Origin of the sequence: Kitasatospora sp. MAP5-34, assembly GCF_029894335.1 — a bacterium.
Classification (GTDB): domain Bacteria; phylum Actinomycetota; class Actinomycetes; order Streptomycetales; family Streptomycetaceae; genus Kitasatospora.
Genome location: NZ_JARXZC010000051.1, coordinates 1 through 41,717, shown reverse-complemented (window position 1 = coordinate 41,717; position 41,717 = coordinate 1). Strand labels below are relative to the sequence as shown.

Sequence of the window (41,717 nt, the reverse complement as noted above, 5' to 3'; positions counted from 1 at the left end):
CAGCGACACGCGAAGGCCCACCCTCTCACCCGAGAGGACAAACCGGGCGAACCAGTCTCACGACCCGTCAGTGATCACCGCTGACGAATCGAGGCTGATGCGACCGAGCACCTCATTGAGCAATGACTTCAGGCCGGCGGACGGAAAGGTTGCCGCGAAGAAGTGTCCAGCGTCGGCGTATGTATCCGGTGCTGTACCTGCGACTACCTCCTCGAGTGAGGCAGCGAAGCGCGACTCAGTAAGCTCCCCCGCCAGCACGTCATCGCGCGGCTCAACTACTCCGAACAAGCTCTCCACGGTTCTCCCCTTCGCCACCTGGTCCACAGCGTATCCGTGAGGAGGGCGCTGACGGCCCACTACGCAGTGATCGCATATGGACTCGCGTCGTGCTGGGCGAGCTCAAGGAGTTCGCAACAGTCCGTGCGCATAAGGGAACCCACGGTGACTCTCGTGTGGGGGTGCTCTCCTCCTGTTGCTGGGCACTCTCCGTGCCCGGGGGGTGAGAATCCGTTGTCCTATCGGGCGTGATCGGCTTATTTCCGCAGGTCAGACATAGAGTCCATGGCGGCGCGGCAGGGTTGGTCCATCGGGTTGTCTCGCGGTGGAGGTGCTGGGGTGGCGTCGGTGATGGGGCTGCTGGAGGAGTGGGCGTTGGCCGCTCGGCAGCGGGTGGAATCGTTGCGCGAGGAAGTGGACCGGATCGTGGCCGAGTTGCGAGACGCGGAGACGGACTGAGAGCGATGGACGATCGCCCGGAGGGTCGACCGGGTCCTGGCATCCCGGCGGCTGCCGTGGAGGCATGTTCCTGCGCCTCCTCGCCCCGGTCGCACGGCGCCGTACCACCATGCCGTCCCCACCGTCGGCGCTTCGCGTCCGCGGAGACCCGGAGCGCATGGTGGCTACGTAGCGCTTGCGCTGGATCACCATCTTGCGTCCGTCTGGGGGTGGCCGAGTACGTCGGCTCCGTTGTCGCCGGCCCTTGCCTACTCGTTGGACCTCGGAGCACCCGTCGCGGCGGCATAGGTCGGCGACCACCTCCTCAAACTTGGTGCCGGTCATCTTGGCTACGTCGGCGAGCGTCCGCTAGCCCGGCCGGCACCAGCTCCTCGGCCCGCCACTTCCGATCGCCGCTGCGAAGGAGGCGGTCGGTGTGCCATAGCCACCGCCCCAGCGCGCAGAGGCAAGTGATCCCGGCAGCGCCGAGGAGGTACGGCAAGATCAGCAACCAGAAGGCCGTGAGGAGAAGCAGCAGCGCGGCGGTGCCGACGGCGGCTGCTTTCCACTGGTTATTCCGGCGCCTCCGCGCGGATGAGCGACGTGCGCCTCACTTGGCTATGCAGTCCCCCTCTGAAGCTCGCGGTCAGCAGTGTTGGGGACGGAGAGGACCGTGGGAAGACTGGTTCATTCGCCGGGGAGGACCGGCTCGCGACTCGTCGACCCAGGAGACGGCTCTGTGGGCTTCCCACGAGTGGCCGTGATCGTCGATGGCGAACTGCCCGTCAGATCTGTGAACGAGGCGCTCGGCGTGAGAGGCTGAGCGCGAAGGCGCATCCTCCATGAGCCCGCGAGCGAGCGCTGACCGGGGGGCCTGATCAGGCTGTGCCAGATCCGTGCCAGAACGGGCGGTGAGTGACGGTCGGGAGCGGTCAGAACGGACCACCCCGACAGGTCGCCGAGGCAGGTATCGCAGCAGGTCAGAGGCCGTTTTCGGCTTGAAGGGCCAAAGATTCCCAAGCTTATAGCGCGAGTTCGATTCTCGTCGCCCGCTCAGAAGGAAAGCCCCAGGTCAATGGCCTGGGGCTTTCTTGTTGTCTGGACCAATTGTCAGAGTCGCATCACTCGTGCACCGGTGGCCGCAGTCAATGGCGGTCCCGGGCTGTCGGCTGTCGGCTGTCGCATGGTCGCCACCGGTCCGCGGTCGACTGGGCTGAGCTATGAGCCTTTTGGATCGTGAGCGCGGGGGCGCTGTCCCGAGCCTGGCTGGGCCCCTGCGCCGGGACCGCTTCGTCCGCCGAGCATGGTCGAGCTGGCTGCGGAAAGCGCAGCTGGCAAGGAGGTGGACCACGTACGTGACGTACTTGACGTACGTTGCTGCCTGGGGGACCCTGGAGGAGATTCGAGGAGGCGTGTCATGTCGGCAGTGCACTACGAGAGCTATACGGAAGCGCGCTCGCATCTGAAGGACCTCTTGGACGCGGCGGAGCAGGGGCGGGTTGCCACGGTGCGGCGGGACGCGGGCCGGGCAGCGGTGGTGGATGTCGAGCGGCTGCGGCACTTCCTCTCCACTGTGTGCGTGTCGCGAGCCCAGGTGGTGGCGGAGGGTGGCGGCTGGTCCGTTTTCATCCCCGGCCTGCCGGTCGCTGCGGACGGGGCGACTTTCGACGAGGCGATCGGCGAGATGCTCGACGCGCTGCGGGAGTATGCCGAGGACTGGCAGGAGCGGCTGCAGGGCGCGCCGAATCACCGGGAAAACTGGGGGTTGGTGCAGTTGATCAGTCTCAGCGATGATGACCAGCTGCGCGGCTGGCTGGTCGGAGCGGCCCGATGACCTGGCCCCAGCCGACCCGCGAGCGCCACGACCAGTTCTGCCGGGTCGAAGGCTGGGAGCGTGTCAGGGATGCGCGAGGGCGTACGGGTACGCACCACGTCACCTACGAGCTGGGCCTGTTCGATGGTCGAATCCTGCGTACTCGGATTTCGCACCCGGTGGACCGGAGCGCTTACGGCGCCGGCATCTGGGGGCACATCCTCCGCGACCAACTGGAGCTGGCGGAAGGAGAGTTCTGGGCCTGTGTGCTGGACGGGGAACTACCCGACCGAGGCTCGCCCGAGCCCTCCTCCGAGGCTCTCCCTGCAGACCTGGTCCATCTGCTGATCAACCGGGTCGGTCTTGCCGAGGATCTGGTCGCCAAGATGGACAAGAACGAAGCGGTGGCGCGGCTCCAGCGCTACTGGACGGACGGGGAGTAACGGGTCCCGCGTCCGCAGGGCGGGCTTTGCACGACTCATGCACGCGGCCGATTCAGTGCCGCTGCACTACAAGCGCGCCAGTCTGGACGGTTCGGAATTGCCGTGCCGGCTGGGCGCTACTCGGCGTAGGCAAAGGCACTCCATCGCCGCCCGTACGGCACTAGCCTCAGCGGCAGACGCACGGGGCAGCGAGGTGGAAGGACCGGCGGTGGCCGAGCAGGAGCACGGGCTACGGAGGCGAGACGACGGCCAGGACGGCGACGCCGCCACACAAGGGCCTGATTCGGGTGACGTGCCGGTCGCGCCTCACCTGCACGAACGTGTGGCGGAGATCCGTTCGGCAGCCGAGGCGATCAACTCCCTCTGCCGGGGGGCCGACGCCGACGGCGAGGAGATCGGTGAACTGCTGCTCTACGTCGGACCGGTCGGCCTCGGTAAGACTGCAGTGCTCACCGAGGTGCGTCGCTTGGCGAAGCGGGAAGACTGCACGGTGCTCTTCGCCCGTGGCGGCGAGCAGCAGCGCAACGAGCCCTTCCACGTGGCGCGTCAACTGCTGCAGCCGGTGGTCGCGGCGCTGGCCGAGGGGGAGCAGCGGCAGGTCTTCGGGCGCTGGTTTGACATTGCGGGGCCCGCCGTGGGACTGCTCCCGCCGACTGGGCAGCTCGACCCGCAGGGTGTCCGGGACGGCCTCGACTTCGTGCTCACCCAGGTCGTGCAGCGCCGGGCGCCGCTGGCCGTGATCGTCGATGACCTGCACTGGGCAGACCTGGAGTCGCTCCAGTGGCTGGCGGCTTTCGCGGTCCGCGCGCGGGAGTTGCCGGTGTTACTGGTCTTCGCGTGCCGTGACGAATTTCCCGACGAGGCGCTGGCGTTCCATCGGAGCATCGTCGGTCGGGCCGACAGGCGCCATGAGTTGCGCCCGCTCCAGCCGGCTTCGGTCGCGAGTCTGGTCCGCGCCTCGCTGGGAGAGACGGCGGAGGAGGGTTTCTGCCGCCACGTGTGGGCGGTCACCGGAGGCAACCCGTACGAGACTGCCGCCCTGCTGCGGGAGGTTCACGACCAGCAGCTCGACCCGGTCGAGGAGAACTCCGGCCAGCTGCGTGAACTCGCCGCCGAAGCACGGGGGATGACACTCAGGCACTGGCTGGACAAGCTGGGTCCGAGCACCTTGCGCTTCGCCTGGGCGGCGTCGATGCTCGGCACCGATATCCAACCGGAACTCGCGGCCGCTATCTGTGCCCAGGGCCCGGGTGCGGCCGCGGAGTCCATCAGGGAACTGCGCAAGCACCGGGTGCTGACCAGCACCTCGGACGGTCGGCTGGAGTTCGTCCATCCGCTGATCGCTACGTCGGTCTACCAGTCCATGCCTGCCGGCACCCGTACCGGCATGCACGGTGTCGCCGCCACCGAGATCGAGAACGCCGGCCTGGGCCTGCTGGCCGCCTCCCGGCATCTGCTGGAGACCCTTCCGGACGGAGACGACCAGACGGTGCACAAGCTGCGGATGGCAGCCGCCGAGCACCTGGCCATCGGCGCGCCCGAAGCGGCGCAGCGTTGTCTGCAACGCGCGATGAGTGAGCCGCCGGACGAGGAGGACCGGGCCCAGCTGCTCTACGAACTCGGCTGCTCGGCCCTGCTCACCAATCCGGCCACCACGGTGAACCAACTGCGCCTCGCCCTGAACGAGAAGTACGGGCTGAGCCCGGAGCTCCGGGTGGACGCGACCTTCCGGCTCGCCCAGGCACTGGCCCACAGCAACCGGTTGAGCGAAGCCGCCGGGGTGTGTGCCGAGGAGGCGGTCCGCACGGCCCCCGGAAGCGGTCGACTGCGGCTGGAGGTCGCGCACTTCATGTTCGCGGCCTTCCAGGCGGAGGACGGCGACGGCCCGGGCCGCTCCCGCCGACTCGAGGAGTTCGGCAGGGGCCTCACCGCCGGCAGCGGCCTGACCAGCGCCGTGTCGGTACTGCGCTGCTGGGACCTCACACTGAGAGGCGCGGACTTCACCGAGGCAATCGCCTTGGCGGAGTCCGCCCTTGAGGACGGCAGGCTCCCGCGAGAGCTCGGCTGGACGAACACCACCTGGGGCTTCGAGCTGCCGGGTGTCCTCGGTATCTCCTATCTGTACGCCGACCGGATCGACCGCGCGGAGGCGTTGTTCAGCGAGGCGATCTGGGCATACGAGGTGGCCGGGTGGAGCGGCGGCCACCTGGGCTTCGCTTACTTCCTGACGGGACTCCTCCGGTTCCGGTGCGGCAGGCTCGTCGAGGCGGAGGACTTCCTGCGTCGCGCCTTGCGGACAGCCGAGCGGATCGCCCCGGGCATCCCGTTGCAGTGGTTCGCCGTGGGAGTACTGGCTGACACACTGCTTGCGCGCGGTAAGACCGACGAGGCTTGGGAACTCGCGAAGGAGTACTCATTCGGCCCGCCCTACCCCACGGTGATGGTGCTGCCCGACGCCCCGACGCTCTACGGCAGGCTGCTGCTGGCCCAAGGCGACAGGGTGGCCGCAGCCGCGGCTCTGGACGCGGCCGGAGCCACCCTGGACGCGCGGGGCTGGCGCAACACGGTGTGGGCACCTTGGGCCGGACACCTGGCGCTGGCAGTGGCCGCTCAGGAGCCGGACCGGGCTCAGCGACTGGCCAAGGAGGCCGTGCGCCGTGCCGAGGAGTTCGGCGCGGACTCGGCGATCGGCAGTGCCCTGCGGCTGTGCGCGGCGGTCCATGACGGGCTGTATGCCGTGACGATGCTTGAGGAAGCCGTACGGCGTCTCGAACGCTCCCCGGCCGGCTATGAGCACGCCCTCGCCCTGGTCGACCTCGGGGTGGCGCTCGCTGAGGTCGACCGGTCGGTTGACGCGGACAAGTCCCTCAACCTTGGACTGGAGCTGGCCGCAGGCTGCGGAGCCGACGGCTTGGCGGCCCGAGCCCGCACTGCCCTTTCCGCGCTCCGACCACCCGAAGCACCTGCGTAGGCGGTGACCTTGGGAGTCCACAACGGCACCACTGCTGCGTTGGCTGGTGTGGAGTATCGGGTCCGTGCCAGATCCGTGCCAGAACGGGCGGTGGACGAAGGTCGGCAGTGGTCAGAACTGATCGCCCGACGAGCCCACCTGAGCAGGTATCGGCGCAGGCCAGAGGCCCTTTCTGGCCCGAATGGCCAAAGATTCCCAAGCTTATAGCGCGAGTTCGATTCTCGTCGCCCGCTCCAACAAGAAGCCCCAGGTCAATGGCCTGGGGCTTCTTCGTTGTCTGGACCTATTCGGGGACCTTGCACCAGATCCGCACCAGATGGCCCCGGGGTGGCCGTCCGGTGGTTCCGGATGCGGGCGTCCAGAGCGGCGGCGATCTCCCGTCGATCGGGGCGCCGGTGCGGGTCAGGTGGTCGTCGGCGACCTTGCGGGCGTGCTCGATCAGCGCACGCGTCACGGAGTGAGCCTTGGCGGCCCCTGGAGAACCCGGGTGCGGCGAAGCTGCCCGATCGAGGAGGGAACCGCCCGCTCAGCCCGCAGAGTGCCGGCGGCACCTGCCCCCGCGGCGTGACTGGCGTCACACGCCATCGCTACCTTGTCCGGATATGCGAAGAATGACCTAGGCCGATCCGCCCGGCTCGTTGAAGAACTGTCGGCGAGCTACCGACCGATAAGGATGGTCTATGGCCAGATTCAAGATCACGACTAGTTCAGGCGACGGCGCTACCAATGAGCGCTACGTGGAGGCAAAGCGGCACTACGTCGAGGGTGATTTCATCCACTTCATCGACCATGCCGGTGACCAGGTCCTCACCATCGCCAGGGCAACGTGCGAAGGATCGAGCTCACCTAAGTCCGTGCCCGCTGCGTGCCCTGATGAGCGGTAAGACACGCTTATCTACGGGTACCCACGGTCGGACACAACGGGATCGGCCCCTGACCTAAAGCGCAGGTCAGAGGCCGATCTCACATCCTGTGGCGCGTGCAGGGTTCGAACCTGTGTAGCTTGCGCGACAGATTTACAGCCTCTGGTGTGAGCCTGGGAACGGGGCCCAAGCCCGCGCGTCGGCGCTGCAGCCGTCCGCCAGGCGCCAGGGGGCTGTCACCGAGCCTGGCCGGGTGCTTCCTCCGCCCGTCGGGGTCCCTACGACACCACCATGCTGGTGGCTTTCATCATCTGATGGGCCACCCCTTAACCGGAGGGCGGCTGAGTGGGCAGGGTGTTGGACCAGCCAGGGGGCGGCCCCGTCGGCAGGGTGTTGGACCAGCCAGGGGGCGGCCCCGTCGGCAGGGTGTTGGACCATCCGGAGGGCGGCCCGGTCGGCAGGGTGTTGGACCAGCCAGGGGGCGGCCCCGTCGGAAGGCCGGTGGGCTGTCCCGAGGGCGGCCGCGTCGGAAGGCCGGTGGGCTGTCCGGCGGGCGGGACTGGGCTCCGGTTGGTTTCGCTCTTGTTCCTGTCTGCCACCTGACCTGCCATGTCGTGTGCTTTGAGCCCTATGAAGGCACTGAACGTCACGAAGACGGTCAGGAGGGCCAGTACGCACACGGTGATGAGTAGTTGCTTGGCCTGGTCGTCGGGTGGAATGGCGGTGGCCTGCTCGGGGCGTCCCGCCGGGTATCGGATCACGACCCGGTCGCCGCGCACGACGGTGGCCGGTCCGCTGACCTCCTTGAACCGCCGCAGGTCCCCGTCGGGGCCAGTGAATTCGTAGATGTGATGCCAAGCGCTGCCGCTGGTGCCACTCCGCGAGTTGACCGTCGTCACCACGTAAACGCCGACGCACCGCCCTTCGGCCGTGATCCCGCTCCCCCAGGCGGCTCGCAGTCGCCGCATCCTCAGGACGACCCACACCATCACGGCGATACCGGCGACAACCAGCAGTCCGGGTATCGCCACAAAGGCCATGCCTGTCATGACTCCTCCTTCGACTCAACCATTGATCGCGCTCTTCAAGTCCGCCTCCGTACCTATGAGTTCTGTCATGACCCGACGCGCTTCCCCTCGAAGAGCCCATGCGCTGTTGTGTGGTCGGCTCCTGCTGCCGCAGCAGACCAGTACTGATATCACGTCATCAGCTACTGTTCGATCGAACGAGCAGGCTACAGGGAGTTGATCTCGGGGATGCGCCCGTCCGTTGGTCCGGCCCCGCGCGACGGCTAGATGATTGATGCCAAGGGCTCGCTGGCACGCATGAGATGAAGCGAGGGAGTCCAAAGGTCGGTTGTGACGCCTGACCTGGACTCCCTCGTGACCGCACTCTACGTGAAGACCGACGACCTGCTGAAGGACTCGCCGCATCTGGCACCGCGGCGTCCCGAGATCGGGATCAAGCCGCAGCTCGGCGACGCGGAGCTGGTGACCCTCGCGGTGATGCAGGCCCTGCTCGGCTTCACCTCGGAAGCCCCAGTGGCTCGCCGAGAACCTGAACAATCCGATCCGGGACTGGGACGGCCGCGAGCAGATCAGTGCCGCGATCTACAAGAAGGCGCCGGCGCAGTACAGAGCGACGCGGCGCGCGGTGCTGGCTGTGCTGGCTTCGGGGGCTTCGGCGGACGTCCTGACGCCGAGGCTTGCCGAGCTCGGGGGGCAGTTCGGCGAAGCCTTCAACGAGTTCGACGCGCGCGCCGGATTCATCGAGACCGTTGAGCGCGAAGAGCTCTACGACGCGCTCGACGCCATCATCACCGAGGCTGAAGCCGAGTCGGGAGCCGACCTGGCCTGGGCCGGCGAGGGCTTGATCGAGGGCTGCGAATCCGTCCGCGACCGGTAGGGCCCTGGTTCGGGCTCGACATGCGGCGCAGGCAGTGGCGTAGTGAAGGAAGTTGAGGGCTCTCGCGTTGGTATCGCGCCACTCCTCGCGGCGTATCCCAGGAGCGCCGGAGGGCGATCACCGGGGCCTACTTGGTCGCGCTGGTCCGCTGCGGCGCGAGGTTCGAGAACGGCGCTCTGATCGAACGCATGGAAGAGGCCACCGCAGCCTGATCACACATCACCCGATCCACCACTCTTGACAACTGCTCTGGTCCTGACTGCAGTGGCACTGCACCACTCCCACAAACGGCACCACACCCCGAAGGGAGCGATCAGCGCATGACCAAGCCTGAGAGCGCGGGATACGACTACGACGTCGTCATCAGCGGAGCCGGCCTCGCCGGCAGCGCCGCGGCGATCCTGCTCGCTCGACGCGGTGTCCGCGTCGCACTGCTGGAACGCCGTTCGGACCCCGAAGCGTACAAGGTGCTCTGCACCCACTCCCTCACGGCCAACGCCTACCCGGTGCTGGACGAACTCGGCCTCGTCCCCGCGCTCGAGGAGGCGGGAGCCGTCCGCAACGAGGCCCGCTGGTACACCCGTTGGGGATGGATCGAGCCGAGGGCAGCGCCGGCGGGCCCTGGGCTGCCGTACGCGTACAACGTTCGGCGCAGCACCCTCGACCCGTTGATCAGGTCCCGTGCGGCCCAGACCCCTGGCGTCGACCTGCTCCTCGGACACCAGGTGACCGGGCTGGTCCGGGAAGCCGGGCGAACCTCGGGGGTGCGCGCGTCGACAGCACAGGGCGAGCGTGAGATCCGGGCCCGGCTGGTGGTCGGCGCCGATGGCAAGGACTCGGCCGTAGCGAAGTTCGCCGGGGTGCCTGCTCGGCTGTACGAGAACGCGCGGTTCGGCTATCTCGCGCACTTCCGCAACCTTCCGCTGCACGGCGGGATCGGTCAGACCTGGTTCCTCGAGCCCGACATGGCGTACGCGTTTCCCAACGACGACGGGGTGACGGTCATCGCGGTGCTCCCGGACAAGAAGCGGCTGCCGGCCTTCCGGGACGATCTGGAGGGCAGCTTCCTCGAATTCGTCCGTGCCCTGCCCGAGGCACCGCTCATCGACTCCGCCGAGCGCGTCACGAAGATCATCGGTACCGTCGACTACCCGCTGCACAGCCGCAAGCCGACCGCACCGGGCGTCGCGTTCATCGGCGACGCCGCCCTGACCGGCGACCCCCTGTGGGGAGTGGGATGCGGGTGGGCTCTGCAGTCCGCGCAATGGTTGGCAGAGGCGGTCGCCTCGGCCGCAACCGGTCGGGGCGACCTCGATCGGTCGCTCGCGGTGTACGCACGCGGACACCGGCGCCGGCTGCGCGGTCACCAGTACCTGGCCGCCGACTTCGCCAGGGCCCGTCCGTTCAACCCCGGGGAGCGGCTGATGTTCTCGGCGGCAGCGCGCGATGAATCGATGGCGCGTCACATGCATCTGTTTGCATCCCGCCTGATCGGTCCACTCCATTTCCTGAACCCCGTGGCACTGGCCAAGGCTGCGGCCGTCAACATCAAGCATCGCGGGGCGGCTGCGCCACCCGCGCACCTGTCACACCCAGGGTCGTGACCGGCTCCCCGCCCGCTCAGAGGTAAAGCCCCAGGTCATGGCCTGGGGCTTCTTGTCAACTGGACCAGTAGTGGCGGTCGTGCCAGATGCGTGTCGGCTGCCACCGACCCCGTGGACGGGATCGGTGCTGATCCGAGGGCGGGGGCGGGGGCGGGTGGCGGGTGGCGAGGGCGTGGGTGCGGTGGCGGGGTAGGTGTCCCGGGTGCTCAGGGGTGCTCAGGGGTGCTCAGGGGTGCCGGGGGTGTCGGTGCGATATGGCGTGAATATATGGCGGCGCCGCAGGCTCGGCGCGGCGCGGCGGGCCGTGATCGGTGGCCGGTCGGATGCCCAATGCTCGGGACACCTTTCGCCCTGCTCGGGGGCGTTCGCCATGGAGGCGCCAGTGATCAGGACAGCTGCAGTGCGGGAGCCGGAGTCGCTCGACGGACCTAGACCGGTCGGGCTCTTGGCGGCCGGTCATCGGACGGCGGACCCGATTCCGCCGTTCGCCCGTGGGCCGGTGTTGGCACTGGCCGTCGTGCTGACCGTGATCCTGCTGGTGACCAGCGGTGTCTTCCGGTACTCCGGCGACGAGCTCTACTACCTCGCGGCCGCCAAGCATCTCGACTGGGGGTACGTCGACCAGCCGCCGCTGATGCCGCTGCTGGCCCACCTGAGCCAGGCGGCCTTCCCCGGTTCGGCGGTGGTCCTGCGCCTGCCGGCCACGCTGGCGGTGCCGCTGGCCGTGGTGATGACTGCGCTCACCGCACGCGAGTTCGGCGGCGGGCGGCGGGCACAACTGCTCGCCGGGGCCGTCTTCGCCGTTTCGCCAGTGGCGCTGAGCAACAGTCACCACCTGTCGACCACCACCTTCGACCTGTCCGTCTGGGCGACGGTGACCTGGCTGCTGGTGCGCTGGGTCCGGGTCCGTGACGACCGGCTCTGGCTGGTTCTCGGGGTGCTGACCGCAGTGGCCCTGGAGAACAAGTTCCTGTTGCTGATCTTCTGGGGGATTGCGGCGGTCGCGCTGCTCGCGGTCGGGCCGCGCGAGCTCTTCCGGCGGCCGCTGGTCGGGGCCGGGGCGGCGATCGCCGTGGTGAGCGCCGTGCCCGGCCTGGTCTGGCAGGCTCAGCACGGCTGGCCGCAGATCGACATGGGGACGGCGATCGCCGATGAGGTCGCCCAGAACGGCGGGCAGTTGGCGTTCCTGCCGCAGGTGTTGATGACGACCGGTCTGGTCGGTGGCGTGCTGCTCTGCTCCGGGGTCTGGTGGCTGCTGCGGGCGCCCGAGCTGCGCCCGTACCGCTTCCTCGGGTGGTCGGCGCTTGCCATGGCCGTGCTGCTCTGCGCCACCGACGGGCGACCGTACTACCTCGGCGGGCTCTATCCGCTCTGCTGGGCGGTGGCCGCCGTCCAGATCGAGCACGGCCGGACGGCCCGATGGTGGCGGTGGGTGCCGAGCTGGCCGACCCTGCTGATCTCGTTGGTGATCTTCCTGCGGGCCCTGCTGCCGCTGGACGTCGAGTGGCTGGGCGGCGCCGACCGCTTCTACCTTCCGCTCCGGGAGTTCGACTGGCCCGGGCTGTCCCAGGCGGTCGGCGACACCTACCGGCAACTGCCGGTGGAGCAGCGGCGCGACGCGGTGGTGATCACCGACGACTACTCGCGGGCCGGCGTGCTGGACTGGTACGGCCCGGCGCACGGGCTGCCGCCGGTGTACAGCGCGAGCCGGGGCTACTGGTACTTCGGCACGCCGCCCGAATCCGCGCGTACGGTGATCTATGTCGGCCAGGTGCCCGAGGAGCTGCGCGATGCGTGCGGGAACCTGCGGACGGCGGTGAACTTCGTCGATCCGATCGCCAAGCCGGTGCCCACGAAGGTGCCGCCCATGCCTGTTTCGGTCTGCTCGGACCTGCGCACTCCGTGGTCGCAACTCTGGCCGCTGCTCAAGCACTTGTGACCGCCGCCGGTGGTTTCGCCCCGGGGCTCAGTGCCTGGACGGCCCTGCCGAACGGCGGGGGTTCTCACCCCTGAGGATGAGTAACAAGTCATCCGCAGCGGGGAGTTGCTCGTGCGGTGGCCCGACTACTGTTTGCTCCGGAACATTCTGGGGATCTTGAAGAGGGCGGCCGGAAAGGTCATTGTGGAAGAGCGTCAGGGGGGCGCGCCGGCGAACGGGATCATCCGGCGTGCGGTGGAGGCCGAGTGGGGGGCGCTACTTGGCGACGTGCGGGGCCGGCTGGTGGAAAGGCGGCTCGCGGGAATGTCGTTCACGGTGGTGGGGACATTCCTGGTGCTGGTCTTCCATATCGCTCAGCACCTGCCGGGTGGTGAGCAGTTCGTCAGCAGGGCGGGCGTGGTCCGGGCCGCACAGCCGATGGACATCAGCCTGCTCCGCACGCCGCTCTCGCTCTTCGTTCCCGCCCTGGATCTGCCGGTGTGGGGGGCGTTGGCCCAGGTCTTCGTCGTGTTCGGCATCGCCGAGCTGGTGCTCGGGCTTCGGATGACGCTCTTCGTCGGGTACGCCGGGACGCTGGCCGGGACTTTCTTCACCCGGCTCGGGGTGGCCCGGGGCTCGGGCCACCTGTTCCATCTGCCGGCCTGGTTCGCGCAGGTCCGCGACGCCGGACCGTCGGCTGCCGTAGTGGCTCTGGTGCTCTGCGTCGCCTGGCGCTACCGGGCCTGGTTCACCGGCGTCACCGTGGTCGTGATGATGGTCGGCGAGGCGATCGCGTTGCCCAACCTCGCGGGCCTGGAGCATCTGGCGGCACTGGCCGCCGCCGCGCTGATCGCCAGTGTGGACCAGGTGGTCAGGACCTTCTACCGGAGGATTTCCGAGGTGATCCCGCAGGTCAGCGACCTGGCGGTGTTCTGACTGGCGGTGTTCTGAAGTGCGCCGGGGGCGGGAAGGGCGGGTGGAGTCCACCAGGGTCACGCCGGGAAACCCCTCCCAGCTCGACCGAGTCGGCTGCGCCAGGCCAGCCGACCGGGCGCAGACCCCTGCCCGGGTGCGAACGCCCGTCGGCGCTAACCTCACGTGAGATGGGCCGATTTTCGCGTCAGAGGTGTGACGTCAAAGTAAAGATGATCTTCACCCCCTTTCGTTCCAGGCCCGCTCGGGTAAGAATCAACCGCCTGGGTGCGTACGCCGCGTGCTGGTGCGTGTGTACTCAATGGAGTGACCGGTGGCAGCAGAGGCAGCTGAGCCCAGAGTCGGGTGACCCTATCGGTCCGCGAACGGGGGATGGGCAGAAGTGGCGTTGAAACTGGGATTGCTGGGATTGGACGCCGATGCGACGGACGTCTACCAGGAGATGCTGAAGGATTCCACCGCCGGAATCTCGGACATCGCTCAAGGACTTCACTGGGATGAGGAACGCGTCCGGGCGGTCCTGGCCCAACTCGAGAGCCTGAACCTGGTCCGGCCGTCGTGGCAGACCCCCGGGGCGCTGCGCGCCGTGGAGCCGGAGGTGGGCCTGGTGGCCCTGCTCTCCCGCCAGGAGGCGGACCTGCGAGAACAGCAGGAGGCCATCGACGCTGGGCGGCTCGTGGTGCAGCACCTGATCGCCGAGTACACCCAGTACAACCGCTCCCGGCAGCAGGCGAATGTGGAGGTCCTGACCGGTCTCGACTCGATCCGGCTGCGGATCCAGAAGCTGGTCCTGGAATGCGAATCCGAGATCATGGCCCTGGTCCCAGGGGGGGCGCAGTCGGCCGCCAACATGGAGGCGAGCAAACCGCAGGACCTGACCTTGCTCGATCGCGGAGTTCGGATGCGGACCGTCTACCTGGAGAGCGTCGCGAACGACAGTGTCACGGTGGCCTATGCGCGGTGGCTCACGGAACACGGTGCCCAGGTCCGTACCGCGCCGACTCTGCCGACCCGGCTGGCTCTGTACGACCGGAAGATCGCGGTGGTGCCCGTCGATCCCGAGGTGAGCTCGGCGGGCGCGCTGCTCCTGCACAGCCCCGGCGTGGTGAACTCGCTCTGCGCGCTGTTCGAGCACGTGTGGGCCGGGTCGCTGCCGCTGGGCCGACGCCCGGAGCTCAGCGAGCACGGACTGACGACCCAGGAGCAGGCGGTGCTGGCGCTGCTGGCCCGGGGGTACGCCGACGAGGCGGTGGCCCGCCGGCTCGGGGTGTCGGTGCGGACCGGGCGCCGGATCACCGCGAATCTGATGGAGCGCCTGGAGGCGGGCAGTCGCTTCCAGGCCGGGGCGGTGGCGGCGTTGCGGGGCTGGATCGATCTCGACACGCTGGCCTGAACGCAGTGCCGCGAAGGTGGAGAAGGACCCCGTGAGCCGCGGATCGGGGGTGGCCGCGAACTCACGGGGTCGACTTGGGGGGCGTGCCTGGTCAGCCCGCGCTCGGGGCGGCCACCGGCTGCTGGGCATCCAGGCGCTGCCCGGGGAGGGCCGTGGCGCAGGGGTGCAGCCGCGCGTAGTACGAGAAGGGCGGCCCGATGAGCTTCTCGAGATGCAGGCCGGCCTCGGCCGCGTGGCCGATCAGGCGAGCCGGGCGGATCTGGTGCCGGTCGAAGAACTCGCCGACGACCAGTCGGCCGGTCGGCTTGAGAACGCGGCGCAGCTCGCTCAGCGTGGTGGCCGGATCCGGGATCTCGCCGAGCGCCGTGACCAGGTACGCGGCGTCGAAGCTGGCGTCGTCGAAGGGCAGGTGGTGGGCGTCGGCCAGGGTGGGCACGATGGTGCCGATGCCGTTCTCGCCCGCCCGGCGCATCACGTGGTCGAGCATCTCCTGCTGGATGTCGACGATGTCCAACCGGCCGTCGGTGCCCAGCTGCGGGGCGACGTGCAGGGACTGCAGCCCGGTGCCGGGACCGATCTCCAGGATCCGCTCGCCCGGCCTGGGCTGGAGCATGCCGTCCAGCCGGGGCAGGGAGAGGAACGGCAACGGCAGGTCGAGCAGCCAGTGCTGGGCGTACGGGTAGGGGGCGGAGTCGAAGGCCCACCAGGCGGCGACGGCCGCTGCGGCGGCGCCGCCGGCCACTACTCGCCGGACGGACTTGCGGCGCAGAGACGAGCTTGCGAGCGAGAGTGCGGTCACGGTGATTCTCCAGAACTGGACATGCGGGTTCGCAGGTCTTGGTGCGAGCTGTCGTGCGAGCTGTTGTGCGAGCGGTGGGGCCAACGGCCGGGCCGGGCGGTGGAGGTGACGGGGGCGGCCGCGAGCAGCAGGGAGAACGCTGCGAGCCAGAGCTGGGCGCCCTCGAGGACCAGTGGCCCGGGCAGGGTGTGTCCGGAGTGCGAGGTGGACATCCCGAACCAGGTCTTGGCCGCCACCAGGGTGGCGTTCATGATGGCCACCGGCAGTGCGCGCCGATCACGCCGGTGGGACAGCCACCAGGTGGCGCCCTGGGTGCCCAGGCCGGCCAGATCCAGTCCGAGCCAGGCCAGTCGCCAGTGCTGCGCGGGCACGGTGTCGGGGAGCGCGACGCCCAGGTAGACCATCCACGGGAGCATCGCGACGGCGCCGAGGATGACGATCCGGGGTGCCCAGCGGTGCGCCAGGTACGGCATGAGCTTCTCCCTTCGTCGTGTCTCCGTGCCGCCATACGATTCGTGCGTGCGATCGGTGGCGTGCGATCAACGATCCCGGAGCGGGCGAGCGCTGTCGTCAACGCTGGCACCCGTATTCGTGGTGGTGCTAGCTACACCCCGGCCGGCGACGAGCAGGCACAGCGCCGCCCCGGCCAGCTCGAAGAACGCGTCCACCACCGCTTGGTGGAACTCCAGCCCGGGTGGTGAGGTGCAGACGTCGACCCAGGCGTCGACGAGCAGCAGCGTCCCGCTCACCACCCCGACCGGCATCACCCGCCGGTCCCGCCGGCTGCCGAGCCAGCCGGTGAGCGCCAGCCCGCTCGCCAGCACGCAGTCGAAGACGATCCAGGTCCTCGTCCAGTGGTGTGCGGTGACGGTGGCCGGAAGCTCCCAGCTGCGGCTGAGCATCCACGGTGCCACCGCCACCGCCACCGCGATGACGGCTCCCCAGGCCCGGCGACGGTTCACCGGTCGGCGAGCCGCTGCTCGCTGATCTGGTCGTGCAGCTGCTCGGCGATCGCGTTCACGCTCGGGAAGTCCCAGGCCAGGGTCGGCGGGACGGTGATGTCGAACTCGTCCTCGATGTCGCCGCAGAGGGTGAGGGCGTAGAGCGAGTCGAGACCGTACTCAACCAGCCGGGCGGCGCTGTCGATCTCCTCGATCGGCCGCTCCAGATAGAAGGCCACGCGCTCGCGCAGCCAGTCGCGGATCTCGGTGGTGGAGCTGATGGTGGTCGTGGTCATGACGGTAGTTCCCTTCGGTGAGGTGAGGTGAGGTGAGGTGAGGCGAGAAGAGGCGAGGCGGAGTGACGGACCCGGGTGTGCTCAGGCGAGCAGGCGCCCGGCCAGATCGAAGGAGCGGTTCTCCCGCTCCCGGGTGACGAGTTCGGTGAATACGCGCTGCTCGGCAGTCGCGCTGCCGGGCGGCACCGGCAGTCCGAGCCGGGCGGTGAGCCGGCGCAGTGCCAGGGCCAGCCAGGCGGTGTCGCGCAGGAACGGGTTCGGGTGGTCCTGGTTGTGCCGCCAGACGCCGAGACAGGCACTCGCGGCGAGCAGGATGCTGTACCGCTCGGCGAGTTCGAAGCCGATCGGTTCCGCCAGCGGCGTGCGATTGCGGGGAGCGAGTGCGGTGCAGCTTGCCTTGAGCGCGGCCAGCTCGGTGACCAACCGGGCGCTGAGCGGGCCGAGTTCAGGGTCGGCCCGGAGCTCGGCGGCCGCGTCGGGCAGCACGGCGAGCAGGCTGTCCTCGGCACCTGCGGCGATCTCCAGCCGCCGGAAGTCCAGTTCGGGCAGCGGAGCGCCGAGCCGGAACAGGCTCGCGGGTGCCGGCTGCTGCCCGGAGAGCCAGCTGCGCCGGGCCAGGCGCGGCAGTTGGGGAATGACGGTGGCTTGGCAGACGGTGGCGCCGGAGTGTGCGAGGGAGGCCACCGGCAGGTCGCGCAGGTGCTTCTGGAAGATGCCGTACGGGCCTTCGCGCAGGAAGGATCGTGCACCGAGTACCGTCGCCAGCTGGTCCACGGACTCCTGGATCAGCAGTGGCACCAGGTACTTGGTGGCGGGGGCGTACACGGCGGTCTGGCCCGGCAGTACGTGCAGAGCGCGGCAGACCGTGCTGCTCAGACAGTCCGAGATCAGCAGATCGGCGTAGGCGTTCGCCAGCACCGACCTGACGTGCGGCAGTTCGGCCACCGAGCGGTGGTAGAGCCGTCGCTCCAGGGCGAACCGGGTGACCATGCGCAACTGGGTGTCGAAACAGCCGACGGTCGCGGCGGTCAGCGTGGCCTTGGTGACCTGGAAGGCCCGCAGTACCGTCTCCAGTGCGCCGCCCAGCTCGCCGACCACCGCCGACGCGGGCACCGGGCAGTCCAGGAACTCCACGCCGCCGAGATGTACCGCACGGAGCCCGGCGGTGCGGAACCTGGGCAGGAATCGCAGCCTGTCCCGTCGCACGGTGCTCATGTCGAGCAGCAGCAGTGAGTGGTCCCGGCTGCCGGAGCCGTCGCCGGTGCGGGCCAGCAGGGTGACGCTGTCGGCCCGGTTGACGTTGTTGATGACCTCCTTGCTGCCGGTCAGCCGGTACTGCGTGCCGTCCCGGGTGGCCCGCACCGTGGACCTGGTGAGGTCGTGGCCGGAGGCCAACTCGGTGTAGGCGCCGGCTGCTTGGCCGCCACGCAGCAGGACCTGGGCGAGCCAACGCTGATGGTCGGTGCTCGCGGTGGACCAGACGGTGGCGGAGGCGATCAGCTTGATCGCGCCGTGGCCGAGGCCGAGCGCCGCATCGCGCCGGAACACCGGGCGCAGGGTCTGGGCCAGCTCGTCGGCCTGCCGGAGCCGTCCGCCGTGCGCGGCCGGCACGAACTCGGCACCGAGCTGGTAGGTGTCCAGCAAGCTCCGCCCGGCGGGCAGGAGTTCGCCGCGTTCGTCGGCTCGTAGGAAGGCCGCGAAGCCGACCGGGTTGTCGGGGTCGTCCGGGTCGCCGAAGCGGGTCTCCAGGGGGTGCGCGGTGTCCAAGTAGCCAGTGGGAAGGGCCTCTTCGGCGCGGTCGGCGGTGTGGCCGTCGATGGCGGTCATGCGGACTCCTCCTCGCCCGGGTAGGGCAGCAGCGAGAGCAGCCGGCCGGACGCGTGCTGGGCGAACAGGGGTACGGCGAGCCGGTCGAACACCTCGCCGGACAGCTCGGTCCGCAGGGTCGGGTCGACCAGTGCCAGCGCGCGGGTCAGCGCCGCCTCCAACCAGAGCCCGGAGTACCAGAGTTCGGAGTGCCGGAGTTCGGAGTTCTGGAGCCCGGAGTGCCGGAGTTCGTCGCTGCCGAAGGCCTTGCGGTTGCGCAGCCAGAGCTGGATCGCGGCGGCGGCGGCGAAGCAGGCCGCGTAGCTCTCGGCGAGGGCGAACACCTCGGCGGGGACGTCCAGCGCGGTGGGGCGATGGCCGGCCATCTGCTCGATCAGGCGGTCCGTGGCCGCCCGCAGCTCCGTCGCCAACGTGCCGACCACAGTGCCGACTTCACCGGCCTCGGCGAGTTCGCACAGTTCCTCGACGGCGAGCGGCAGGGCCTGTACCGGGCTGGAACCCGGCCGCGAGACCAGTTCCAGGCGAGTCCGGTCGAAGGCGCCCAGTGGCTCCTCGAGCGTGGCGGCGGCCTGCAGGCCGGCCAGGTCCACCCTGCCGCGCCGGTAGCCGCGCACCAGAGCGGGGAACTGGTTGACCAGCGAGTGCAGGTTGACCATGGTGCTGCCGTCGAAGATCCCGACGATCCGGTGGTCGCGCTGCACCTTCTGGAACCGCCCGTGGCGGTAGGTGTCGCCGACCAGCAGGGCGCGTGAACCGAGCACCTTGGCCAGCCGGGGGAACATCCGGTCGACCAGTGTCGGCACGAAGTACTTGGTGATCGCGGAGCTGACCGAGAGTTCCCCGGTGAGCGCGTTGATCGCCCGTCCGGCGACCAGCGTGACCGCCTCGGCGAGCAGCAGGTCGGCGTAGGACTCGGTGAGCAGTCGCCGGGTCTGCGGCAGGTCGACCAGCGGGCGGCCGAAGTTGTGCCGCTCGTTGGCGTAGTCCACGGCCAGGCCGAGCGCCTGGTCGGCGGCACCGAGCGAGAGCGAGGCGCACAGGGTACGGGTGAGCTGCAGGCTCTTCAGCACGATTTCCAGACCGCCGCCTTCGGTGCCCACCAGAGCGGTGGCCGGGACGGCGGCGTCGGTGAACGCGACGCCGCTGATGTCCGCGCCACGGATGCCGTGCAGGGCGACAGCGGGCAGCGGGCGGTGGCTCGCGGGGTCGAGCGTGCGCCGGTCCACCAGCAGGATGCTGAAGCCGCGCGGCCCGCCCGAGGTGTCGGTGCGGGCGAGCACGCACAGCTGGTGGCCCCGGGTGGCGTTGTTGATCAGCCACTTCTCGCCGCTGAGCCGGTAGCCGGAGCCGTCCGGTCCGGGGACCGCCCGGACCTCGCCGGCCAGTAGGTCACTGCCGTGGTCCCGCTCGGTGAGACCCCAGGAGACGATGGTCCCGCCGGCGATCTCGGCCCCGAGTCGGCGGGCCTGTTCGGCGTCGCCGCTGGTCCAGACCGAGACCGCGCCGAGGAAGGTCTTGCCGTGCCCGATCGCCACCGTCAGATCGCGCCGGGCGACCACCCGCATCAGCTGCAACGCCTCGTCGTAGCCGAGCAGCGTGCCGCCGTACTCCACCGGGACGTAGGCCCGGGGCAGCCCGAGGAAGTCCAGCTCGCGGCAGATCTCGAGCGGGAACTCCTCGCCCTCGTCCAGGGCGGCGCAGCGGGCGTAGGAGAACAGCCGGCCGTCGTCCTGCGGGTCACCGAGGCGTTCGTCGAGCCGGGCGGCCGCGGCGTACGGGCCGTACCTCATGCCGGTGCCCCCTGCCCGGCGGCCACCGGCTCGGGCCGGTAGCGGCGGCTGATCTCGGCGTCGAGGTCCTCGTGCAGGGTCTTCAACCCGCCTGCGAGGAACAGCTCGCGCATCACGGAGCGGCGGACCTTGCCGCTGGTGGTGCGCTTGACCTGGCCCGGGCGCAGGAAGACCAGGTTGGAGACGCGTACGCCGAGCCGCTCGGCGAGTTCGGCGCGTACCTGGCGGGAGAGTTCGGGCAGGTCGGCGGGCTCGCCCCGGCGGGGCCGGAGCTCCTGCATGACCACCAGCTCCTCATGTGCCGACCCCGGGGCGGACTGCACCGCGCAGACGCTGCCCTGCAGGCCCTGGAAGGATTCGTGCAGGTCGGCGACCATCCGCTCGATGTCGTGCGGGTAGAGGTTGCGGCCCCGGATGATCAGCATGTCCTTGAGCCGGCCGGTCACGAACAGCTCGCCCTGGTACACCGCGCCGAGGTCGCCGGTGCGCAGGAAGCCGGCCTCCCCCGTGGCGGTGACGGCCCGGAACGAGTGCGCGGTCTCCTCGGGACGCTGCCAGTACCCGGCGGCGAGGCTGGCGCCGCGCACCCAGATCTCGCCGACGCCGCCGTCCGGCAGCACCTCGTGGGTGTCCGGGGCGACCACCAGGACATCCAGCTCGGACTCCGGGCCGCTGCTGACCAGCAGCGGGGCGCTCTCGTCGCCGGGGGTGAGGGTGTGCGCCTCCAGCGCGGCGGCGTCGAACCGGGCCATCACCGGGCCACGGTCCGGCGGGGTCCCGGTGATGAACAGGGTGGTCTCGGCCATGCCGTAGCAGGGCTTGAGCGCCTCGGCCCGGAACCCGGCGGCGGCGAACCGCTCGGCGAACCGGAGCAGCGTGCCGGCGTTCACCGGCTCCGAGCCGTTGAGCGCGACCCGCAGGGTCGACAGGTCGAGCCGGGCGAGCTGCTCGTCGGTGACGGTCCGGGAGAGCAGGTCGTAGGCGAAGTTGGGCGCCGTGGTGAAGTCGATCCGGTACTCCTGGATCAGCTCCAGCCAGAGCCTCGGGCGGCGCAGGAAGTCGGTGGGGGAGAGCAGCACGATCAGCGAGCCCGTGTGCAGCGGTGCGAGCAGCGTGCCGATCAGACCCATGTCGTGGTAGTGCGGCAGCCACGTGCAGATCCGGGTGTCCTGGTCGGAGCCGACCGAGCGCTGGATCAGGCCGAGGTTGTGCATCAGCGAACCGTGCGTCACCACAACGCCCTTGGGATCGCTGGTCGAGCCGGAGGTGTACTGCAGGATCGAGACGCTCTCGGGGGTGAGCACGGGGGGCGTCCAGCCGGCTGCGGCGGCTTCCAGGTCGGCCGGCTCCCACTCGTCGGTGGCCGCCACCGGCAGCTCGGCCAGACCCTCGCCCCGCAGGAACTCGGTGATCTCGGGCAGCCGCCGGGCGTCGGTGAGCACCAGGGTGGCTCCGGCGTCCCGGGCGATGCCGCCCGTCCGGGTGTCCTGGCGGCCGCTGCTCTCCGGCACCGGTGCGGGTACGGCCACCATGCCCGCGTACTGGCAGCCGATCAGCGCCTTCACGAAGTCCAGGCCGGTCGGGTAGAGCAGCAGCACGCGGTCGCCCTCGGCGCAGCGGCTGCGCAGCAGGCCGGCCAACGCGCGGGCCTGCAGGTCGAGTTCCGCGTAGCTGAGCGAATCGGTCGCCAGGCCGCCGACTCGGGTCTGGGCGAAGACGACCGCGTCCTTGGCGGACAACTCGCGGGCGTGGCTGGAGATCCGGTCCACGATGGTTTCGGACACGGCCGTGGACTCCTTTCGGCGGAGGTCGGGGTGGCGCAGATCGGGGTGACGATGGGCGGGGCGGCGCAACTCGGGCGGGTGACGATGGGCGGGGCTGGGATGGGCGGGGTGGGCGCCGGTCATCGGGCGCGGGCTGCGGTGCGGGCTTCGGTGCGGCCCCAGATCCGGGCGCGCGCGATGGTGCCGTCCGGTCGGGCGGTGGCCAGGTCCACCGCCCGGACGAAGTGCGCGGCGAACTGCTCGATGGTCTCCCGCTCGAACAGCGCGCTGTCGTAACGGAAGTCCACCGCGAGAGCGTCCTCGGTCTGCAGCACGTCGACGCCGAGGTCGACCTGGCCCTCCTGCTGCGGCAGCCGGAAGGCGGAGAGCCGGAGACCGGCGTAATCGGTGCGGCGGTCGTCGGTGGTGGTGTCGAGCACCGGTTGCAGCGCGGTCGGCAGGTGCGCCGTCGCGAGCATGTTGAAGGTGATCTGGTAGACCGTCGACTGACCGGCCTCGCGGGTGGCGGCGAGGGACCGGGCGAGGTGCGCGAACGGGTAGCGCAGGCCGGCCATCGCCTTCTTCACCTGCTTGTTGGCCTCCACCGCCGCCTGGCGGAAGGTGGTGTCCGAGCCGAACCGGGCGCGGAAGACGATGGTGTTGATGTAGTTGCCGACCAGGCTGCGCGAGCGCGAGCTGAACCGGGTGGTGACCGGGCAGCCGATCATGAAGTCGGCCTGCCGGGTGTGCCGGTACAGCACCCCCTGGAACACGCCGAGCAGGAAGGCGAACGGGGAGACCTCCGACTCCAGCGCGACCTGGGTCAGCCGCCTGGTCGGCTCGGCCGGAACGACCACCCGGCAGGTCTCACCGGTGAACGACTGACGGGCCGGGCGCGGCCGGTCGGTCGGCAGCGTGACTGCGGTGGAGCCCTGGCAGAGCTCCTGCCAGTACTTCTCCAGCACCGCACCGAGCGGCGAGGAGAGCAGCTTCCGCTCCTTGATCACGTAGTCGTCGTAGCTGTCCGCCAACGGCTCCAGACCGGTGAGCCCGTCGGTGCTGAACCGCTGGTAGAGGTCGAGCAGATCGGCCAGCAGAACGGAGTCAGAGGCGGCGTCGGTGGCGATGTGGTGCCCGGCGATCAGCAGGACCGCGTCCTCGGGCGTCCGGGAGTGCAGGACGAAACGAAAGGCACCGCTCTCCAGCGCGAACGGTTCGAGCAGCGAGGCCCGTACGGCGGCGTCCAGGTCGCCCTGGACACCGATCTGACGGATCGTCAGCCCAGCTGAGCTCTCGGGCCGGACCGACCGCACCGGGGTGCCGTCCTGCGCGCCGAAGACCGAGCGCAGCATGTCGTGCCGCCGGCCGAGTTCACGGACCGCCCGCTCGAGCGCGGGCAGGTCGACGGCGGAGTGGATCCGCACCGCGACACCCGTGTTGTACGCGGCGGACCCGGGGGCCAGTTGGTGCAGGAACCACTGGGCCTGCTGGTTCTGCGAGAGCGCGTGCGGGTCATGCATCGCGACCACCGCGCGAACTCGGCACCAGGCGCAGCCGGAGGTCTTCCGCCAGGTGGCCGACGACGTGCCGGACCAGCTCGGGCTCGTGCGGCTCCAGGTAGAAGTGCCCGCCGGGGAAGGAGTGGAACTCGAAGCCTCCGGTGGTCAGTTCGGCCCAGGAGCGAACGTCCTCGGCCGAGCAGTCGGCATCCTGGTCGCCGACGTACCCGACCATCGGGCAGCCCACCGGGGCGGGCGCGGCCGGCCGGTAGGTCTCGATCAGCTCGTAGTCGGCCTGCAGGGTGGCGAGCGCGATCTCCCGCAGCTCGGGCACCTCGAGCAGCCCGGCCAGCGAGTTGCCCAGCCGGTCGACCCGGTCGAGCAGCGCCTCGGGGTCGGTGTGGCAGTCGCCGACCGCTTGCGGCACCTGCGGCGAGGGGTGGCCGGAGACGAAGAGCCGGAGAGGGCGGACGCCGTACCGCTGCTCCAGGCGGAGTGTCACCTCATAGGCGACGGCGGCGCCCATGCTGTGGCCGAAGAGTGCCAACGGGACGTCCAGGTAGGGCTGGAGGGACTCGGCGAGCTGGTCGGCGAGGGCATCCATCCTGGTCAGGTACGGCTCGCCGAAGCGGTTGTGCCGCCCGGGGTAGCAGGCGGTCAGCAGTTCCAGCCCGGCCGGCAGGCGGTCGCCCCAGGTCCGGAAGGAGCTGGGGGCACCACCGGCATGCGGAAAACACACCAGCCGCAATTCAGGACCGGTATTCCCACCGGCCCTGACAAATGAATCGGCGTGCACTGCTGCCATCTGATTTCCTCCGTGGCATCTATCATTTACCGGAGACTTCCGGTGTGCCTGCCCGGTCAGACTATGGGGGTTGACTATATTCCCCCCATATCGATTCCGGGGTCCGCGCGGGCGACGGGGAACCTGTCGGCATGCGGAGAGGGGCGGCGTCCCGGCGGGTCGGTCTCAGTGCCTGTCGCACTCCCGCGGGTCGTCGCCCCTCTCCGGGTGATGCCCGGTCGTCCCTGGTCGGGGACGACCGGGTAGGGCCTACTCCCAGCCGGTGGTTCCGTTGGGCGGGGTGGTGGCGCCGGTGGCCGGGGTGGTGGTGCCGGTGGCTGCGGTGTCGGCGGCCAGGTGCAGATCGGCACCCGGAGCGGAGATCTGGACCGCGACGCCGAGCAGGGCGGCCGCGAGGACGACAATACCGACGACGCGCTGGGAAATTACTGTGGAAGCGGCGTTCTTACGCATGTGACAGATTCCCTTTTCATGCTTTGGACCCGCCCACGGACGAGCTGTTTTCCAGCTCATTCGCACCCGTTCTTCGGGTGCCCGGTGGGCTTCGTCCCCCTGTTGACTCGATTCTGGCGCGAGACCCGATCGGCTGTCCCGCTTTGGAGCTGGCAAGGGGCTGTCATTGCAGGGCGTTGTCAGCACTTGGCCAGATGTAATGCGGAGAAATACCGACATCTCCGGCGTGACAGCGGCCCGCGTGACGCTCAGACGGCGGAAACGGCCACCGGAACGGTCACCGTCTCGGTCCCGGAGGGCCCGTTCAGGCTGACCGTGAGTTGCCAACTACCGGCCATCAGGAAGAGTTGGCCATGCGTCTGATACCTGCCGGGTCCGGCCGGCTCGGCGGTCAGCGCCGGCATCGCGTGGCCCATGCTCGGCATCACGGCGGCCAGCGTGACCCGCTCCAGCTCGACCGGAGCGTGGTCACGGCGGTCCACGGTGATGTCGGCCTGGCCCGCCGCCGCGCTCGGGCGGGGCAGCCGCACCTGCACGGTGTAGTCCGCCGAGGCTCCCGACAGCTGCACCCCGGCGGACCCGTGGTGCAGCGGCCAGCAGGTCAGCAGCAGCACGACCGCCACCACGGCGGCGCTGACGGCGGCCTGGACGCGGAGGGCGGGAACGGTCACGGGGCGGCTCCGGAGACGTCGACGGTGAGGGCCACGGTGTGGATGCGGAAGTCACGCTCGTACTGGATCCACACCTGGTAGCGGCCGGGGGCGGGGAAGGCGAACACGAAGTGCAGCAGCGGTCCGTACTGACCGACGGTCTCGTCCGGCAGTACGGCGTTCGGCTGGTTCAGGGCGGCCATCGAGGCGGTCTCGTGGACATGGCCGAAGAACTCGCTGCCCGGTCGGCGGACGATCAGATGACCGGCCATCCCGAGCCAGCCCTGTAGGTCGTTCGCGGGCGCCTGGGCGCTGCCGACGTGCAGGGTGAGCTCGGTCGGGACGCCGGCCGTCGGCTGGGCGGGGTTGAGCGTCACCTGGGCGTCCTGGGCGCTGTCCTGGGCGTCTGCAGGGTGGGCCTGGGGGGCGGGGGCCGTCCCGCCGACGTCGACCGTCGCGGTGAGCAGCTGACTGCCGCTGTTGACCCGGTCCAGCTCGGTCTGCACCAGGTACCGGCCCGGCTCGGGCACGGTCAGGTGGAGGAGCAGCTCGCCCGGGGCGATCGGGACGGGGTGCAGATGGCGGAAGTACTTGCAGTCCGCGCTGGTCACCACGGTGTGCGCGAGCGCGCCGTGATGGACCGCCAGGTCGTCCACCGGCGTGCCGCTGGCTCCGTCGGTCAGGTGCAGGTGCAGGGCGAAATCCAGGCCGGCGACCGGCGCCGCCGGGGCCGTCGTGAGTGCGAGTTCGGTGAACGAGCGGCCGTTCGCGGTGGTGCCGTCGACGTTGGTCAGGATCCGCTCGTCGGGCGAGCCCTGGGCGCGGGCGGGCGGGATGTCGGGGGAGAGCAGGCCGGCGGTGAGGGCGGCGGTCAGTGCCACGGCGACGGCTCCGACCAGCGTCAGGGCGATCCGGCGCCGGCCCAGCACCGCGCTGCCGAACACGGCGAGCAACGCCACGCCCGCCACCAGGAGCGCCGGGTACGCGACGTTCTCCCAGGGCGCCGGCTGCGGCACCAGGACGCGGAACGGCAGCCGCGCGGTCTCCTGGCCCGCCGTGACGTCGAGTTCCCAGGGCCCGGTCCGGTCGACGTGGAGCGTCACGGACTGGGTGCCTGGCTCGGCCAGCTGGATGCTCTCCGGTGGCCGGTCGGTGGCCGGCAGCCCGTCCTGCGGCGTCAGCGAGAGCTTCAACTCGGCGGCGCGGACCGGATCATGGGCGATGACGTCGACCCGGACCGGACCGGGAACCCGGGCCACCTGGCGCAGCACGAAGGTCAGCTCGTTGCCGCCGAAGGACCCGGCCAGCTCCAGGTCGGAACTCTGGCTGACGCCGTGTGCGGCGGCGGGTCCGGCGCCGGCCAGGCCGCAGAGCGCGAGCAGCAGCAGGACGACGGCGGCGGTCGGCCCACGTGTTCCGAGCCGTGCGAACGCCATACCTGCCTCCGGGGTGCTCGGGCGGACCCCGGCGCAGCGGGGGGATCACCGACACCCTCGGCGGACGGCCTATATTCCGTCCATATGGGGTAGTTCAGTAGCCGGCGGCTCAGTAGCCCAGGCCGGCTGAGCCGTCACCGACCCTGACGTCCATCGAGCGCTTCGCGGCCGGGTCGTTCAGCCCCTCGGCGACGCGCACACTGCCGTCCTGCGAGCTGTCGGTGACGCGGTAGCTGCTGTTCGGCGGGACCACGATGCTCAGGTCGCCGGAACCGACCGCCGCCGTGACCTGCTCGGGAGGCGCGCTGAACACCAGCCCGACGCTGCCGGATCCGACCTGCGCGTCGACCGTCCGGGAGCGCAGCCCGCTCGTCCTGATCTCGCCGGAGGTGCTGCGCAGCCAGAGTCGGCCCTGGGCGTCGGCGACGGTCACCGAACCCGTGTCGTTCTGCAGGTGGAGGTCGCCGTGCAGCTGGGCCAGGTCGATCGAACCGGACGAGAGGCGGGCGTCCACGGATACCGTGGCGGGGACGTCGAGTTCGAGTGAGACGGTCGGCGCGAGCCCGTCCAGGTCCGGCCCTGGCTGCGTCACCCGGACGGTCAGCGTGTCCGCGTCCCAGATCTGTTCGACCACGGGAGCGCGGAGCGTCCAGTCCCGGGTGGAGTGCAGTCTGACCTGGCCGGCGGGGCCGGGGCGGAGCACGACCGAGCCGTTCGGGACGTCGAGCCGGACGGCCGTGACCGGGTGGTTCAGCTCGAGGTCGTCGGTCCGGGTGTTGTGGTCCAGCCAGGCCCACCCGTAGACCGTGGCCGGCAGCACGAGCAGCACGGCGCTCAGTACGGCTACCAGTTGCCAGGTCCGCCGCTGCCGGACGTCGGAACGGCCGGACGGCCCACTCGTGCCGGACGGCCCGCTCGTGCGGGATGGCCCGCTCGTGCGGGATGGCCCGCTCACGCGGGATGGCTTACTCGTACCGGACGGCCCACTCATGCCGGACGATTCACTCATGCCGGTACGCCGAGGAAGCGCAGGACGGCCAGGACCCGCCGGTGGTCCCCGTCGGCGGCGGTGGTGAGGTCCAGCTTGGTGAAGATGTTGTTGATGTGCTTGGCGACGGCGCTCTCGCCCACCACCAGGGCCTCGCTGATCCCAGCGTTGGAGCGCCCCTCGGCCATCAGCGACAGCACCTCGCGTTCCCGGGGCGTCAACCGCTCCAGCGGGTCGCTCTGCTGACGGACCAGCAGCTGGGCGACCACCTCGGGGTCGAGCGCGGTACCGCCGCCCGCCACCCGGTGCAGGATCTCGATGAACTCGTCGACATCGGCCACCCGGTCCTTCAGCAGGTAGCCGACGCCACGGGTGTTGTTGGAGAGCAGTGCGGCGACGTACCGCTCCTCGACGTACTGCGAGAGCAGCAGCACCGCGACCCCGGGCCACTGCTCGCGGATCAGCAGGGCGGCGCGGATGCCCTCGTCGGTGTGTGAGGGCGGCATCCGGACATCGGTGACCACCAGGTCGGGACGCAGGTCCGCGACCAGGGCGAGCAGGCTGTCGGCGTCGCCGACATCGGCCAGCACCTCGATCCCGGAGGCCTGCAGCAGTTGGACCAGCCCGGCCCGCAGCAGGACGGAATCCTCGGCGATCACAGCTCGCACGGCAGCTCCACGGTAATCCTGGTCGGGCCCCCGACGGGGCTGCTGATGGTGAAGGTGCCGTCCACCGAGGAGACCCGCTGGGTGAGCCCGAGCAGGCCCGTCCCGCCGACCGGGTCGGCGCCGCCGATCCCGTCGTCGATCACGATCACCCGCAGGATATCGGCGCTGCGCTCGAGGTGGATGTCGGCCTGGGAGGCCTGCGCGTGCTTGGCGATGTTGGTGAGTGTTTCGGAGACCACGAAGTACGCGACCGCCTCGATGGTCGGCGCGGCCCGGCCCTCGGCGGACACGTGCAGCTTCACCGGGAACGGCGCCCGGGCCGCGATGCCGGACAGCGCCGCGTCCAGGCCCTGCTCGTCCAGCACCGCCGGGTGCAGTCCGCGGATCAGGTCCCGCAGTTCGGTCAGGGTCTCCTTGGCCTCGCGGTGCACGTCGGTTAGCAGCTCGCGCACCTCCGGGGTGAGCCCGGGGAGGGTGGCCTTGGCGATGCCCAGCTTCATCGCGAGGGCGACCAGGCGCTGCTGGGCGCCGTCGTGCAGATCCCGCTCGATCCGGCGGCGTTCGGAGTCCGCCGCGTCCAGCAGCGCGACCCGGCTGACCGCCAGGTGGTCCACCCGGCGCTGCAGCTCGCGCGCCCGGTTGGGGCCGAGCAGGGCGTGCGCGGCGCTGCGGTCCAGGCCGGCCACGGTGGCGGCGAGCGGCGGGGCGGCCAGTAGCAGGGCCAGACCGAGCCCGCAGCCGACCGCGACCGAGGACGGCTGGGCGGTGAGGTTCATCGGGCTGCTGGCGGGCAGTGCCCAGGCGTAGAGCGGCAGGAGCGTGAGGGCGAGACCGACGGCCCACGCACCGAGCGTGGCCAGCGCGCCCAGTGCGACCGCCGGACCGGCCAGCACGTGGTAGCCGAGCTGGCGCCAGAGCATCTCCGAGCGCAGCGCCCCGGTCAGGCCGCGCCAGCTCCGGCGCCCGGTACCGGTCGGGGTGGCGGGGATCTCGGCGCCCAGCAGAGCGGACAGCCGGCTGCGCTGAAGCCGGGTCAGGACCGGTACGCAGACCAGCAGCAGCGAGGCGCAGCCGGCCGCGAACAGCAGCGTCAGCAGCAGCATCATGGTCAGGCTGACGGAGAGCGGTGCGATGGTCAGGCCCAGCACCAGCGGGGACAGGATGGCGACCAGGCCCAAGCCGTGCACCGGGATGCCCGCTACCAGGCAGGTGGTGTTCCGCCAGGCTCCGGCTGACCAGGGTGCCTCGCCGAGTACCCACCGCACGCTGGGCAGTGGCGGCAGGGTGCTGGGCATGACGGCAAGTCTAGGCCCTGTCCGATCCAGGCCCGGTCCGACGATTCCGGTCCGACGATCTCGGTCCAACGATTCCCGGTCCGACGATTCCCGGGGGGTGTACCCAGCACCACCATCAAGTCGGGTGGCGGCACTACTGTTTCGCGCTCGCATCCGCGCCAGGCTGGTGGCGTGCCCGAACGACGGGCCCGGGAAGGAGTCAGGTGCCATGGCACACACTCAGCTGGCAGCGGTGGAACCGAGCGTCGTGACCCGTGCGACCGCCGGTCCGGACGCCACTGTCCCGCGACTCCTCCAGGTGGCTGTGGCCGCCCCGGCGTTCCCCCTGATTCTTCGCCGGGCGGCCACAGTTCTCACCGTGCTCGGGTTGGGGATGATCCCCTGGGTGGTCGTCCTGCACACCGGGCTGCCGGCCACCGCCCAGGCCTCGCACTGGGCCTGGACCTGGACGGGGCTGGACAGCCTCGAGGCGGTCGGCCTGCTCACCACCGGCCTGCTGCTCAGGCGCGGCGACCACCGGGCCTGTCTCGCGGCGGCCGCCACCTCAACCCTCCTGCTGGTGGACGCCTGGTTCGACATCATGACGGCCGCGCCGGGCAGCGACCTGGCCTCGGCGGTGCTGATGGCCGGCTGCGCCGAGCTGCCACTGGCAGTGGCCTGCGCGGTGCTCGCGATCCGGACCTTTCCCCGGCCGGGGCGGTGAGCGCCTGTGTCAGTCCCAACTCCAGCTGTTCGGCTTGCGGTTGCGGCGGCTGCGAATCCCCAGCACCGTGCAGAGCGGGATGGTGACCAGCAGTGGCAGCAGACCCACCAGCCAGGCGATCGAGAGCGGCGGGCCGGGGCGCGGTCCGACCGGCAGCGCGAGTTCGCCGGAGCCGGGTCCCTGCGGTCCGTCCATGCTGATCTGGAAGTGCCAGGTGCCCGTCTGCGGGAGCAGGTACGAGTCCAGACCCCAGCGGTCGTGGTCCTGGGTGTACCGCCGGAGCATCATGTTGGTGGGCCGGCGGTGTTCGTAGACCCGGTTGTCCGGGGTCATCGCGATCAGCTTCGCCGTGTGGTTGATGATGCCGTCGCTGGGCGCGAAGGTGAAGTCCATCGCCCGGTCCGCGACTACGGGCCACTGCGAAAAGGAGGCCTGCAACCGGTACGGGCCGACCGTCACGAACTCCGAGTGCACCACCGGCGTTGGGTTGAGCGCCTGCGCAGCCGGGGCCGTGGCGACCGCCAGCACGCAGACAGCAGCGGCGAGCGCCGCCGCCTGGCGCAGCGGGCGGATGAGCTTGTTGATGCTGTTCCACATGGTTCAGACCTCCACGGCGGTGAGCGGGGCCACGTCCGGCACCTCGAGCTGCTCGGCAACGGCCTGTCCAGCAGCGGCCTGCTCGGCAGCGTCATGCTCGGCAACGGCCTCTCCGGCATCGGCCTGCTCGAGGCGGGCCAGCCGACGCAGCGGGAACGAGAAGCGGTAGCCGAGCCAGCCCGCGCCCGCGCTCAGCAGGCCGGCCAGCACCAGGACCTGCGGGGTGAGCGGGTCGTGGATCTGCGGCCCGTACACCGTGGCCATCAGCACGCCCAGGACACCGGCCGCCACCGGGAGCACCTTGCCAGGGGAGACGCCGGCGCGGCGGCAGCGCAGCAGCACCAGATCGAGCAGGACGGCGATCAGCGGCAGCACCAGCGGGTCGAGCGCGGGCATCTGCGGCACGGTGGAGACGCCCTCCCGGAAGGGCAGGCCGACGCTGTCGGCGTACCACCGGGTGACGAATGGGACGTACAGCCACTGGGTGCCCACCAGCGTGATGAACACCAGCCCGGTGGCGCTGACCCACCCGGGCCGACGGACCACGCAACCGACCAGGCTCAGCAGCAGGATCGCCACCGCCGTCACCGAGATCTCGAACGGCTGGGCCCAGAACAGTGCGAACACCACGGTGATCGTGGTGAGCGCGGAGCTGACCACCAGGCCCCAGCGGCCGAGCCGCTGCTGGTGCTGCGAGGTGAACACGATGATGGTGCCGATGCAGACGGCCACACCGCCGAGCGCCAGTCCCACGTGCGGCGGCGAGTTGAGGGTCACGTCGAAGCCGTACTCCGAGTGCCACCACAGGTCGGCCATGCCGTAGAAGAGGTCGGTCGCGCCGCCCACGCCGGCGATCAGGAAGCCTACCGGCGCCCGGAAGTACCCGAGGACCTTCACCGCGCCGCTGCCGGCCGCAGCCTCGCCGGGGGCCAGGCGGCGCTCGGTACCGGTGCGCAGCAGCACCACGATCGCACTGGTGAACCCGGCCAGCGAGGGGCCGGCGTAGATCAGCAGATGGGGCAGGGTCAGGAAGGTGTCCGGGCCGACGTCGTTGTGCCACTGCACGTCCCAGACCACGCCGAAGCCCTGGGAGAACATCGAGAGCAGCAACAGCAGCCCGCCGATCTGTTCGGCGCGGCCGGTGCGGCCGGTGCGGCCGGTGCGGTCCGGGGCCGGCACCGCCGGCGTGGTATCGACGGCTTCTATGGTCAAGGTCATCTGTCACTTCCTCGGGGTGGCGGCTCCGGTCGCTGCTCCTGGGATCCGGATCGGGGCCGGGAATGCCGCAGGGCCGCCGGGGGATAGCGGCCCTGCGAGTTCGGACGGGACGGGCGCTCGGTCGCGCCGCCCGGTGAGCGGCGGTCAGACCGCGACGTTCTCCTCCATCCAGGTGCGCAGGCTCAGCGGACGCATGTCGGTCCACACGTCGCTGATGTGGGCCAGGCACTCCTCGCGGGTGCCCTTCGTGCCCTCCTCGCGCCAGCCCTCCGGCAGATCGCGATCGGTCCACCAGATCGAGTACTGCTCCTCGTGGTTGAGGACGACGCTGTAGGTGGGCGCGGCCGCCACGTTCACGGACATCTGGGCTCCTCGGGAATTGGCTCGGCGATAAACAGTCGGCGATAGACAGGACGGGCGGGCAGAGCGCCCCTTTGTCTTTGCCAGACCACCGTGCGGCGGTCCGCTATACCGCGCCTATATCGAGCAGTAGCTCGTTTCGGCCGCCAACTCGCGCTCCGGACCAGCGTCCAGACCGCGCGCCAGGCGGCGGATCATCTCTTCGACCAGCAGGCGCGGGGTGGCGAGATTGAGCCGCAGGAAGCCTGGGCAGCCGTAGTGCCGACCGTCGCTGACCGCCAGTCCGCCGGCCCGCAGCACCCGCCCCGCCAGGTCGTCCTCGCCGAGCCGGTCCGCCACCCGGCGGCAGTCCAGCCAGGCCAGGTAGGTCGCGTCCGGGAGGCGGTAGCCCAGGTCGCCGAGGCCGTAGGCGGGCAGCAGGTCGGCCAGCAGCCGCCGGTTGCCGTCCAGGTAGTGCATGGTCTCGGTCAGCCAGGGCCCGGCGGAGGTCAGCGCCGCCTCGGTCGCCGCCGACCCGAAGATGCCCACGCCGTCGCGCAGCCGGGCCGGCTGGGCGAGCAGCGCTTCGGCCGTCCCGGGGCCGCCCGGTATGCCGAAGGCGCACTTCAGGCCGGCGATGTTCCAGCCCTTGCTGGCCGAGAAGCCGGTCACGCTGCGGACCGCCTGGGCGGCCGGCAGCGAGGCGAACGGCACATGCCGCTTGCCGGGGAAGACCAGCGGGCTGTGCACCTCGTCGCAGAGCACGGTCACGCCGTAGCGGCGGGCCAGCTCCGCGATGGCCGTCAGCTCTGCGGCCGTGCAGACCGCTCCGGTCGGGTTGTGCGGGTTGCACAGGATGTAGATCTTGGCGCCGGCCTGGAAGGCCAGTTCGAGGCCGACCAGGTCGAGCTGCCAGCGTCCGTCGCGCAGCAGCATCGGGTTGGCCACCACCTCGCGGCCTCGCTCGGTCACGGCCTCGAAGAACGACGGGTAGGCCGGGGTGTCGAAGACCACCGCGTCGCCGACCTCCGAGAACGCCTCCAGGCCGGCCTCGATCACCCGCATCACATCGGCGTAGAAGAGCAGCTGGGACGGTGGCACCCACCAGTCGTAGCTCTTCAGCAGCCACCCGGCCAGGGCGAGTTGGGCCGGGCTGTCGTCGGTGTAGGAGAACGCGTAGCCCATGTCGCCGCCGGCGGCCAGCCGACCGACGGCCTCGCGGATCTCCTTGGCGACCGGGAAATCCATTTCGGCGATGTAGACCGGCTGCACGCCGGAGTCGTGCCGGCGCCATTTCTCGCTGGTCCGGCTGTGCAGCGCTGCCAGCGCGGAGATGGGATCCGACGAATCGTCGATCGGGGAGATACGAATGGAGTGAACGGATTTCACGATGATCCTGAGTCCTTTGCTCTACTCGGGCAGCGTCGAGGACTTCTCTGCTGAGACTCGCGTGCTGAGGGCCGGCCGGGCCGATGGCCAGGTGGTTGCCGGTCGGCCGATTGCCGGCCGGCCGAATCTCGGTCGACGGAGAATCAGGTGGTCAAGAGCGCCCACCATGTGCCGGTCGGTCTAAGCGCGACCGGGCTGAACCTCAGGCGCACTACCGCCTTCGGCGGGTCGGGCAGCGTCCTCGCGGGCCTGGGCGCGGGCGGTGGGGCTGATGGTGACCGCCGCGGTGAGGGCCAGCATCAGGACGCTGATCACCAGGCCGGTCGCGGCGATCCCCACCGAGTCGAGCAGCTGTCCGGCGACCAGCCCGCCCAGCGCGTTGGCGCCCGAGGCGAGGAACCGGCCGGTGCCGTTCACCCGGCCCTGCAGCTCGTCCGGCGTGTTCTGCACCTGGTACGTCCAGGCCGCCACGTTGAACACCCCGGAGACCAGCGCGATCCCGGCCAGCACCACGGCCAGCAGCGCCGCCTGGCGGACGAACACGATGCTGGGGATCAGCAGCGACCAGCAGGAGCACCCCACCACGAAGGTGGTGCGCAGGCTGAAGCGCTTGGTCCAGCGGGGCGCCAGCAGCGCCCCCGCCAGGCCGCCGATCCCGCCGACGGCGGTGACCGTGCCGACCATCGCCGCCGGGTCACCGTGCCGCCGGACGATCACCATCACGGTCAGCATCAGCATCTGGAAGATCAGGTTGCTGGCGGCGAACATCCCGACCAGCACCCGGGCGAACCGGTGCTGCCAGAGCCAGCGGACGCCTTCCTTGATCTCCACGTGGATCCGTCTGGCCGGTCCTGCGGAGACCGGTTTGAAGTCGCCCCGCAGGAACAGCAGGCAGATCACTGCCACCAGATCCGCCACCGCCGTGAACGCGAACGGCAGCCAGCGGCCGAGCATGAACAGCAGGCCGCTGCCGGGCATGCCGACCAGACCGATCGCAGCGCCCCGCGCCTCGTTCTGCGCGAGCGCGCTGGACAGCTGCTCGCTCGGCACCACGTTGCGGACGGTGGCCCGCTCCGCGAGGTCGTAGAAGATCCCCCTGGTGACCTCGACGAACGCGGCGAGCATCAGCTGCGGGATCCACACATGGCCGAGGAAGACGGCCAGGGCGACGCCGGCGATCGAGAGCGCACCGGCGAGGTCGGACCAGAGCATCAGCTTGCGCCGGTCCCACCGGTCGACCAGGGCGCCGGCCGGCAGCTGGATCAGGAAGTTCGGCAGTGCGGCGGCGAAGGTCACCAGACCGGTCATGGCCGCCGAGTTGGTGTACCAGAGCGCCAGCAGCGGGTAGGCCGTCATGCCGACGGTCGCACCGAACCGGGAGATTCCCGCGCCCACCCAGAGGCGGATGAAGGCGGCGTTGCGGCGCAGTGGCACCGGGGCCGGGGCCGGGGCCGGGGCCGGCGGCCGGTCGGAGCGACCGGCCGCCGTGCGGGTAGCGGTGTCACTCACCGTGAGCCTCGTTCCCGCCGGTGCTGACCCCGGCGCCGACGCCGGCGGTGACCCCACCGGTGACCCCGGCAGTGACGGTCTGGCGCGCCCGGGCCTCGCGGTCCTGGGCGGCGTCGGTGGCCTGCCGCCACAGCGTGGAGAACCGGGTCTGGGTGGGCCACAGACCGGCCAGGATGCGGGTCACCAGCTCGCGTCCGGTGGTCGCGTTGGTGAGCAGCACCGCGCCGAGGCCGGCGTTCAGCCGCAGGCCGAACATCGCCTGGAAGCCGGTGGCCTGGCCACCGTGCCCGATCTCCAGATCGGCTCCGGTGTTGTCGATGATGGTGCTCCAGCCGTACGGCCGGTCCACCTGGGGGGTGAGCATCTGCTGGACCAGCGGCTGCGGGAGGAAGGCGTCCGTCCGCCCCAGGTACGAGTGCCGCACCGCGACGTTCAGCCGCGCGATGTCACCCGCCGTCGACCAGAGCGCGCCGGCCGCGAGCTCCGGCATCACCTGGTACCCACCCGGGACGGGGACGTTGTCGACCTCGTGCCCCCGGGCGAACGGGCGGCCCGACTCGCGTACGAACGCGGGGTCGAAGCTGCTGTCCGTCATGCCGAGCGGATCGAGCACCAGGCGCTTCATCAGCGCCGGGAACTCCTCCCCGGTGACATCGCACATGGTCTGCTGGATGACCGAGAAGTTCAGCGCGGTCATCGCGAACACCTCACCCGGTGCGTGGGCGAAGGCCGCCGGGCTCGCCGGCGGTTCGCCGCGCAGGATCTCCGACACCGAGGGGATCGGCTCGTCGGGCGCGTAGCGCTTGAACGGCGGCTGGACGGCGAATCCCGCGCTGTGCGACAGCAGGTGCCGCAGGGTCACCCGGGGTGCCGGGTCGCCGGGGATCCGCCAGGAGGTGAGGTACCGGTTGACGTCCTCGTCGAGGTCCAGCCCGTGTCGCTCGACCAGCTTCAGCAACCCGACCGTGGTCAGGTGCTTGCTGATCGACCCGGCCGCGAACAAGGTGTCCGGGGTGACCGGCTGCGTGCCGTCCGAGCTGAGCGTGCCGTACGTCTCGACGTCCGCCAGCTCACCGTCCCGGATCAGCGCCAGGCTCGCGCCCGGGATGCCGTGCTTCGACATCTCCGCAGCCAGCTTCTGTCCGGCCACCCGCTGCGCGTCGGCCGACCGGCCGCGCGGCCGACCGGCCGTACCGCTGCCGGCCGCCGTGCCCGGCAGGTCCAGCAGGGCGGACAGCTCGGCGAGTTGGCGCTCGGCCAGCCCCCGGACGGTCTCCCCGTCGTGCACCGCCTGGCTGTGCGTCCAGCGCAGGTACAGCTGGCCGTCGTGCACTCGGGCGTCGACGTCCAGCAGGCGCGGGCGCCGCGCCTGAGCCGGGTGGACCGGCTCGATCAGCTGCGGGACGAAGGCCAGCGGCACGCCGGTCGCCGCCTCGGTGACCTCGGTTGCCGTGGTGGCCGGGGCCGTGAAGCCGAAGCCGACCTCCGGCTGCGGCAGGAAGGCGAGGTCCTCCGCGAGCTCCTGGTCCGCACCGTACCGGAGCAGACCGTAGCCGAACCTTGGTGCGGGCAGGGCCTGCAACTGCCGGGCCACCGCGCGCAGCTGGGCCGGTGCCTCCCGGTTCTCGGGCAGCCACAGCGTCAGCGGGAACCGGTCGGACAGCAGGCCGACCACCTCCCCGGCATCGTCCACCGAGGAGCGCGGGTCCACCGTGACGTCCAGGCTGACCCGGTCGCCGCCCGACCAGCGGGCCAGCGTACGGCCCAGCGAGGTCAGCAGCAGCGCCTCCGGGTCGGCCGCACCGAGCAGCGCCTCGGTCAGCGCTGCGGGCAGCGCCGCCGTGACCGTCCGCGCGGTGCCGTAGGTGTTCGCACCACCCGGGTGGTCCACCGGTACGGGCTTGCCGGGCTGCTGGTTGAGCCAGGTCTGCGCCTGCTCGGCCAGCGCCTGTCCGGCCGGCCCCTGTCCGGCCTGCGCGTCCGAGGACGCCAACTCGGCCAGTTCCCCGGCCAGTTCGGACAGTGGTACCGCGACGGCCGGCAGCTCCGCCGGCAGGTTCGCCGCCAGCAGCTGGTGGGCCAGGTTCAGGTCGTCCACCAGGACGGACCAGGAGAACCGGTCCACCACCAGGTCGTGGGCCGACAGCCACAGCTCGGGCAGCAACTCGGTGTTGAGCATCTTCGTCGCGCCGAAGTGGAACAGCGTGGCCCGCAGCACCGGCCCGTTCACCGGGTCCACCGAGGCCGCCTGCTCGGCGACGGTGGCGGCGATCGCCGCCGACCGCTCCGCGACCGGCACCTCGCCCAGGTCGACCACGCGCAGCAGCTCGGCGGACTCGGCGGAGACGATCGCCGCCGTCTGAGCCCCCTCCTGAGTCCCCTCCTGAGCCCCCTCCTGCGGCAGCCGCAGTCGCAGCGCCTCGTGCCGGGCCAGCACCGCGTGCAGGGCCTGTTCCAGCAGCTCGGACTTCGGTCGGTGGCTCAGCGACAGCCGGACGGACTGGCCGCCCGGTGTCCCCTCGGCCGCCCGGCGCTGCGCCGGGGTCAGCGCGAGCTCGGTGGCCGTCGGCTCGGCGGAGCCGCTGATCAGGGTCGTCAGCTCGGCCAGCGTCTTGGTCTGGTAGAGCATCCAGATCGACAGGTCCACCCCTTCCCGCCGGGCGATCGGCAGCATCCGGACGGCCCGGATGGAGTCGCCGCCGAGCTCGAAGAAGCTGTCGGTGGCGCTGATCCGGTCGACGTCCAGGCGCAGTACCTCGGCCCAGACCCGGGCGATCCGCTCCTCCGTCCCGGCACGCGGCGCGACCCGGCGGGAACCCGCCAGCGCGTTGCGGTCCGGCACGGGCAGGGCGCGGTGGTCCAGCTTGCCGTTCGGGGTCAGCGGTACCCGGTCGATCAGTACGAACGCGGCCGGGACCATGTACGAGGGCAGCTCCGCCGCCAGGTGGGCGCGCAACTCGGCCACCTCCGGTGCGCTCCCGCCCTCGGCCACCACGTAGGCGGCCAGGGTCTTGTCGCCGGGGGCGTCCTCGCGGGCGATCACCACGGCGTCGTGGACCTGCGGCAGCTGGCGCAACCGGGCCTGGATCTCGCCCAGTTCGATGCGGTAGCCACGGATCTTCACCTGGGTGTCGATCCGGCCGAGGAACTCCAGCGTGCCGTCCGGCAGCAGCCGGGCCAGGTCGCCCGAGCGGTACAGCCGACTGCCGGCCGGGCCGTACGGGTCCGGGATGAAGCGCTCGGCGGTCAGCTCGGGCCGCCCCCGGTAGCCCCGGGCAACGGCCGGGCCGCCGACGTAGATCTCGCCGGGCACGCCGACCGGCACCAGGTTGCCGTTCCGGTCGAGCAGGTGGATCTTCTGGTCGCCCAGCGGAGTGCCGATGACGCTCAGCGTCGGCCGGGTCAGGTCCTGGTCGCCCAGGCGGTGCCGGACGGAGTACACGCTGGTCTCGGTGATGCCGTACATGTTCACCAGGGCGGGCTGCTCCAGGCCCAACCGCCTTGCCCAGGGCAGCAGTTCGGACATGTCCAGCCGCTCACCGGCGAACACCACGGCCCGCAGGGCGATCCGCCCCACCCGGTCGTCCTCGGCGAGGGCGGCCAGCCCGCGGAACGCGGTCGGCGTCTGGCACAGCACGGTGATCTGCTCGGCCACCAGCAGGTCGAGGAAGTCCTCGGGCGAGCGGGCGATGGCGGGCGGCACGACCACCAGGCGGCCGCCGTGCAGCAGCGCGCCCCACATCTCCCAGACCGACGTGTCGAAGGCGTACGAGTGGAACATCGCCCACACGTCGGTGTCGCGGAAGGTGAACTCCGCCTCGTCGGTGCGGAACAGGCGCATCACGTTGGCGTGCGTTAGGCCCACGCCCTTCGGCGTACCGGTCGAGCCGGAGGTGTACAGCACGTACGCCAGGTTGGCCGGGCCGGTGCGGTTCACCGGTTCGGTGGTCGGCCGGGCGGCGATCGCCGCGCGGTCCGACTCCCGGTCCAGGACCAGGAATTCGGCGTCGTAGCACTCGGCGAGCTCGGTCGCGTAGGCCGAACTGGTCAGCACCACCGGCGCCTTGGTGTCGGCGAGGATCTGCGTCAGGCGGCCCATCGGGTTGGCCGGGTCCAGCGAGACGTAGGCCGAACCGGACTTGAGGATGCCGAGCAGGGCGGGAATCAGCTCCGGCCCTCGGTCCAGGCAGAGACCGACCAGGGTGTCCGGTCCGGCGCCCAGGGTGCGCAGCTGGTGCGCGATCCGGTTCGCCTTCTCGTTCAGCTGACGGTACGTCAGGCGCTCCGAGCCGGCCACCAGTGCGATCGCGTCCGGCATGGCCGACGCCAGCTGCAGGAAGGCCTCGTGGACGGTCAGCTCGACCGGTTCCGGCTGCCTGCTGCCCTGGCCGGCGGCCAGGATCCTGGCGGCCTCGGCCGCCGGCAGTACCGAGCCGGTGGCGTTGCCGTACGGGTCGGCCGCCATGCACTCCAGCACGTGCCGGTACATCCCGCACAGTCGCTCGGCGTACTCGCGGGTGACCGTGTCAGTGCCGCTGATGATGTTGAACGCGTCACCGGTGGCGATCACATGGAACGCGAAGTCGGTTGCGACCGAGTTGCGTTCGCCGCTGTTGTCGACCAGCGAGGCGTCGATCTGGTGGAAGTCGTGGAACTCCAGCATCACCGAGACCAGACGCTGCGCGGTGCCCGCCGCGCTCTGGATCGCCGGCAGCGGATAGCGCCGGTGCTCCCAGACCTCGATCTCCCGGGCGTACGTCTGCTCCACCAGCTCCAGCCAGGTGGCCGGCATTCCGCTGTGCGGGAACGGCAGGGTGTTGAGGTGCATGCCCAGCACCCGGTCCGCACCCGGCTCCTCCAACCGGCCGTGGCAGACCAGGCCGACGTGGAAGGCGTCCTCGGTGGTGAGGGCGCTCATCACCTTGAGGTGGGCGGCGAGCAGCACCGACTTGAACGCGGCGCCGGCCTGGCTGGCCAGGGCGCGCAACGGCTTCTCCAGATCGGCGAACGAGACGGGCAGCTTGTAGCGGTCCACCGGGCTGTCCTTGTCACCCCAGCTCTCCGGGATGGCCATCGTGGTGTGGGCGTCGGTGACGTCCTGCCAGTACTGCTGCTCCTCCGGGTCGTCCAGGGAGGCGAGTTCGGCCGCGATGTAGTCGGCGTAGCGGACCTCCGGGATCTCGTACTCCGGCAGTTCCACGCCGTCCCGGGTGGCGCGGTAGGCCTCCAGGATCTCCATCAGGAGGGAGTGGTAGCTCCAGCCCTCGGTGATCGCGTTGCAGTGGGTGAAGGTCAACCGCCAGGCCGCCGGCTCCAGGTGGATGCTGATCCGGACCAGCGGCGCCACCGCCAGGTCGAAGAGCGAGTCCCGCTCGTCGTCGGCGAACGCCAGACCGACGGTGGCCATCTCCTCCGGGCTGAGGCCGCGCAGGTCGTGGACGGTGATCGGGATCTCGGCCGCCGTGTGCACGAGCTGGAGCGGCTGCTCGAAGCCGGTCAGATGGATCGAGGTGCGCAGCGTCTCGTGCCGGGTCGAGACGAGGTCGACGGCGCTGCGCAGGACCTCGAGGTCGAGCGGCCGATCGTCCGGGATCCGGAAGGAGTTGACGCTGTGGTAGGTGTTCCGGTCCGGATTGGCCAGCATTTCGACGAGCATGCCGGTCTGGATCTGGGAGAGGGGGTAGGCGTCGTGGATGTTGGTGGGGAGGGTGTTGCGGTCTTCGGCGCTGATCAGGGTGAACGGTTCGACGGTGCGGAAGGGCTGGATGTCGTCCGTGATGCTGGTGTTGGTGGCGAGGTTGGCGATGGTGCGGTGGGCGAAGATGTCGCGGATGCCGAGGCTGTAGCCGTGTTCGCGGAGGGCGCCGGCGAGGCGGACGGCGCGGATGGAGTCGCCGCCGAGGTCGAAGAAGCTGTCGTTGGTGCTGATGCGGTCGGGGTCGAGTCCGAGGATGTCGGCCCAGGCGGTGGCGATGAGCTTTTCGGTGTCGGTGGCCGGTGCGGTGAACTCGGCGGTGCTGTAGGTGTCGCGGCCCGGCGCGGGGAGAGCCTTGGTGTCGAGCTTGCCGTTGTTGGTGAGCGGGATCCGGTCGATCGAGATGAAGGCGTTGGGGATCATGTAGTCGGGCAGGGTCGCCGAGAGGTGCTTGCGCAGGCCGTCGGCCTCGAGGTCGGCGCCGGTGGCCGGCACCAGGT

33 protein-coding genes and 1 pseudogene are annotated in these 41,717 nt (G+C 70.5%); 10 read left to right on the top strand and 24 right to left on the bottom strand.

Annotation, left to right across the window (positions count from 1 at the left end):
- Positions 1-57: 57 nt before the first annotated feature.
- Positions 58-297, bottom strand: a complete 240-nt coding sequence (locus P3T29_RS29545; RefSeq protein WP_280719743.1) for a hypothetical protein — start codon at positions 295-297, stop codon at positions 58-60.
- A 1,834-nt stretch (positions 298-2,131) separates the two neighbouring features.
- Between P3T29_RS29545 and P3T29_RS29540 the strand changes: the two genes are divergently transcribed.
- From P3T29_RS29540 to P3T29_RS29530, 3 genes are all read left to right on the top strand, one after another.
- Complete coding sequence (locus P3T29_RS29540; protein WP_280719742.1) at positions 2,132-2,548, top strand: prevent-host-death protein; 417 nt, start codon at positions 2,132-2,134, stop codon at positions 2,546-2,548.
- On the top strand, positions 2,545-2,970 hold the full coding sequence (locus P3T29_RS29535; RefSeq protein WP_280719741.1) for a cytotoxic translational repressor of toxin-antitoxin stability system: 426 nt from the start codon (positions 2,545-2,547) through the stop codon (positions 2,968-2,970). Before P3T29_RS29540 ends, P3T29_RS29535 begins: the two co-directional genes overlap by 4 nt.
- A gap of 292 nt (positions 2,971-3,262) precedes the next feature.
- Complete coding sequence (locus P3T29_RS29530; protein ID WP_280719744.1) at positions 3,263-5,941, top strand: AAA family ATPase; 2,679 nt, start codon at positions 3,263-3,265, stop codon at positions 5,939-5,941.
- A gap of 283 nt (positions 5,942-6,224) precedes the next feature.
- Here P3T29_RS29530 and P3T29_RS29525 read toward each other — a convergent pair whose 3' ends face one another.
- Both P3T29_RS29525 and P3T29_RS29520 read right to left on the bottom strand, forming a co-directional pair.
- Positions 6,225-6,395 carry a hypothetical protein gene (locus tag P3T29_RS29525; protein WP_280719740.1) on the bottom strand — a complete coding sequence of 57 codons (171 nt, stop codon included), beginning with the start codon at positions 6,393-6,395 and terminating at the stop codon, positions 6,225-6,227.
- Between the two features lie 735 nt (positions 6,396-7,130).
- Complete coding sequence (locus tag P3T29_RS29520) at positions 7,131-7,853, bottom strand: hypothetical protein (protein ID WP_280719739.1); 723 nt, start codon at positions 7,851-7,853, stop codon at positions 7,131-7,133.
- A gap of 309 nt (positions 7,854-8,162) precedes the next feature.
- Between P3T29_RS29520 and P3T29_RS29515 the strand changes: the two are divergent.
- The 6 genes and pseudogenes from P3T29_RS29515 to P3T29_RS29490 form a co-directional block, all read left to right on the top strand.
- Positions 8,163-8,342 (top strand): annotated as a pseudogene (locus P3T29_RS29515) (IS982 family transposase); the annotation flags it as partial.
- Positions 8,343-8,457: 115 nt separating this feature from the next.
- Complete coding sequence (locus P3T29_RS29510; protein WP_280719745.1) at positions 8,458-8,709, top strand: hypothetical protein; 252 nt, start codon at positions 8,458-8,460, stop codon at positions 8,707-8,709.
- A gap of 320 nt (positions 8,710-9,029) precedes the next feature.
- On the top strand, positions 9,030-10,313 hold the full coding sequence (locus P3T29_RS29505) for an NAD(P)/FAD-dependent oxidoreductase (protein ID WP_280719738.1): 1,284 nt from the start codon (positions 9,030-9,032) through the stop codon (positions 10,311-10,313).
- Between the two features lie 382 nt (positions 10,314-10,695).
- On the top strand, positions 10,696-12,252 hold the full coding sequence (locus P3T29_RS29500) for a glycosyltransferase family 39 protein (protein ID WP_280719737.1): 1,557 nt from the start codon (positions 10,696-10,698) through the stop codon (positions 12,250-12,252).
- Between the two features lie 303 nt (positions 12,253-12,555).
- Complete coding sequence (locus P3T29_RS29495) at positions 12,556-13,167, top strand: hypothetical protein (RefSeq protein ID WP_280719736.1); 612 nt, start codon at positions 12,556-12,558, stop codon at positions 13,165-13,167.
- 379 nt (positions 13,168-13,546) lie between these two features.
- Positions 13,547-14,557 carry a LuxR C-terminal-related transcriptional regulator gene (locus P3T29_RS29490; protein ID WP_280719735.1) on the top strand — a complete coding sequence of 337 codons (1,011 nt, stop codon included), beginning with the start codon at positions 13,547-13,549 and terminating at the stop codon, positions 14,555-14,557.
- Positions 14,558-14,648: 91 nt separating this feature from the next.
- Here the strand turns inward: P3T29_RS29490 and P3T29_RS29485 are convergent, their stop codons facing one another.
- The 15 genes from P3T29_RS29485 to P3T29_RS29415 form a co-directional block, all read right to left on the bottom strand.
- Positions 14,649-15,356, bottom strand: coding sequence for a methyltransferase domain-containing protein (locus tag P3T29_RS29485; RefSeq protein WP_280719734.1), 708 nt, complete (start codon positions 15,354-15,356; stop codon positions 14,649-14,651).
- Complete coding sequence (locus P3T29_RS29480; protein WP_280719733.1) at positions 15,353-15,829, bottom strand: hypothetical protein; 477 nt, start codon at positions 15,827-15,829, stop codon at positions 15,353-15,355. The genes P3T29_RS29485 and P3T29_RS29480 overlap by 4 nt, the downstream gene beginning before the upstream one ends.
- A 66-nt stretch (positions 15,830-15,895) precedes the next feature.
- On the bottom strand, positions 15,896-16,318 hold the full coding sequence (locus P3T29_RS29475; RefSeq protein ID WP_280719732.1) for a hypothetical protein: 423 nt from the start codon (positions 16,316-16,318) through the stop codon (positions 15,896-15,898).
- A complete protein-coding gene (locus P3T29_RS29470) occupies positions 16,315-16,593 on the bottom strand; it encodes an acyl carrier protein (RefSeq protein WP_280719731.1) in 279 nt (92 codons plus the stop codon). Before P3T29_RS29470 ends, P3T29_RS29475 begins: the two co-directional genes overlap by 4 nt.
- 81 nt (positions 16,594-16,674) lie before the next feature.
- A complete protein-coding gene (locus tag P3T29_RS29465; RefSeq protein ID WP_280719730.1) occupies positions 16,675-18,420 on the bottom strand; it encodes an acyl-CoA dehydrogenase in 1,746 nt (581 codons plus the stop codon).
- Positions 18,417-20,210 carry an acyl-CoA dehydrogenase family protein gene (locus P3T29_RS29460; RefSeq protein ID WP_280719729.1) on the bottom strand — a complete coding sequence of 598 codons (1,794 nt, stop codon included), beginning with the start codon at positions 20,208-20,210 and terminating at the stop codon, positions 18,417-18,419. The genes P3T29_RS29465 and P3T29_RS29460 overlap by 4 nt, the downstream gene beginning before the upstream one ends.
- On the bottom strand, positions 20,207-21,994 hold the full coding sequence (locus P3T29_RS29455; protein ID WP_280719728.1) for a fatty acyl-AMP ligase: 1,788 nt from the start codon (positions 21,992-21,994) through the stop codon (positions 20,207-20,209). Before P3T29_RS29455 ends, P3T29_RS29460 begins: the two co-directional genes overlap by 4 nt.
- Positions 21,995-22,113: 119 nt before the next feature.
- Positions 22,114-23,493, bottom strand: coding sequence for a condensation domain-containing protein (locus tag P3T29_RS29450; protein ID WP_280719727.1), 1,380 nt, complete (start codon positions 23,491-23,493; stop codon positions 22,114-22,116).
- Positions 23,486-24,211 (bottom strand): thioesterase domain-containing protein, encoded by a 726-nt coding sequence (locus P3T29_RS29445; protein ID WP_280719726.1) that lies wholly within the window; start codon positions 24,209-24,211, stop codon positions 23,486-23,488. The genes P3T29_RS29450 and P3T29_RS29445 overlap by 8 nt, the downstream gene beginning before the upstream one ends.
- A gap of 315 nt (positions 24,212-24,526) precedes the next feature.
- Positions 24,527-24,730 (bottom strand): hypothetical protein, encoded by a 204-nt coding sequence (locus P3T29_RS29440; protein ID WP_280719725.1) that lies wholly within the window; start codon positions 24,728-24,730, stop codon positions 24,527-24,529.
- A 248-nt stretch (positions 24,731-24,978) separates the two neighbouring features.
- Entirely contained in the window at positions 24,979-25,401 is a 423-nt protein-coding gene (locus P3T29_RS29435) for a FixH family protein (RefSeq protein ID WP_280719724.1), read from the bottom strand.
- Complete coding sequence (locus P3T29_RS29430) at positions 25,398-26,816, bottom strand: hypothetical protein (protein ID WP_280719723.1); 1,419 nt, start codon at positions 26,814-26,816, stop codon at positions 25,398-25,400. The genes P3T29_RS29435 and P3T29_RS29430 overlap by 4 nt, the downstream gene beginning before the upstream one ends.
- 109 nt (positions 26,817-26,925) lie before the next feature.
- Positions 26,926-27,771 carry a DUF4097 family beta strand repeat-containing protein gene (locus P3T29_RS29425; RefSeq protein ID WP_280719722.1) on the bottom strand — a complete coding sequence of 282 codons (846 nt, stop codon included), beginning with the start codon at positions 27,769-27,771 and terminating at the stop codon, positions 26,926-26,928.
- A 50-nt stretch (positions 27,772-27,821) separates the two neighbouring features.
- Positions 27,822-28,472 carry a response regulator transcription factor gene (locus P3T29_RS29420; RefSeq protein ID WP_280719721.1) on the bottom strand — a complete coding sequence of 217 codons (651 nt, stop codon included), beginning with the start codon at positions 28,470-28,472 and terminating at the stop codon, positions 27,822-27,824.
- Positions 28,460-29,767: a sensor histidine kinase gene (locus tag P3T29_RS29415; RefSeq protein ID WP_280719720.1), complete on the bottom strand. Its 1,308-nt coding sequence runs from the start codon at positions 29,765-29,767 to the stop codon at positions 28,460-28,462. The genes P3T29_RS29420 and P3T29_RS29415 overlap by 13 nt, the downstream gene beginning before the upstream one ends.
- 208 nt (positions 29,768-29,975) lie before the next feature.
- Here P3T29_RS29415 and P3T29_RS29410 point away from each other — a divergent pair, with 208 nt between their 5' ends.
- A complete protein-coding gene (locus tag P3T29_RS29410) occupies positions 29,976-30,470 on the top strand; it encodes a hypothetical protein (protein ID WP_280719719.1) in 495 nt (164 codons plus the stop codon).
- 9 nt (positions 30,471-30,479) lie between these two features.
- Here the strand turns inward: P3T29_RS29410 and P3T29_RS29405 are convergent, their stop codons facing one another.
- The 6 genes from P3T29_RS29405 to P3T29_RS29380 all read right to left on the bottom strand — a co-directional run.
- A complete protein-coding gene (locus P3T29_RS29405) occupies positions 30,480-31,067 on the bottom strand; it encodes a hypothetical protein (protein ID WP_280719718.1) in 588 nt (195 codons plus the stop codon).
- Between the two features lie 3 nt (positions 31,068-31,070).
- Complete coding sequence (locus P3T29_RS29400) at positions 31,071-32,285, bottom strand: hypothetical protein (protein ID WP_280719717.1); 1,215 nt, start codon at positions 32,283-32,285, stop codon at positions 31,071-31,073.
- 144 nt (positions 32,286-32,429) lie between these two features.
- The gene (locus tag P3T29_RS29395; protein WP_280719716.1) at positions 32,430-32,648 is read right to left on the bottom strand and encodes an MbtH family NRPS accessory protein; all 219 of its coding nucleotides are present in this window, start codon (positions 32,646-32,648) and stop codon (positions 32,430-32,432) included.
- A 114-nt stretch (positions 32,649-32,762) separates the two neighbouring features.
- Positions 32,763-34,013, bottom strand: a complete 1,251-nt coding sequence (locus tag P3T29_RS29390) for an aminotransferase class I/II-fold pyridoxal phosphate-dependent enzyme (RefSeq protein ID WP_280719715.1) — start codon at positions 34,011-34,013, stop codon at positions 32,763-32,765.
- A 180-nt stretch (positions 34,014-34,193) separates the two neighbouring features.
- Positions 34,194-35,522 carry an MFS transporter gene (locus P3T29_RS29385; RefSeq protein ID WP_280719714.1) on the bottom strand — a complete coding sequence of 443 codons (1,329 nt, stop codon included), beginning with the start codon at positions 35,520-35,522 and terminating at the stop codon, positions 34,194-34,196.
- Positions 35,515-41,717, bottom strand: a 6,203-nt coding sequence (locus P3T29_RS29380) for a non-ribosomal peptide synthetase (RefSeq protein ID WP_280719713.1), incomplete at its 5' end; no start/stop codon positions are given. The genes P3T29_RS29385 and P3T29_RS29380, both read right to left, overlap by 8 nt.

Bases quoted from the DNA above. Each gene is read 5' to 3' on its own strand.
- P3T29_RS29540 (WP_280719742.1), top strand. From the start codon at position 2,132: ATGTCGGCAGTGCACTACGAGAGCTATACGGAAGCGCGCTCGCATCTG.
- P3T29_RS29535 (WP_280719741.1), top strand. From the start codon at position 2,545: ATGACCTGGCCCCAGCCGACCCGCGAGCGCCACGACCAGTTCTGCCGG.
- P3T29_RS29520 (WP_280719739.1), bottom strand. From the start codon at position 7,853: ATGACAGGCATGGCCTTTGTGGCGATACCCGGACTGCTGGTTGTCGCC.
- P3T29_RS29505 (WP_280719738.1), top strand. From the start codon at position 9,030: ATGACCAAGCCTGAGAGCGCGGGATACGACTACGACGTCGTCATCAGC.
- P3T29_RS29495 (WP_280719736.1), top strand. From the start codon at position 12,556: ATGTCGTTCACGGTGGTGGGGACATTCCTGGTGCTGGTCTTCCATATC.
- P3T29_RS29480 (WP_280719733.1), bottom strand. From the start codon at position 15,829: ATGCCGTACCTGGCGCACCGCTGGGCACCCCGGATCGTCATCCTCGGC.
- P3T29_RS29470 (WP_280719731.1), bottom strand. From the start codon at position 16,593: ATGACCACGACCACCATCAGCTCCACCACCGAGATCCGCGACTGGCTG.
- P3T29_RS29465 (WP_280719730.1), bottom strand. From the start codon at position 18,420: ATGACCGCCATCGACGGCCACACCGCCGACCGCGCCGAAGAGGCCCTT.
- P3T29_RS29460 (WP_280719729.1), bottom strand. From the start codon at position 20,210: ATGAGGTACGGCCCGTACGCCGCGGCCGCCCGGCTCGACGAACGCCTC.
- P3T29_RS29450 (WP_280719727.1), bottom strand. From the start codon at position 23,493: ATGCATGACCCGCACGCGCTCTCGCAGAACCAGCAGGCCCAGTGGTTC.
- P3T29_RS29440 (WP_280719725.1), bottom strand. From the start codon at position 24,730: ATGCGTAAGAACGCCGCTTCCACAGTAATTTCCCAGCGCGTCGTCGGT.
- P3T29_RS29430 (WP_280719723.1), bottom strand. From the start codon at position 26,816: ATGGCGTTCGCACGGCTCGGAACACGTGGGCCGACCGCCGCCGTCGTC.
- P3T29_RS29415 (WP_280719720.1), bottom strand. From the start codon at position 29,767: ATGCCCAGCACCCTGCCGCCACTGCCCAGCGTGCGGTGGGTACTCGGC.
- P3T29_RS29410 (WP_280719719.1), top strand. From the start codon at position 29,976: ATGGCACACACTCAGCTGGCAGCGGTGGAACCGAGCGTCGTGACCCGT.
- P3T29_RS29405 (WP_280719718.1), bottom strand. From the start codon at position 31,067: ATGTGGAACAGCATCAACAAGCTCATCCGCCCGCTGCGCCAGGCGGCG.
- P3T29_RS29400 (WP_280719717.1), bottom strand. From the start codon at position 32,285: ATGACCTTGACCATAGAAGCCGTCGATACCACGCCGGCGGTGCCGGCC.
- P3T29_RS29395 (WP_280719716.1), bottom strand. From the start codon at position 32,648: ATGTCCGTGAACGTGGCGGCCGCGCCCACCTACAGCGTCGTCCTCAAC.